We start from the raw sequence: 52270 nt of genomic DNA on the forward strand, positions 1-52270 counted from the left end.
GTCGACGGCGCCGACCACTCGGCCACGCGCATCGCGGGCATTGGTCAGGCGCTGGAAGGCATGGGGCAGGGCATCGGGTCGATGGCCCGCCGGGTGCACGACATCGGTCAGGCCGCCGAGCGCCAGGCCGACGCGCTGGCCGAGGTCAACGGCGAGGTGCAGGCGCTGCAGGCGCTGGGCCAGGAATATGCGCGCAGCGTGCTGGCCACCGAGGACGCCTCGCGTGCCATGGTCCAGCAATCCGAGGCCTTGCAGACCTCGGTGGCGGCGTTCCGGCTGCGCCAGGGCACGGCCGATGAGGCACGCGCGATGAGCGAGGCCGCCCGTCGGCGGGTGGCCGAGGTCGGCTGGACCAAGGCGGCCGAGGAATTCCACCGGCCCGACGGCCCCTTCCTGGACCGGGACATGTATGTCTTCGCCTTCGACGCCGAGGGCCGCTACCTTGCATGTGGCAACGCTCCGGACCGGGTCGGACGCTGCGTGCTGGACATCCCCGGCCTGCCGCCCAGCGGGGCAGAGACCCTGTTGAACGCCGGCCGGGCCATGGCCGAGCAGGGCGGTGGCTGGGTCGAGTACGAGTTCGCACTGGCCGACCTGTCCGGTTCCGGCCGCAAGAGCGCCTGGGTGGAAGACCTGGGTGACGGCGCCTTCCTGGGGGTGGGTGTCTACCGCCCGGGCCCGACCAGCGACGCCGCATCACCGCCGGTGGCGGGTGCGGGCGCCTCCGCCGCCGCACCGGCGACCGAGGCCCACGCCTGAAGACGGCCCGGGCGGGTTCCCCGTTTCGTCGGCCCCGGCTGCACTTCGTCGGCCGGCCACGCCGTTCATCGGGCACTGCGCCAGATCAAGCCGCTGCCTCTACACTGCGCCACGCCTCACGAGGGCAATCACGCGGTCGATGGTCGACCGGGCACAGGGGACGAGGATGCGGTCAGGCAAGCAATGGGTTTTTGGCGTTGTGGCGCTGGTGGTGCTGGCGGGTGCTGGCATGTGGTGGAAGGGCCAGCAGAGTGCCCAGGCGGCTGACAAGAAGGAGCCACCACCGCCGCCGCTGGTGTTCTCACCCAAGGAAGTGGCCACCGCGCAGATGCGCGCGTTGACCCAGGTGATCACCTTCTCGGGGCCGCTGGTCTCGCCCAATACCGCCACCGTCAAGGCCAAGGCAGCGGGCACGCTGCTGTCGCTGTCGGTGTCCGAGGGCAGCCGGGTGAAGCGCGGCCAGGCCCTGGGCATGCTTGATCTGGCCGACCTGACGGCCCGGCTGCAGGAGCGCCAGGCTGGCGTGGCCTCGGCCCAGGCCACGCTGGCCCAGGCCGAGCGCACCCATGCGTCCAACCAGCGGCTGGCTGACCAGCAGTTCATCTCGCCGATCGCGCTGGACAACTCGCGCGCCGCGCTCGACACCGCCCGCGCCCAGTTGGGCGCGGCCCAGGCGCAGGTGGAATCGGCCCGCATCGCGCTGCGCGAGGCCGCGCTGGTGGCGCCGATCGATGGCATCGTCGCCAAGCGCCATGCGCTGCCGGGCGAGAAGGTGTCGGCCGAGCAGCCGGTGCTGACCCTGGTGGACCTGCGCACGCTGGAGATGGCCGGCAGCGTGGGCACGCGCGACATCGCGCGGCTGCGCCCCGGGATGACGGTGCGCCTGCTGATCGAGGGCGACCCCCGCGCGGTCGATGGCCAGCTGGCGCGCATCGCGCCGTCGGTGGATGCCGGCGCACGGTCGATCCAGGTGACGGTGACCCTGGGCAACCCTGACGAGCGCTGGCGCGCCGGCCAGTTTGCGCTGGCCCGGGTGGAGTTGCCGGCCGAGCAGCCCACCCTGGCGGTGCCGGCCACCGCGGTGGGCACGGCCTCGGGGCAGGAGTACGTCTGGGCGCTGGAGAAGGACCAGTTGATCCGCCGCACCGTGGTGACCGGCCGCCGCGACCCGTCCAGTGGCGAGGTCGAGGTGCTGCAGGGCCTGAGCGCCGGCCAGGTGGTGCTGGCGGGCAGCTTCGAGAACCTGCGCGAAGGCCGCACGGCCCGCGTGGGCGACGCCACGGCCAGCGCACCGGCCGCCGCCGCGTCGCGCTGATCCCTCATCCCATGTCCCGGAGGTTCCAGCCATGTGGATGACCCGCGTCTCGATCAACAACCCCGTCTTCGCCACGATGGTGATGGTGGCCATCTGCGTGCTGGGCCTGTTCGCCTACAACCGCCTGGGCGTGGAGCAGATGCCCGACGTCTCGCCGCCGATGGTGTTTGTCCAGGTGGCCTACCCCGGCGCCTCGCCGCCGGCGGTGGAAACCGAGGTGACCCAGCCGCTGGAGCAGGCCCTCAACGGCATTGCCGGCATCAAGCAGATCACCTCGAACAGCTTCGAGGGCCGCAGCGAAAGCTACCTGCGCTTCAATGTCGACGCCGACATGAGCCGCGCCGTGCAGGACGTGCGCGACAAGGTGGCCCAGGTCCAGGCCAGCTTTCCGCGAGACGTCAAGCAGCCGCTGATCGCCCGCTTCGATGGCGACAACCAGCAACCCACGGTCATCGTGGCGCTGATGGCCAGCGACCGCAGCGCCCGTGAGCTGTCGCTGCTGGCCGACCAGACGCTGCGCCGCCGCTTCGAGCGGGTCGACGGCGTGGCGCGCGTGCAGATCGGCGGCCTGGTGGTGCGCCAGGTGCGCATCGACCTGGACCCGCAGCGCCTGCGCGCCCATGCGCTGACGCCGGCTGACGTGGCCGCCGCGCTGCAGCGCGCCAACGCCGACCAGCCGGTGGGCCTGCTCAGCGGCGAGCGCATCGATGCCATCGTGCGCATCGAGGGCCGCATCCGCACGCCCAAGGAATTCGGCGAGGTGGTGGTGTCCTCCGGCGCAGCCGGCGTGGTCACCGTGGCCGACCTGGGGCAGGTGGTGGAGCGCGAGCAGGAACCCGACTCGCTGTCGCGCATCAACGGCAAGCAGGCCGTGACCTTCAACATCGTCAAGCAGCAGGACGCCAACCTGGTGGCCACCGGCGAGGCCGTCAAGGCGGCCTACGAGGAGATCAAGGGCAGCCTGCCGCCGGGCATGGAGATGCGGCTGATCTGGGCGCGCAGCGACTGGACCAAGGACTCGCTCGACGGCGTCAAGCGCACCCTGATCGAGGGCGCGCTGCTGACCGTGGGCATCGTCTTCCTGTTCCTGCACAGCTGGCGCAGCACCGTGATCACCGGCCTGACGCTGCCGATCTCCGTGATCGCCAGCTTCCTGGCGGTGTACGCCTTCGGCTTCACGCTGAACTTCATGACGATGATGGCGCTGAGCCTGTGCATCGGCCTGCTGATCGATGACGCGATCGTGGTGCGCGAAAACATCGTGCGCCACGTGAAGATGGGCAAGGACCACCACACCGCGGCCCGCGAAGGCACCGACGAGATCGGCCTGGCGGTGCTGGCCACCACCTTCGCGATCTGCGCGGTGTTCACGCCGGTGGCCTTCATGCACGGCATCGTCGGCAAGTTTTTCTACCCCTTCGGCATCACCGTGGTGGCGGCGGTGCTGGTCAGCCTGTTCGTCAGCTTCACGCTCGACCCGATGCTCTCGGCCGTCTGGAAGGATCCTCCGGGTGACCGCTTCAGCCGGCTGCCCGTCGTGCGGCACCTGCTGGCCGCGGTGGATGCGGGCATGGAGCACCTGCACAGCCTCTACGGCGCGCTGATCCGCTGGGCGATGGGGCCCAGCCGCTACCGCCTGCCCTGGCCCGCCTACGGCCACCCGTTCGGCCCCGATGGTCGCCGCCAGAAGGGCGAGCCCCGCCGCTGGCGCCGGGCCACGCTGAGCCCGCGCGGGGTGGTGCTGTGGGTCGCCGCCTTCAGCTTCGTGGCCGCGCTGGCCATTCCGGCCTCGGGCCTGATCGGCGCCGAGATGATCCCGCAGACCGATGACGGCTTCATCCAGATCAACGTCAAGCTGCCGGTGGGCTCCAGCCTGGAGCGCTCCGACGAGAAATTCCGCCAGCTCGAGGCCATCGTCACCCGCTTCCCCGAGGTGGTGACGGTCAACACCAACATCGGCGGCGAGCAGGGACGCTCGGCCGGCACGATCGGCGTGAACCTGAAGCCCCGCAAGCAGCGCGAGCGCAGCCAGAAGGAGGTCGAGGACGCGATCCGCGCCGCCTTCGCCAGCGTGCCCGGCGTGGACGTGGCCCTGGGCTGGGACCGTCCGATCTATGTGGGCGTGCTGGGGCCGGACCCGGAAGTGCTGGACCAGATCACCACCCAGCTGACCGAGAAGATCCGCAAGATCAAGGGCATCGCCGACCTGGAGAACTCGGTCAAGCCCGGTGTGCCCGCCTACGCGGTGCGTCTGAAGCCCGATGCCGCCCGCGAGCTGGGCCTGTCGGCGCAGACGCTGGCCAGCTCGATGCGCGCCTACGTGAACGGTGACGTGGCCACCTGGTGGACCACGCCCGATGGCCAGCAGGTGGAGGTGCAGCTGCGCCTGCCGCAGGACCAGCGGCGCGACATTGACCAGCTGCGCCAGCTGCCGGTGGCCTACGCCAAGGACGGCACGCCGGTGGCGCTGGAGCGCGTGGCGACGATCACCGCGGTCACCAACCCGCAGCTGATCAAGCGCCAGGACCTGCAGCGCCGCCAGGGCATCTACGCCGGCATCGACCATGGCTCGGGTCGCGCCGCCGGTGACGTAGGCGCCGACGTGAAGAAGCTGGTCGAGCAGACCTCGCTGCCACCGGGCTACCGCTTCGACGTGGGCGGCCAGACCAAGGACCAGGATGAGGTGTTCGGCGCCATCTTCGGCGCGCTGGGCCTGGCGGTGATCTTCATCTACATCGTGCTGGCCAGCCAGTTCGGCAGCTTCATCCAGCCGCTGGCGATCATGGCCTCGCTGCCGCTGTCACTGATCGGCGTGATGCTGGCGCTGTGGATCAGCCAGTCCACGATCAACCTGTTCTCGCTGATCGGCCTGATCATGCTGATGGGCCTGGTGACGAAGAACGCAATCCTGCTGGTCGACTTCGCCAACCATGCGCGCCAGCGCGGCGCCGGCATGATGGACGCCCTGCTCGAGGCCGGCCAGACCCGGATGCGGCCCATCGTCATGACCACCGCGGCCATGGTCTTCGGCATGTTGCCGCTGGCGCTGGCGCTGAACGAGGGTGGCGAGTTCCAGGCCTCGATGGGCCGCGCCATCATCGGTGGCGTGATCACCTCGACGCTGCTGACGCTGGTGGTGGTGCCGGTGATCTACAGCTACCTGGTGCGCGAGAAGCGGGGCTGAGCGGGCGGCCGCCGGCGTCTCATCCCGCGCGGGTGGTGGGCTGGAAGCGCTGCAGGAATCGCTCGGCGATTTCCTCGGCGCTGCCCTCGATCACCTGGTTGCGGCCCAGACGCAGCGCCAATGCCGGGCTGAGGGCGACGTCACCGATGCGCACCGCGAACACCGGCTTGCCCAGGTCGTCGGCATAGCGCACCTCGCGCTGCACCCAGGGTGACGCCACGCTGGCCGGGGACAGGAACAGCAGCAGGGCCTGACAGTTCTGCACCTGCAGCGCCAGGCTGGTGTCCCAGTCGGTGGCGCCTTCCAGGCCCTTGTCGAACCACAGCGCCTGGCCGGCGGCGTCAAGCTGGTCGAGCACCGGCAGCAGCTGCGCCAGGTCGGCATGGGCGTAGCTGACGAACACATAGGGCCTGCCCTCCGACGCGGTGCTCGGCGCGCGTCGGACCAATGCCTGGAAGCCCGGCCGGGCCAGTCCGGTGGCCAGTACACAGGCGGCGCACCAGGCCAGCGCCCAGGACAGCAGCAGCGCCAGGCGCACCAGATCGACGCTCCAGGGCTGCCAGATGCGGGTGGCCTCGTACTCGGCCGAGCGCAGCGCATCCAGATCGTCGTCCGGGCAGGTCTGCGGGTAGATCAGGCGCGCCTCTGGTGTGCAGACGAAGCCCTTGACACCGGTCTCGCCAGTGGCGGGGATGGTGAAGCCAAAGCGCGACATCAGACCCAGGAACAGGGCGGCGCAGAGCAGCAGCGCCAACAGCGCGCCGCGCTGCAGGCCCACGCTCCAGACCGATGGGCGATGGGCCCGCCAGCGACCCAGCGCCAGCGCGCCGGCCACCGCCAGCACCGCCGTCAGCGAGCCGCTGCGCGCCGGCCACGGCGGTGCCGTGCCACCCGCCGACAGCACCAGGGCCACTGTGGCGAGGGCCAGCAACACCCACCAGGGCGGCTCCAGGTGGCGCAGCAACAGCAGGCTGCGGGTCAGGCCCGGACGCCGGGCCGCGGGGCTTGGCGGGCGGCTCATTCAGCGGCGCAGCTCAATACGGACAATGTCGTCGGCAGGCCCATCGACCACTGAGGCCGGGCGGGTGTCGAACACGCCCGAGCTGAGCTGACCATCCGGCCAGCGCACCTGGTAGGCGTACTGGCCGCTGAGGAATTCCTGGGCCTTCACCACATCCACCCAGCCGCGGCAACGCTGGCGGTCGGTGGGCGGAATGCGCTGGACCTCGCACAGCCGGTGTCTGAACAGCGTGATATAGCTGATGCGCCCTCCGGCCGGCCGCGTCCGCAACTCCACCGGCAGCTCACCGGCACCGCAGCCGTCCTGAAGCACCACCGGCGGGCCTCGGCGCTGGCGTTGATGGCGCACCGCGGCTTGCTCGAGTTGCCCCTTGAGCGCCTGATGGCGCGCGGACAGGCGCTCGACGCTACGTTGATGCGCCGCACCGCGGGTGCTGGGTTCGGCCAGCGCCTCGATCGCGGCACTTTGCATGCCGTCGAGCAAGGGCTGCCACAGCGCGGGGGGCAGTGCCAGCGCCCGCAGCGATTGGCCCAGTTGCTCGACCTCCATCGCGACCTGGATGACCATGCTGTCCGGGTCCTTCTCGCCGACGCCCAGGTCGAGGCCCGCGTCCAGGCAGTCGAGCAAGGGAATCGTCGGTTCGCCGGGAGTCCGCATGGCAGGGCGGCTCAGGCTGGGTGCGGCGGCCACGGCGGCCTGGCGGATCTGCGCGAAGCGTGTGGCGGCGTCGGCGGGCGTCTGGGCAGGCGCTGCGCACACGGCCAGCGTCATGCACAGGGCCAGGCCGCCCCGCAGGCCAGTCGGGAGACGATGGACGCTTGTAGGCATGGTGGCTCCGCTTGGCCGGTCGTCGCGCCGGCGTCCCGCTGTTGTAGCGCCGGCCAGCCAGCGCCGCCACCCCTTGTGCTGGGGTGGCGGGCCGCACTCAGCATTCGACGATATTGACCGCCAGACCGCCGCGCGCGGTTTCCTTGTACTTGGTCATCATGTCGGCACCGGTCTCGCGCATCGTCTTGATGACCTTGTCCAGGCTGACGAAGTGGCTGCCGTCGCCGCGCAGTGCCATGCGCGCGGCATTGATGGCCTTGACCGAGGCGATGGCGTTGCGCTCGATGCAGGGAATCTGCACCAGGCCACCCACCGGGTCGCAGGTCAGGCCCAGGTGGTGCTCCATGCCGATCTCGGCGGCGTTCTCGGCCTGCTCGGGCGTGCCGCCCATCACCGCGCACAGCGCGCCGGCGGCCATCGAGCAGGCCACGCCCACCTCGCCCTGGCAGCCGACCTCGGCGCCGGAGATGCTGGCGTTCTCCTTGTAGAGGATGCCGATCGCGGCGGCGGTGAGCAGGAAATCGACCACGCCCGATTCGCTGGCACCGGGCACGAAGCGGGTGTAGTAATGCAGCACCGCCGGCACGATGCCGGCCGCGCCGTTGGTGGGCGCGGTGACCACGCGGCCGCCGGCGGCGTTCTCCTCGTTGACCGCCAGCGCATAGAGGTTCACCCAGTCCAGCACCTGCAACGGGTCGCGCAGCGCCTCCTCGGGTTTGGCGGTCAGCGCCTCGCGCAGCGCCTTGGCGCGGCGCTTGACCTTGAAGCCGCCGGGCAGCGTGCCCTCGGTGCGGCAACCGCGCTCCACACAGGCCTGCATCACCGCCCAGATGCGCAGCAGACCGGCATCGATCTCGGCGTCGCTGCGCCAGTGGCGCTCGTTGCGGCGCATCAGCTGGGCGATCGACAGGCCGTGCTCGGCGCACAGCGCCAGCAACTGCTCGCCGCTGGTGAAAGGCAGCGGCAGCACCGTGGCGTCAGGGGCGATGGTCTTCTGGCGGCTGCCGTCGGCGGCCACCTCCTCGCTGACCACGAAGCCGCCGCCCACCGAGTAGTACACGCGCTGGCACAGCTCGGCACCGCTGGCGTCGAAGGCCGTCAGGCGCATGCCGTTGGCGTGGAAGGGCAGGCTCTCGCGGCGGAAGAAGGCCAGGTCGCGCGCCTCCTCGAAGGCCACCGCATGCTCGCCTTGGAGCAGCAGGCGGCCACCGCCGCGAATCGCCGCCAGCAGCGCCGGCACCTGGTCCACATCGACGGTGTCGGGCTCATGACCGGCCAGGCCCAGCAGCACCGCGGTATCGCTGCCGTGGCCCTTGCCGGTGGCGCCCAGCGAGCCGTACAGGCCGCAGTGCACGCGCGCGGTGCGCGCCAGCAGGCCCTCATGGGCCAGGCGCAGCGTGAACAGACGCGCGGCGCGCATCGGCCCCACGGTGTGCGAGCTGCTCGGCCCGATGCCGATCTTGAAGAGGTCGAAGACCGAGACAGCCATGGCTCAGTGCTCAGGCGTAGTCCGACACCGGCGGGCAGCTGCAGCTGAGGTTGCGGTCGCCCCACACGTTGTCGACCCGACCCACCGGCGACCAGTACTTGCCGGCGCGCAGGCTGGCCACCGGGTAGGCAGCCTGCTCGCGGGTGTAGGGGTGCGTCCAGTCGGCGGCCAGCAGGCTGGCGGCGGTGTGCGGGGCGTTCTTCAGCGGGTTGTCCTCGCGCGGCCACGCACCCGCCTCGACCTGGCGGATCTCGTCGCGGATCGCGATCATCGCGTCGCAGAAACGGTCCAGCTCGGCCTTGCTCTCGCTCTCGGTGGGCTCGACCATCAGCGTGCCGGCCACCGGGAAGCTCAGCGTGGGCGCATGGAAGCCATAGTCGATCAGGCGCTTGGCGACGTCCTCGGCGCTGACGCCGGAGCTGTCCTTCAGCGGGCGCAGGTCCAGGATGCACTCATGGGCCACGCCACCGCCGGCGATGCCGTCATGGCCGCCGCTGAAGTGGATGTCGTAGTGCGGCGCCAGGCGCGCGGCCACGTAGTTGGCGTTCAGGATGGCCACCTCGGTGGCGTCCTTCAGGCCGTCGGCGCCCATCATGCGGATGTACATCCAGCTGATCGGCAGCACCGCGGCATTGCCCAGGGGGCCGGCGCTGACCGCACCGACGCCGCCCTCGCGGGTCTGCCCGGCCGTGGCATGGCCCGGCAGGAAAGGCACCAGGTCCTCGACCACGCAGACCGGGCCGACGCCGGGGCCGCCGCCGCCGTGCGGGATGCAGAAGGTCTTGTGCAGGTTCAGGTGGCTGACGTCACCGCCGAACTCGCCGGGCGCGGCCAGGCCGACCAGGGCGTTCATGTTGGCGCCGTCCACATAGACCCGGCCGCCGTAGCGGTGGACCATCGCGCACAGCTCCTTCACCCGTGGCTCGAACACACCGTAGGTGGAGGGGTAGGTGATCATGATGCAGGCCAGCTGCTGCGCGTGCGCCTCGCACTTGGCCTGCAGGTCGTCCAGGTCGACGCTGCCGTTGGGGTCGCACTTGACCACCACCACGCTCATGCCGGCCATCTGCGCCGAAGCCGGGTTGGTGCCGTGGGCGCTTTCGGGGATCAGGCAGACGGTGCGCTGCGCATCACCGCGCGAGGCATGCCAGCCGCGGATGGCCAGCAGGCCGGCGTACTCGCCCTGAGAACCGGCGTTGGGCTGCAGGCTGATGCCGGCGTAGCCAGTGGCCTGGCTGAGCCAGCCGCACAGCTGGGCGTTCAGCTCAGCATAGCCTTGCAGCTGCTCGGCCGGTGCGAACGGGTGCAGTTCGGCGAACTCGGGCCAGGTGATGGGGATCATCTCGCTGGTCGCGTTGAGCTTCATCGTGCAGGAGCCCAGCGGGATCATGCTGCGGTCCAGGGCCAGGTCCTTGTCGGCCAATTGCCGCAGGTAGCGCAGCATGGCGGTTTCGGAGTGATGGCGGTTGAAGACCGGGTGGGTCATGAACGCCGACCGACGCTGCAGCGCAGCGGGGATCAGGCTGTCGCAGTCGCCTGCCAGCGCCTCGACGCTGGGCAGCGCGGCACCTGCCGGGGCCAGCCAGCGCCACAGCGCGGCCAGGTCGGCGCGGGTGGTGGTCTCGTCCAGCGCGATGCCGACGATGCGATCGGACAGGCGGCGCAGGTTGGCATGCTCGGCACGCGCAGCGGCCAGCACGGCATCGGTGCGCTCAGCCGTCTCGACCGCGATCGTGTCGAAGGCATGCGGCGTCAGCACCTTCAGGCCCATCTGCTGCAGGCCGGCCGACAGGATGGCGGTGTAGCGCGCCACGCGGCGGGCAATGCGGGTCAGGCCCTCGGGCCCGTGGTAGACCGCGTACATGCTGGCCATCACCGCCAGCAGCACCTGGGCGGTGCAGATGTTGGAGGTGGCCTTCTCGCGGCGGATGTGCTGCTCGCGGGTCTGCAGCGCCAGCCGGTAGGCGGGCTGGCCATGGGCGTCGATCGACACGCCGACCAGGCGGCCGGGCATCGAGCGCTTGTACTCGTCGCGGCAGGCCAGGTAGGCGGCGTGCGGGCCGCCGGCGCCCATCGGTACGCCGAAGCGCTGGGTGTTGCCCAGCACGATGTCGGCGCCGAACTCGCCCGGCGGCACCAGCAGGGTCAGCGCCAGCAGGTCGGCCGCGACGATGAAGGCGGCCTGCTTCGCGTGGGCCTGCTCGACATAGGGCTTCAGGTCGTGGATCAGGCCGGTGGTCGACGGGTACTGCGCGATCACCGCGAAGTAGTCGTGCTCGGCCATCAGCTGCGGCGCCATGCCCACCAGCACCTGCAGGCCCAGCGGTTCGGCACGGGTGCGGATGACCTCGATGGTCTGCGGATGGCAGTCGCCAGCGACGATGATGGTGTCGCTCTTGCTCTTGACCGAGCGCTTGGCCAGGGTCATGGCCTCTGCGGCGGCGGTGGCTTCGTCCAGCATGCTGGCGTTGGCGATGGCCATGCCGGTGAGATCGCAGACCATGGTCTGGAAGTTCACCAGCGCCTCCATGCGGCCCTGCGAGATCTCGGCCTGGTAGGGCGTGTAGGCGGTGTACCAGGCCGGGTTCTCGAGGATGTTGCGCAGCACGACGCCCGGCACATGGGTGCCGTGGTAGCCCTGGCCGATGAAGCTCTTGAAGACCTGGTTCCTCGCCGCGATCGCGCGCAGCTCGGCCAGGGCCTGGGCCTCGCCCACCGGGGCGGGCAGGTCCATCGGCGCCGGACGGCGGATGCTCTCGGGGACGATGGTGCGCATCAGCGCCTCGCGCGAGGCGGCGCCGATGGCGGCCAACATCAGCGGTTCATCAGCGGCACCGGGGCCGATGTGGCGGGGGGCGAACTCGCGGTCGGTCTCGAGCGCGGCCAGGGGCAGGGCGGTGGGCATGGGCGGCAGGCGGGGGTCAGGGTCAGGCGCCGGGGCGCCGGAAATCAGAGGGTCTTGAGCAGCGCGTCGTAGGCCGGCGGGTCCATCAGCTCGTCGAACTGGGCCATGTCGGTGACCTTGACGGTGAAGAACCAGCCCTTGCCCAGCGGGTCGGAGTTGGCCAGCGAGGGGTCGTTGCGCAGCTCTTCGTTGACCTCGACGATCTCGCCGGTGACCGGCATGTAAATGTCGGCAGCGGCCTTGACCGACTCGACCACGCCGGCCACGTCGCCCTTGGCGTAGGTCTTGCCCACCTCGGGCAGGTCGACGAAGACCACGTCGCCCAGCGCGTCCTGCGCATGCAGCGTGATGCCGACGACGGCGGCCTCATGGTCCTCGATGTTGATCCACTCGTGGTCGGCGGTGAACTTGGTCGTCATGGGTTGGCTCCTGTGGGGGGATGGGGAGGTCAGCCGCGGTAGTAGCGGTTCGGGGTGAAGGGCATGGCGGTCACGGTCATCGGCAGGCGCTTGCCGCGCACCTCGGCGAACACCTGGGTGCCGACGGCCGCGTAGGCCGGCGGCACATAGGCCATGGCCACCGGCTGGCCGACGGTGGGGCCCAGCGTGCCGCTGGTGACAGTGCCCAGGGCCGTGCCGTCGGCGGCGAAGAGGGCGGTGCCTTCGCGCACCGGGGCGCGTTCCTGGCCGAGCAGACCGACGCGCTTGCGGGCGGCGCCGGTGGCCAGCTGGGCGTCGATCACCGCGGCACCGGGGTAGCCGCCGGCGCGCGCGCCACCAGCGCGGCGAACCTTCTGGATGGCCCAGGTCAGCGCGGCCTCGACCGGCGTGGTGGCGGTGTCGATGTCATGGCCGTACAGGCACAGGCCGGCTTCCAGGCGCAGCGTGTCGCGCGCGCCCAGGCCAGCGGGCTGCACCTCGGGCTGTGCCAGCAGTGCGCGGGCCAGGGCCACGGCCTGGTCCTGGTGCACCGAGATCTCGAAGCCGTCCTCACCGGTGTAGCCCGAGCGGGTGACGAAGCAATCCAGGCCATCCAGCGCGAAGCGGCCACCCGTCATGAAGGTGAGGCTGGCGACATCCGGGTTCAGCCGGGCCAGCGCGGCCACCGCCTGCGGGCCTTGCAGCGCCAGCAGCGCGCGCTCGGGCATCGGGATGACCTGGCAGCGCTGGCCGATGCCGGCCTGCAGGTGGGCGATGTCCTGGGCCTTGCAGCCGGCGTTGACCACCACGAACAGGTCGCCGAAGGCCGCGCGCGCGTCCAGCGCAGGGCGGGTGACCATCAGGTCGTCGAGCAGGCCGCCCTGCTCGTTGGTGAACAGCGCGTAGCGCTGCTTGCCCACTGGCAGGTCGACGATGTCCACCGGCACCAGGGTTTCCAGCGCAGCGGCGGCATCGGCGCCGACCAGACGCAGCTGGCCCATGTGCGAGACATCGAACAGCGCCGCCGCCGTGCGGCAGTGGCGGTGCTCGGCCATCAGCCCGGCGGGGTACTGCACCGGCATGCTGTAGCCCGCGAAGGGCACCATCCGAGCGCCCAGTTCCAGGTGCAGGTCGTTGAGGGGGGTGGTCAGCAAAGGGGTGTCAGGCGTGCTCATCAGGGCGGTGTCCAAGGGGCAGTTCGGGAAGGTCTGGCCGTTCGAAATGCCCCCGCTGTCCGCTTTACCTGAGAGATTGACCCCGCCGCGTCAGACGGCCGGGCTTGCCCCTTCGGTGGACGGACTCCAGGGTCCGCCTCTCTCCAGTGAGGAACGCATGGCCGGGGCCACGCGCCTTGCCAGTCCTTTTGCCTGAGCGTTCGGGTGGGCCCTGCGCCTTCGGCGGCCCCGGGTGGGGCTCTCTCCTGACAAGCGGGCAGTGTAGCAGTGCGCGGCCGCTGAGGCATCATGTGCGAACCCCAATTGCCCACCCGCCGTCATGACCGAGGCCGATGCTTTCCACCGCCTGCTGCAGGCCCACCGCTCGATCCGGTGTTTTCGCAGTGACCCGGTGGACGATGCTCTGGTGGACGCGTGCCTGGTGGACGCGCTGCAGGGCAGTTCGTCCAGCGGCAACCTGAACATGGTGTCGGTGGTCAAGACCCGCGACCAGGCCTCGCGCCGCCAGTTGCATGCGCTGCACGGCGAGCAGGACATGATCCTGCAGGCGCCGCTGCTGCTGACTGTCTGCGCCGACACCCACCGCACCCGTGCCTGGCTCGCCGAGCGTGGCGCCCGCTTAGGTTTCTCCGACCTGGTCAGCTGGCATGTGGCCAGCTTCGACGCGATGATCATCGCCCAGACCGCCGCACTGGCACTGGAAAGCCATGGCCTGGGCATCTGCTACATGGGCACCACGCTGTTCTCGATGGCGGCCATTGCCGAGCTGCTGGGCTGCCCCGACCATGTGCTGCCGGTGACCACGCTGGTGGTGGGCTGGCCCGACGAGGCGCCGGCCCAGCGTGACCGCCTGCCAGCGAGCGCCTGGATCCATGACGAGCGCTACCAGCGCCCCGACGCCGCCAGCATCGAACGCGATTTCCGCGAGCGCGAGGAGCGAGGCAAGGCGCGCTACCTGGCGGTGCCGCACATGGCCGAGCGCTGGCGCGAACTGGGCATCGAGTCGCTGGCCCATTACTACACCAGTCCGATCAAGTACGACCCGGACGTCTTTGCCGAGTTCAGCGCCGAGATGGAGCAGGCCTTGCGCCGCAACGGCTTCCTGGCCTGATCGCCACCGCCGGCAGCGCTACAGTCTGCACACACCGCCCGGGAGCTTCCACATGACGTCGATCTACGACCTGCACCTTGACCGCAACCCCGCCAACCACGTGCCGCTGTCGCCGGTCAGCTTCGTGGAGCGCAGCGCCGAGGTGTTTGCCGACCTGCCGGCGGTGATCCACGGCGCGCGCCGCTACACCTGGGCCCAGGTGCGCGAGCGCAGCGCCCGGCTGGCCGCCGCCTTGCGTGCACTGGGCGTGGGGCGCGGCAGCACCGTCACGGTGATGCTGCCCAACACCCCCGAGATGGTCGAGGCCCACTACGCGGTGCCCGCGCTGAACGCGGTGCTCAACACCCTGAACACGCGGCTGGATGCGTCGCTGCTGGCCTGGCAGATGAACCACTGTGAAGCGCAGGTGGTGATCACCGACACCGAGTTCGGCCCGGTGATGTATGAAGCCCTGCGCCTGCTGCGCGAGAAGCATGGCCGCGACCCGGTGGTGATCGACGTGGCCGACAGCGAGCACACCGGCCGTGCCGAACGCGTGGGCAGCCACGAATACGAGGCCCTGCTGGCTGCGCACGCGCCGCTGGCCCGGCTGGACGGTCCGGCCGACGAGTGGGACGCGATCGCGGTGAGTTACACCAGCGGCACCACCGGCGACCCCAAGGGCGTGGTCACCCACCACCGCGGCGCCTACCTCAACGCGGTGTGCAACGCGGCCACCTGGACCATGCCGCACTTCCCGGTCTACCTGTGGACCTTGCCGATGTTCCACTGCAACGGCTGGTGCTTTCCCTGGACCGTGGCGATGCTGGGCGGCACCCATGTGTGTCTGCGCCGGGTGGATGCGGCGAACATCCTGGCGGCGATGCGCGAACACCGTGTGGACCACTACTGCGCCGCCCCCATCGTGCACAACCTGCTGATCAGCGCCGACCCGGCACTGCGTGACGGCATCACCCAGCGCGTGCGCGGCATGGTGGCCGGCGCGGCGCCGCCGGCGGCGATGATCGAGGGCATGGCCAGGCTGGGCTTTGACATCACCCATGTCTATGGCCTGACCGAGGTCTACGGCCCGGCCTCGGTGGCGGTCAAGCGCCCCCACTGGGCCGGCGAAAGCCTGTCCGAGCAGACCCGCCTGAACGGCCGCCAGGGTGTGCGCTACGCCTTGCAGGAGGGCATGACGGTGATGGACCCCGAGACCATGACCGAGGTCCCGGCCGACGGCCAGACCATGGGCGAGATCATGTTCCGCGGCAACATCGCGATGAAGGGCTACCTGAAGAACCCGTCGGCCACCGACAAGGCCTTCGAGGGGGGCTGGTTCCACACCGGCGACCTGGCCGTGCTGGAGCCCGACCGCTACGTCAAGATCAAGGACCGCAGCAAGGACATCATCATCTCGGGTGGCGAGAACATCAGCTCGATCGAGGTGGAGGACGCGCTGTACCGCCACCCGGCGGTGGCCGCCTGCGCGGTGGTGGCCAAGCCGGACCCGAAGTGGGGTGAGACGCCGGTGGCCTTTGTCGAGCTGGCTGCCGGTGCGCAGGTCAGCGCCGAGGACCTGGTGGCGCATTGCAAGGGCCTGCTGGCCGGCTACAAGGTGCCGCGCGAGATCCGTTTCGAGCCCATCCCCAAGACCAGCACCGGCAAGATCCAGAAGTTCATGCTGCGCGACCGCGCGAAGTCGGCGCAGGCCTTCGAATGACCACCCCAGGAGACACCCCCATGCTGACCACCGAAGACCCGCTGCTGCTGCGCAACCAGGATGCGCGCGGTGTGCTGACGCTGACGCTGAACCGCCCGCAGGCCTTCAACTCGCTGTCCGAGGCCATGCTGGCCGCGCTGCAGACCGAGCTGGACGCGATCGCCCGCGACGACAGCGTGCGCGTGGTGGTGCTGGCCGCGGCCGGCAAGGCCTTCTGCGCCGGCCACGACCTGAAGGAGATGCGCGCCGACCCGTCGGAGGCCTACTACCGCCGCCTGTTCGCCCAGTGCGCCAAGGTGATGATGGCGATCCAGAAGCTGCCGGTGCCGGTGGTGGCCAAGGTGCAGGGCATTGCCACCGCGGCCGGCTGCCAGCTGGTGGCGATGTGCGACCTGGCGGTGGCCGCCAGCAGCGCCCGCTTTGCGGTCAGCGGCGTCAACCTGGGTCTGTTCTGCTCCACGCCGGCGGTGGCGCTGAGCCGCAACCTGGGCCGCAAGGCGGCCTACGAGATGCTGGTGACCGGCGAGTTCATCTCGGCCGACGAGGCGCGCGCCAAGGGCCTGGTCAACCGCGTTGCCGCGCCCGAGGCGCTGGACGAGGCGGTGGAGGCACTGGTGGCCAGCATCGTGGCCAAGCCGCGGGTCGCGGTGGCGATGGGCAAGCAGCTGTTCTATCGCCAGCTGGAATCCGGCATCGAGGCGGCCTATGTCGACGCCGGCCAGACCATGGCCTGCAACATGATGGACGATTCGGCGCTGGAAGGCGTGCAGGCCTTCATCGACAAGCGCGCACCCAGCTGGAAATGAGCCTGGGAACGTGCCTGGAAATGAATCAGCCGCCGGCGCCCAGGGGCGCACGGCGGCTGACGGGAAGAGGGTGACGAGCCTGAACCCCGGCACTGGTCACAACGGTTAGGGCTGCTTGGTTCCCCACCTGACCCGGTTGGCCGCGCTTCCATGCGAGGAGGCCCGTCACCGCCCATTGTAGGCGAGATGAACCGTCTGCGCCGGCCACTACACTCTCAGGCATGCTGCCTCATTCCCTCGCCCTGGTCGATGACGATGCGGACTTCAGCGGTTACCTGGCCGAGTTCCTGACCGGACTGGGCGTGTCGGTCAGCAGCTTTGCCGACAGTGACGACCTGCTGACCAGCGACGGCGCCTTCGAGCACGAGTTCTACGTGGTCGACCTGATGCTGCCCGGCATCGATGGCCTGGACCTGCTGCGCCTGCTGCGCAAGCGCACCAATGCCGGCATCCTGGTGGTCTCGGGCAAGCTGGGCAGCGACGTCTTCGGCCATGTCATCGAGGCCGGTGCCGACATGCTGCTGGTCAAGCCGGCGACCTTCGAGCAGATCCTGACCGGCATCCGGGCGATCTACCGGCGCAGCGGCCGCGGAGGGTCGCAGCAGGAAGTCTGGGTGCTGGATGCCGCGCATGCCACGCTGCGGGCGCCCGATGGTGCGCTGATCGAGCTCAGCCCGACCGACCTGCAGGTGATGGAGAGCCTGCTGGAACACCCCGGCCAGACCGTGGGGCGCGATGAATTGACGCGTCGGCTGGGCCTGGACAGCGAGGACCCCAACGCGCTGCACGCCACCATCTACCGCCTGCGCCGACGCATCGAGCGGGCCACCCCGGCGCTGGTGCCGCTGCAGTCGCGCTCGCGCCAGGGCTACCTGTTCAAGGCCGAGTTGCGGCGCGCCTGACGGCGGCTCAGGCCAGGCGCTGGCGCGGGCTGGTGCGGGTGTCGGGCCAGGGAAACAGCATCGTGGCCTCCAGCCCGCTGGGCTGGACCGGGCGCAGCACCAGCTGGCCGCCGTGCACCGACATGATCTGCCGCACCACGCTCAGCCCCAGGCCCTGGCCGCGCTGGCTGGGAAAGGGCTTGTGGTGGGTGGCCGGGTCGTCCAGGTGGGCCCAGTGCGAGGCGCTCAAGCCATGGCCGTGGTCGCACACCGACAGGGCCATGCCATAGGGCGAGTGGCTCTCCTCGATGCGCAGTTGCACCAGCGACTGACCGTCGCCGCCGTGGACGAACGCGTTGCGCAGCAGGTTGCGCAGTGCCAGGCGCACCAGGCCCGGCTCCACCTCCAGCGTGCGCAGGCGCGTCAGGCGCTCGACCACCACGCGCTGCCGCTGGTCGGGGGCCAGGTCGCCCATCACCAGCTCGATCAGCAGGTCCAGGTCCACGTCCTGCAGCGTGACCTGTTCGCGACGGGTCAGGATCTGTGCGGCGGCCAGCGTGTTGTCCAGCACCGAGCGCAGCTCGCCCAGCACGGTCTCGGCGGCGTCCAGGCGCTCGGCGATGGCCTGCACGTCGGCCCGCGGGCCGCGCAGCGCCGCCCCGGCCGACAGCAGGGCGCCGGTCGCGCGGTGCAAGGGCTGACGGATCTCGTGGGCCAGCACCCCCAGCAGCTGCTCGCGTTCGCGGGCCAGCGCGTCGAGCTGGGTCAGCGCCTCGGTCAGCTGGCCGGCGTGCTGCTCGGCCGATTCGCGGCGGGCCCGCTCGGCGTACTCGGCGGCCTGGGCGCGGGCCTCGCTGGAGCGCACGCGGTCCAGCACCATGCCCAGGTAGGCCACATTGCCGAACAGGCCCAGCGCGTAGCACATCACCCAGGTGGCCAGATTGGCCGGGGTCAGCGCGGCCACATTGGCCGATGGCGGGTCCCACAGTGCCCAGACCACGCGGCTGGCCGCCACCGCCGCCCAGGCGCCCAGCAGCGCGGCCAGCCATTGGCCGCTGCGCGAGGGCAGCACCGCCGCCGCCCGCCAGGCCAGGCGGGCGTTGATGGCGAAACCCGCGGCCAGCACGCTGGCCGCGAAGAGGAAGCGTGGCGTCACGCCCGCCAGCACGTCGATCAGCAGGTAGGCGGTGCTCAGCAGCAGCCACAACGCGGCCAGCAAGGCGGGCGGCGAGGACTCGCCGGCTTCGCGCCGCAGCGCCAGATGGGTCAGCAGCATGCCGGCAAAGGCCAGCGCATTGGCGAGGGGGAATCCCGCCCAGTCCGGCACGATGCCGCGCAGGCCCAGCAGCAGCATCCAGCCGCCGGACGCCACCGCGGCGAAGGCCCAGGGGCGCAGCCGGTCGCTGCCGTGGCGCTGGCGCAGCAGCAGCCAGCAGCTGACCCCCAGCAGGGCCTGGGTGATCGAGGAAGCGACGAACAGCGAGGGGACGGAGATCAGCGAGAGCATGGGCGCCGGCCGCGGCGGCCCGGCGATCAGGCCATTCTGCGCAGCACGATCGAGCCATCGGCCCGGTAGCGGATGGTACGCGCCGTCTCGAGTTCCTTCATCGTGCGGCTGACCATCTCGCGTGAGGCGCCGATCATCTTGGCCAGATCCTGCCGCGCTATGCGCTCGCGCAGCACCCATTCGTCGCCGTCGGGCACGGACAGGTCCAGCAGGCGCTGCAGCAGGCGTTCGCCCACATCCTGGTGGGCCAGCGAGGCCACCCGGCGGTAGGCGGTGCGCACCCGTTGTGACAGCTGCAGCAGCAGCATCTGCGCCACCTGTGGCCGCGTGGCCAGGGTGATGGCGAAGACATTGCCCGGCACCACCAGCAGGTCGCATTCCTCCTCGCTGCGCACGCTGCTGGAGTGCGGCTGGCCGTCGATCAGGGCGAGGTCGCCCAGCGGGTCACCGACGCGGATCAGGTCGATGATGACCTCGCGGCCGCGGGGGTCGGTGCGGAAGCTGTGCGCACGGCCCGACAGCAGCACGCCCAGCTCGGACGTGCGGGCGCCCTGGACCTGGATCAGTTCGCCGCGGCGGGCGCGGCGCTTGCTGCAGTGGCGGGCGAGCTCGTCGGCAGCCGGCTCATCCAGGCTGGCGAACAGCGGCAGACGGCGCAGCAACTGAGCCAGGCTGACCGTTTCCTGGCCACGGGCCGGCCACGCCACCACCACCGGGTCCGTCCTGGCTCCGGTTGCGACGTCGGTCGCCTGCCATGGCTGTCCATGCTCGCCCATTCATCTCCCTCTGATCAGGGAGAATCATATCTGAGCTTTCAGATCAGAAAATGAGGATTCACCGCAGTTGCAGATCGTCGCTCGCGAAGCGGATGCTCAGCGGCTCGATCAGCAGCTGCTTGGCACCGGCCTCGACCTGCCCGGCGAGCACCGCCTCGACGCCCTCGGCGCGGGCGATGGCCACGGTCTGCTCGGCCTGCTCGCGCGGCACGAACAGCGCGAAACCGGCGCCCATGTTCAGCGTGGAATAGGCCTCGCGGTCATCGTGACCGGCGTGCTGCTGGATGAAGCGCAGCACCGGCGGCACCGCGGGCACGGTGTGGATGCGGTAGGTCAGCTCGGCCGGATGACGCAGCAGCTTGCGCCAGCCATGGCCGGTGATGTTGGCGCTGTAGTGCACCGTCACGCCGGCGCGGGCCAGGGCCTCGGTGACCGGGCTGTAGAGCACGGTGGGGGCGAGCAGGGCCTCGCCATAACTCAGGCCCGGCGCCACCTCGGTCAGGTAGCCCTGGGGCAGGCGCTCGGTCAGCTTGCGCGCCAGGCTCAGGCCATTGGCGTGGATGCCGCTGGAGGCCAGCAGCACGATGGCGTCACCCGCGCCCAGCTGATCGCCCACGCTGAGGCGGCTCTTGGGGTTGATGATGCCGGTGCACGAAGCCGCCAGGTCGATGCGGCCAGACTCGACGATGCCGGCCAGCGCCGGCGTTTCACCACCGCCCCAGGCGACACCACAGCGGTCGCAGGCGGCCTTCCAGCCGGCCACCAGGGCCTGGGCGCGCTGCGCGTCACCGAACCAGTCGCTGCCACCGGCGGCCCAGTAGGCCTGGACGACCAGCGGCGTGGCGCCCACGGTGATCAGGTCGTTGACCGCCATCGCGATCGTGTCCTGGGCGATGCCTTCGTAGTAGCTGCGGCCGGTCAGGGCCTTCATCTCGTCGGCGACCAGGGCCTTGGAGCCCAGGCACTCGACGATGCTGGCCAGGTAGAACGGGCCGACGTCGACCACATAGGCCGACTCGCCACGCGAGGCCGGCACTTCGGTGAAGCCGTGGCCAGCCAGGTGGCCGGCGGTGGCAGCCGCCGCGCGCTGCGCGGCAACCTTCAGCGGATCGATCAGGTCGTAGTTGACACCGGCCTGCTCGTAGCTGAGCGACGCGGTGGATGCGGAGGGGGCGGGAGCACTCATGGCGGGATTATCCCGCAGGGGCTCCCGCCCCCGATCCGGCGCCGGGTGTCAGAGCCCCAGCTTGGCCTCCTCGACCATCGCGCGGCCGAGCTTGGCAGCGGTGGCACCCAGCTGCTTGGCTGCGGCGCTGACCACCGCCAGGCGCGTCTCGGCACCGCCTTGCCGACCGGCGTAGGCCAGCGCCATGGCGTTGGCCAGCTCACGCACCAGCGGCTCCCACGGCGGCACCGGGCCCTTGTCGGTCAGCCCGCCACCGTCGGCGGTGACGCCGAAGATGATGCGCACACCGGCTTCGTAGACGCGACCGTCCAGCTTGGGAATGCTGCTGCCACCGCGCGGGCGCTGGTAGAACGCAAAGGCCACGGCCATGCTCTTGGTGGCGGTGGACAGCACGGCGCCATTGACGCTGTCGGCCCCCGGCGGGCTCACGACCAGCAGCTGCCAGCTCTGCAGCAGGCGCGGCCCGATGGATGCGAAGGCGGTGATCTGCTCGGGCGCACGGGTGGGCACCAGGCCCAGTTCATTGGCATTGAAGCTCAGGTCGGTGTCGGGGGCGACGCTGACGAAGTCGTCGTCGAAGAAGTCACCGACGTCGACATCGAAGGCGTCGATGTAGGTGCCCGGCTCGCCGATGCCATCACCGCCGGTGGGCAGGTACCAGGCGGTCACGCCGATCGGCGTGTCGCCCACCGGCACGCTGAGCGCGGGGTTGGTGGAGACGAAGGCGCCGTCGGCGCCGCCGGTGACCGACCAGAAGGCGAAGTTGGCGCTGTGGCTCACGCCGTCGCCATCGGTCCAGTTGGCCGTGGGCGGTGCCCAGTCGGTGTAGGGCGAGCTGCTGACGGTGTTGTCGAAGGGGGGCGTGATGTCGGCGGCCGAGCTGCCCGGGTGGCGGCGGCGGCCGGCGGCGGTGTAGGTGACATAGCGGGTGTGGACGACGGGCATGAGGGGCTCCTTGTCGGGGCAGGTGAAGAGGGCTTCATCGTCGGCCGCGCTGGCGACCGGCCCAACCCCCAGGGACGCCAACGCCACCCCCTTCGCCCCGGGGGGCGGGGGGCCGCCTAGAATCCGTGGCATGAGTTACGTCGTCCTGGCCCGCAAGTACCGCCCGCGCAGCTTCGAGGACATGGTCGGCCAGGACCATGTGGTGCGTGCCCTGACGCACGCCCTGGAGCAGCAACGCCTGCACCACGCCTACCTGTTCACCGGCACACGCGGCATCGGCAAGACCACGGTCTCGCGCATCCTGGCCAAGAGCCTGAACTGCCAGGGCGCCGACGGCCAGGGCGGCATCACCGCGCGTCCCTGCGGCGTGTGCAGTGCCTGCCGCGAGATCGACGCCGACCGCTACATCGACTACATCGAGCTGGACGCGGCCTCCAACCGCAGCATCGACGAGATCCGCGAGCTGATCGAGCGGGCCGCCTACAAGCCCAGCGTCGGCCGCTTCAAGGTCTTCATGATCGACGAGGCGCATCAGCTGACCAAGGACGCCTTCAATGCGCTGCTGAAGACGCTGGAGGAACCGCCCGAGTACCTGAAGTTCGTGCTGGCCACGACCGACCCCGAGAAGATGCTCCCCACGGTGCTGAGCCGCTGCCTGCAGTTCAATCTGCGGCCGATGGCGCCACCCACGGTGGCCGAGTACCTGGAGCGCGTGCTGGCGGCCGAGGCCATCCCGGCCGAGCCCGGCGCTTTGCGCCTGCTGTCGCGCGCCGCGCGCGGCTCGATGCGCGACGCCTTGTCGCTCACCGACCAGGCGATCGCCTATGGCGGTGGCCGGCTGGAGGAGGCCGGCGTGCGGGCGATGCTGGGCAGCGTCGACCGCCGCCACGCGCAACGCCTGGTGGCGGCGCTGGCCGGCCGCGACGGTCGGGCCGTGCTGGACGAATGCGAGGGTCTGCGCCGCCAGGGCCTGTCGGCCAGCGCCACGCTGGAGGAGATGGCCCGGCTGCTGCAGCAGATGGCGGTGGAACAGGCCGTGCCCGGCGCCCTGGACGCGTCCGACCCGGACACCGAGCCCGCGCGTCGCCTGGCACCGGCGCTGGCGGCCGACGAAACCCAGCTGCTCTACAGCATCTGCCTGCAGGGCCGCGCCGAACTGGGCCTGGCACCGGACGAGCACGCGGGGCTGGTGATGGTGCTGCTGCGCTTCCTGGCCTTTCCGCCGGCGACCGCAGGCGGTGCGGGGGGGGCCTCTGGTGGCAGCGCCGGCTCTGGCGAACACAGCACCGGCGCGACCGGCCCGGGGGCGGTGGCGATGTCGGCTACCCCTGCTGCGGTGGCCCCGGCGGCCATGCCGGTTCCTGCACCGGCGCCGGTCGCGGCCAGGCCCGTTGCGGCCCCGCCTCCCGCGCCTGTCGCCGTGCCTGCGCCTGCGCCCGTTGTGGCGGCGCCAGTCAGCGCCGCAGCCCGCCTGGCCCAGGAGGCCGCCGAGAAGGCCCGTGCGCGCGCCGCCTCGCGCCCGCCCGAACCCCAGGACGAGGACGGTCCGCCGCCCTGGATGGACGAGGCGCCACCCGTCGATGCCTTGGAGCCCGGCGAGACGATCATCCCGGCCAGCGCCGAGGTGGCCAGCGAGCCGATCGAGCTGTCCGTCCCGGCCGCGAGTGCGCCGGCGGTCAGCCTGCGCCGCACGCCGCTGGGCGATGCCTGGGCCGAGGCCGTGACGGCGTTGCAGCAGGCGGGCCTGGTCAGCGCGCTGGCGCGCGAGCTGGCGATGCAGGCCGAGCTGGTGGCCACCGACGGCGAGCGCTGGACCCTGCGTGTCGAGCGCGACAGCCTGCGCAACGCGCCGCTGCTGGACAAGCTGCAGGCCGCACTGCGCCAGCTGCCGGGCCACGCGGGCCGGTCGCTGGCCACCGAGCCGGGCGTGGCCCAGGATTCCCCCGCGCTGCGCGACGCCGAAGCCGCGCGCCAGCGCCAGGCCGAGGCCGAGGCCGCCTTCCGTGCCGACCCGCTGGTGGTGGCGGCACTTCAGCAATTCGCCGGCGCGCGCATCGTGCCCGGCACGGTGCGACCGCACTGAACACCTGGCGCCGCCCTGGCGCCTGACGATCCACGAAAGGAAGAATCGCGATGATGAAGGGTCAATTGGCCGGCCTGATGAAGCAGGCCCAGCAGATGCAGGACAACCTGAAGAAGGCCCAGGAAGAGCTGGCCCAGGTTGAGGTCGAAGGCCAGTCCGGCGCCGGCCTGGTGAAGGTGGTGATGACCTGCCGCAACGATGTACGCCGCGTCAGCATCGACCCCAGCCTTCTGGCCGACGACAAGGACATGCTGGAAGACCTGGTCGCGGCGGCCTTCAATGACGCGGTGCGCCGCGCCGAGGCCACCAGCCAGGAGCGCATGGGCAAGCTGACCGCCGGCCTGCCGCTGCCCCCCGGCATGAAGATGCCGTTCTGACACCGTGGCAGGCAGCGGCGCGCTCGAGACACTGGTGGAGGCGCTGCGGCGCCTGCCCGGCGTTGGGCAGAAATCGGCCCAGCGCATGGCCTACCACCTGCTGCAGCACGACCGGCTGGGCGCCGGCGTGCTGGCGCAGGCGCTGGAGCGCGCGGTGGCGTCGGTGCAGCATTGCCAGCGCTGCCACACCTTCAGCGAGGCACCGGTGTGCCCGGTGTGCCGCGACACCGGTCGCGATCGCCGGCAGCTCTGCGTGGTCGAGTCACCGGCCGACCAGGCTGCGTTGGAGCGCACCGGCAGCTACCACGGCTACTACTACGTGCTGATGGGCCGCATCAGCCCGATCGACGGCCAGGGCCCGGAACAGCTGCGCGCCGACGGCCTGCTGGCGCGGGCGCTGGACGGCGAGGTGGAAGAGGTCATCCTGGCCACCAGCTTCACCGCCGAGGGCGAGGCCACCTCGCATGTGCTGGGCGAATCCCTGCGCGCCCGCGGCCTGAAGGTCACGCGCCTCGCGCGCGGCGTGCCGGCGGGCAGTGAGCTGGAATACGTCGACCTCTCGACGATCGCCCACGCGCTGGTCGACCGCCGCTGAGCAGATCAGCGACGGGTGCGGGTGGGCGCGGCCGGGCGGCGGGTGGTGGCCGGTGCCTTCTGACGGGCACCCGGCGCGGCGCGCTTGGTGGCCTGCGGCACCATCACGATGTAGGTGCTGCCCGGCTTGAACACCGCGTTGGTCGACACCTTGTTCCACTGCGCCACCATCGCCGCCGAGGTGCGGTAGCGCTGCGCCACCGACGCCACGCTGTCGCCGCGCTTGCCGGCGCGCAGCGTCAGGCGGCGCATCGGCGGCAGGTCGGGTGCCAGCGCGATGGTGGCGTTGTCGGCCAGGTGCTCGGACACATCGGCATTGCGACCAGCGGTGCGTGGCACCAGCAGCGTCGAGCCGGCCTTGACCAGCATGCGCGGCGGGATGCGGTTGATGTCGCGCAGTTCGGACTCGCTCATGCCCACCTGCCTGGCCGCATCGGCCGGCCGCAGCGTCTTGGGCGCGACCCAGGCGGTCCAGCTGGCCAGCGGCCCGCGGTGGGCCTTCAGGTTGCCGACGAAGCGGCCGGCGTTGTCGAAGGGCAGCAGCACCTGCTCGGTGCCGGCGGCCAGGATCACCGGCTTGTTCATCTGCGGGTTGAGCTGGCGGAACTCCTCGACCGAGATGCCGGCCAGGCGCGCCGCCAGATCGACATCGATGTCGCGCTGGATCGGCACGCTGACGAAGTACGGGTGGTTCTTCAGCTCGGGCAGCGCCAGGCCGTAGTTGTCGGGTGCGGCGATCAGGTTCTTGATCGCCTGCAGCTTGGGCACGTAGTAGCGCGTCTCGTCGGGCATGCGCAGGCTGCTGTAGTCGGTGGGCAGGCCGGCCTTCTGGTTGCGGGCGATCGCGCGCTGCACATTGCCTTCGCCCCAGTTGTAGGCGGCCAGGGCCAGGTGCCAGTCGCCGAACATGTTGTTCAGCCGGCTCAGGTAGTCCAGCGCCGCGCGGGTGGAGGCCAGCACGTCGCGGCGATCGTCGCGGAAGATGTTCTGCTTGAGCGCGTAGTCCTTGCCGGTCATCGGCATGAACTGCCACATGCCCGAGGCACGGGCGGTGGACAGCGCCTGCGGGTTGAAGGCGCTCTCGACAAAGGGCAGCAGCGCCAGTTCGGAGGGCATGCCGCGGCGCTCGACCTCCTCGACGATGTGGAACAGGTAGCGCCCGCCGCGCTCGGTCATGCGGCGCATGTAGTCGGGCTTGCCACCGTAGTGCTGCTCGGCCCGGCGCACCCAGTCGTCCGACAGGTCGGGCATGGCGAAGCCCTTGCGCACGCGGCCCCACAGGTCGCTGCGCGCGGCGCTGTCGTTGATGTCGAGCACGCGGTCCGGGTGCACCGGGTCGACGATCGGACCGGTGGCCGGTTCCTCGGCCGCGCGCACCGGGCTGGCTTCGGCGGCCACCGGCGTTGTGCCAGGCGGCGAGGCGGGCGTGGCGTCCAGCACCATCGCGCTGCCCGGGGGTTGCAGCGTCAGGCGCGGCGGCGGCTCGGGTGACGGGGCCACTGGGCGGACCACCGGGCCGGTCACGCCCGCAGACGGGGTCGCGCAGCCGGCAGCCAGGAGGGCGATGCAGCAGCCCAGCAGGGTCGGAAGCAGTCGGTGAAGGGTCATCGGAACTCGTTCTTCCAGGCGCGCAGCGCCGCAAACACGTCGTCGGGGCGGTCGCTGGCAGCACCATGCGCCAGCCCGCTGGCCACCAGCGCCGGCTGGTCGCAACGCAGGAAAGGGTTGATCTGTCGTTCCTGCGCCAGCGTGGTGGGCAGGCTGGGGCGGCCGTCGGCACGCACCGCCTCGACCCACTGCCGATGCGACGCCAGCGCGGCATTGTCGGGCTCGGCCGCCATCGCAAAGCGCAGGTTGGACAGCGTGTACTCGTGGGCACAGCACACCAGGGTCTCAGGCGGCAGCGCCATCAGCCGCTGCAGCGAGTCATGCATCTGCGCGGCCGTGCCTTCGAAGAGTCGGCCGCAGCCGGCCGAAAACAGCGTGTCACCGCAGAACAGCAGCGGAGGATCGGCGGCCACCGCAAAGGCCAGGTGGCTGCGGGTGTGGCCCGGAACGCCGATCACCGACACGGCCCAGCCTCCCCAGGCCAGCGTGTCGCCATCGTGCACCGGCTGGACCTGCCCGGCCAGGCGGCTGTCGTCGGGGCCCCAGACCGCGCCTTGCAGATGCGGGCGCAGGGCCGCCAGACCGTCCACATGGTCGGCGTGGTGGTGGGTCACTAGAATGCCGCCGAGGGTCAGCCCGCGCTGCGCAAGGGCTTGCAAGACCGGCGACGCGTCGCCCGGATCCACCACCAGGGCTTGCTGGCCCTGGATCAGCATCCAGACGTAGTTGTCGGCGAAGGCGGGGAGGGCGAGCAGTTCCATCGATGGCTGGCGAACACGCGATTATAGATTTGGGGGGGTGGCTGGATACCCCGGCTGGCCGCTGCATGCTGGCCTGGGAGCAGACCCTGCTGGACGAAGCCGTGGCCGACTCCTTCGGCTTTCATGCGCTGCAGCTGGGCCTGCCCGAGATGGATGGCCTGCGCAACAACCGCATGCCGCACCGCTGGCTGGCCTGTGAGCACGATGAGGCCGTCGCGCCCATGGCCCTGGACCCGGTGCCCGACGGGTTGGCCAGCGTGCTGCCCACCGGTGGCGCCACGCTGCGCTGCCAGCCCGAGGCGCTGCCGTTCCCGGACGAGTCGCTGGACCTGGTGCTGTTGCCGCACACGCTGGAGCTGGTGGACGATCCGCACCTGGCGCTGGCCGAGGCGGCCCGCGTGCTGCGGCCGGAAGGGCGCCTGATCGTGTCGGGCTTCAACCCGGCCAGCCTGTGGATGCTGCGCCAGCGCATGGGGCACCTGGCCCGCAACGCCAGCCTGGGCAGCGGCCCGCTCTTCCTGCCCGACACCGGCGAGGCCATCGGCTACTGGCGGCTGCGCGACTGGATGCGATTGGTGCACCTGGAGCCTGAACGGGGTCGCTTTGGCTGCTACCGCATGCCCTGCCGCAGCCAGGCCTGGCTGCAGCGCTGGCGCTGGATGGAGGGCGTGGGCGAGCGCTGGTGGCCGGTGCTGGGAGCGGTGTACCTGCTGCAGGCGGTCAAGCGGGTGCGCGGCATGCGCCTGGTTGGCCTGTCGCCGCGGCGTCGGCTGCGGCTGGCTGCCGGGCCTGCGGTGGCGGCCAACCGACACTGGCGCGGCGGCGCCTCGGCGCACGAGACAATCGCCCCCCATGACTGATGTGACGATCTACACCGACGGTGCCTGCAAGGGCAACCCGGGCCCCGGCGGCTGGGGCGCCTGGCTGCGCGCCGGCAGCCACGAGAAGGAACTCTTCGGTGGCGAACGCCAGACCACCAACAACCGCATGGAGCTGACCGCGGTCATCGAGGCCCTGTCCACGCTCAAGCGGCCCTGTGCGGTGGCGATCTACACCGACAGCGAGTACGTGAAGAACGGCATCACCACCTGGATCCACAACTGGAAGCGCCGCGGCTGGCGCACCGCGGACGGCAAGCCGGTGAAGAACGAGGAACTCTGGCGCCGCCTGGATGAACTGGTCGCCGGACACCGCGTGTCCTGGCACTGGGTCAAGGGCCACGCGGGCGACCCCGGCAACGAGCGCGCTGATGCGCTCGCCAACCGGGGCGTGGAGCAGGCGCGCTGAACGGGGCGCGCCTGGGGGCGCGGGCTCAGGGCACCGGCGGCGGATTGAAGACCTCGAAGCAGGCGTGCTTGCTGATGGTCTCGAGGAAGCTGAGGTCGAAGGCGTCCGCCTGCTGCGAGCCGGTGAACTGGATCGACTCGAAGCCGTAGGCGGTCATCTTCGCGCCGGTCGACAGGTCGGTGATGGTGGCCACGCAGCTCGGGTTCCAGCCCGTGATCTGGTACTGCGAGGCCGGGCCGACCAGGGTCAGCGTGTCGTTGCCCCAGCAGCCATCGACCCAGCTGCAGTTCGAGAAGCTGCCCACCGTCAGGGAGTCGTTGCCCAGTCCCATCTGGATGCCGCCCTGGTTGCGCGCGACGCTGGCCGCGTCGTCGCCGCAGCCGGTGTCGAGCACGCAGCTGAGCGTGCCGCCGACCCAGGCGCGGTCATTGCCGTCGCCCAGCCAGGCCGATCCCAGGGCACCACCTACGTGCAGCTGGTCATTGCCCCAGCCCAGGTTGGCAATGTTGGCGTTGCCGTCGACGAACACCCGGTCAGTGCCGCAGCCGCCGGTGACGGCGCAGTTGACGTTGTCGCCCACGTAGAGCTGGTTCAGGCCGTTGCCCAGCAGCATGTCGCCGACGCTGCCCTGGACCGAGAGCAGATCGTCGCCACAGCCGACGTACAGGTGCTCGGCGTTGCCGCCGATCTTGACGATGTTGGCGCCGTCGCCCAGGTTGGCCACGCACAGGTTCTCGACCACGTTCAGCCCGTCATTGCCCCAGCCGGCCAGCACCGTGCCGGCATTGCCGCCCACATTGATGCAGTTGTTGCCATTGCTGGCGCAGCCCACGCCCAGGTCGCCGAACACGACATAGCGGTCGTTGCCGCAGCCCGAGTTGATGTTGCAGGCGTCGCCACCCACGGTGATGTGGTTGCTGCCGTCGCCCAGGCAGGCCGTGCCGAGCTGGCCGTCGATCGTGACGCGGTCATCGCCGCAGCCCGAGACCATCGCGCCCACGTTGCCGCCCACGTCCAGGGTGTTGTTGCCCCAGCAGAGGTCGGCAAAGCACAGGTTGCCGTTGATGCTGACCGTGTCGTCGTCGCCGCCGGTATAGACATGGCCGGCGTTGCCGCCCACCTGCAGGCTGTTGTCGCCCCATCCCAGTGAGGCCGTGCCCAGGTCGCCGCCGATGCGGACCTGGTCGTCACCGCAGCCGGTGTTCAGGCAGCTGACGGCGCCCACCACGTCGATCACGTCGTTGCCGCCCCCCAGCGTGATGCTGCCCACGCTGCCGCCCACGCTGACCGTGGTGCTGCCGAAGAGGTCGGTGATCGACTGCACGTTGCCGCCCACCTGGATGCGATCATCACCCTCACAGGTGTTGATGCAGGCGGCGCTGCCGGTGATCGTGACGCTGTCGTTGCCACGACCCATCGTCACATTGCGGATATCGCCGTCGATGGTCACCGACTGGTCGGCGGTGGACCACCACTTGTACAGATAGACGTCCTGGGTGCTGCTCATGGGCTCCTCCGGGTGAAGAATCGACTGTTACCGCATGTTACTCGCGTAACCAGTCGCCAAGCCACCCGCAGGAACCCCTGCCCCCCTAGGTCATAGTCGCTGGAGTGACCTCATCCGCCGATGTAGTGCATCTCGATGCGTTGGCGCGGCGCATCGGACGGTGCCGATGCGGACCGCAACTCGGAGTAGCGGTCCTCGCGCCGACCCCACAGGCGCGACACGGCGGCGGCCAGCTGGACATCGGTGGCGCCGTTGCGCAGCAGCGCGCGCAGGTCATGGCCACGGCTGGCGAACAGGCAGGTGAACAATTTGCCTTCGGTGGACAGCCGCGCCCGGTTGCATTCGCCGCAAAAGGCCTGGGTCACGCTGGAGATGAAGCCCACCTCACCGCGGCCGTCGGCGTAGGCGAAGCGCTGGGCCGTCTCGCCCGGGCTGCGCGCCGGCAACGGCACCAGCGGCCAGGCCTGGGCCAGCAGCGCGCGCACCGCGTCGCTGGGCAGCACCTCGTCCATGCGCCAGCCATTGGTCGCCCCGACGTCCATGTACTCGATGAAGCGCAGCACCACCTGCGGGCCATAGTGGTCGCGCATGTGGCGGGCCAAGGGCACGATCTCGTGCTCGTTGGTGCCGCGCTTGACCACCATGTTGACCTTGATCGGGCCGAAGCCGGCGGCCAGGGCGGCGTCGATGCCGGCCAGCACGTCACCCACGGGGAAGCCGACGTCATTCATGCGCTGGAAGATGGCGTCGTCCAGCGCGTCCAGGCTCACGGTGATGCGCGTCAGGCCGGCGGCGCGCAGGGCCGGCGCATGGCGGGCCAGCAGCGAACCGTTGGTGGTCAGCGTCAGCTCCAGTGGGTCGCCCGCGGGCGTGCGCAGTTCGGCCAGCAGGCGCACCAATTCATCCAGGTGCTTGCGCATCAGCGGCTCGCCGCCGGTCAGGCGCAGCTTGGTCACACCATGCAGCGCGAACACCGAGGCCAGCCGGGTGATCTCCTCGAAGCTCAGCAGCGAGGACTGGGGCAGGAAACGGTAATCCCGGTCGAAGACTTCCTTGGGCATGCAGTAGCTACAGCGGAAGTTGCACCGGTCGGTGACCGAGATGCGCAGGTCGCGCAGCGGCCGGCCCAGGGCGTCGGACAACAGCCCGTCCGGCGCGGGCGCGTCGGCAGGGATTTCGGGGATGTCGGCCAGCGCACGCAGGTCCGACAAGGCAATGACTTTCTCACCCATGGCCTGCGCATGCTAACGGCAGTTGGCCGACCCGCGCCTGAGCAGGCCCGGCCCGGCCAGGGACAAGCTCACTGCGGGGTGCGCAGCGGCTCGGTGGTCTGCGGCGCGCGGCGCGCGCCGTTGAAGCGCTGCGACCAGTAGGCGATGCGCATGTCTTCGACCCGGACCTGCTCCCCGGTGCGCGGCGAGTGGATGAACTTGCCATCACCCACATAGATGCCCACATGGGAGAAGGCCCGGCGCATGGTGTTGAAGAACACCAGGTCGCCCGGCTTGAGGTCTTCCATCGGAATCGACACCAGGCCAGGCGACGCTGCCTGCTCGGCCGCACGGCGCGGCAGCACCAGGCCCACGCTGTTCTCGAACACGTAGCGGGTGAAGCCGGAGCAGTCGAAGCCCTGGTCCTCGGTGCCACCGCCACGGCGGTAGCGCACACCGATGAAGTTCATCGCGGTGAGCACCAGGTCAGACGCCTTGTCGCGCACCTGGGACAGCAGCGTGGGTGCGCTGCTGGGCACCGCCGCCGCCGGCACCACGCCCTTTTCCTCGAGCAGGCGCATCACGGCGTCGCCACCTTTGGGTGCTGCGCTGTCGGGGTTGGCCCAGGTGGCGGTCCCGCCAGTGAGCAGGGCCAGCCCCAGGGCTGTCGCGGTAAACAGGCGCCGGGCTCGGCCGGTCGCGCGGGGCGTCACATCCATCACGGCGCGCAGCATAGGCAGGCGTCAGGCATGTGTCAAGGCTGAAAACTCAAGCGAGACAAGAACTTGCCGCGATTTCTTCGGGTTGAGGAGATCAGGGATGCCCCTGATCCCGCCCCGTTCAGAGCACTTCGGAGGCGTAGTCGGCCAGGCGCGAGCGTTCGCCGCGCGCCAGCGTCACATGGCCGGCATGCGGCCAGCCCTTGAAACGGTCGACCGCAAAGGTCAGGCCCGAGGAGCCCTCGGTCAGATAGGGCGTGTCGATCTGCGCCAGGTTGCCCAGGCAGACGATCTTGGTGCCCGGGCCGGCCCGGGTGATCAGGGTCTTCATCTGCTTGGGCGTCAGGTTCTGCGCCTCGTCGATCAGCACGAACTTGTTCAGGAAGGTGCGCCCGCGCATGAAGTTCATGCTCTTGATCTTGATCTTGCTGCGCACCAGGTCGTTGGTGGCGGCGCGGCCCCATTCGCCAGCGGTGGCGTCGGTCTTGGCCAGCACCTCGAGATTGTCATCGAGCGCGCCCATCCAGGGACCCATCTTCTCTTCCTCGTTGCCGGGCAGGAAGCCGATGTCCTCGCCCACCGGCACGGTCACGCGGGTGACGATGATCTCGGTGTAGCGGCGCTCATCGAGCACCTGCGACAGGCCGGCGGCCAGCGTCATCAGCGTCTTGCCGGTGCCGGCGGTGCCGGTGAGGGTGATGAAGTCGCACTCCGGGTCCATCAGCAGGTTGAGCGCGAAGTTCTGCTCGCGGTTGCGTGCGGTCACGCCCCAGGCGGCGTTCTTGGCGTGGGTGTAGTCGCGCAGGGTCTTGAGCACCGCGGTCTTGCCACTGAGTTCGGTGACCCGGGCGTAGAGTGGCGCCTCACCCGGCTGCTCCAGGTAGACGAACTGGTTGACCATCAGCGCCGGCACCAGCGGGCCGCTGATGCGGTAGAAGGTGTGGCCACCTTGCTGCCAGCTCTCCATGGTCTTGCCGTGCTTGTCCCAGAAGTCGGGGGGCAGCTGCAGCACGCCGGTGTAGAGCAGGTCGCCGTCGTCGAGCGCCTTGTCGTTGAAGTAGTCCTCGGCGGCCAGGCCCATCGCCCGCGCCTTGATGCGCATGTTGATGTCCTTGGACACCAGCACCACCTCGCGGCCGGGGTGCTGCTCGCGCAGCGACTGCACCACGCCCAGGATCTGGTTGTCGGCCTTGCCCTGGGGCAGGCCGGCGGGCAGCTTGGCATCCAGCAGCGTGGTCTGGAAATACAGGCGGCCCAGGGCCTCGCGGTGGCCGGTCTTGGCCAGCGCGATGCCATCGGTGGGCGCCAGGTTGCCGTCGGCGGCCAGCGCGTCGAGCTCACGGCTGACCTGGCGCACGTTGCGCGAGACCTCGGACATGCCCTTCTTGTGGCCGTCGAGTTCCTCCAGCGTGATCATCGGCAGGTAGATGTCGTGCTCGTCGAAGCGGAAGATCGACATCGGGTCGTGCATCAGCACGTTGGTGTCGAGCACGAACAGCTTGGCCGGGCCGCTGCGCTTGGGCGCCGCGCGGCGCTTGGGCGCCGGCGCGGGCTTGGCGGCGGCGGGGGCCTTGGCCGCACGCACCGGCGCCGTGGCGGCGGGCAGCGGGGCGGCGTCACGCTTGAGTTCAAGCGGCGCGACCGGGCGGTCGTCCTGGGGATCGGGCGCGGGGCGGGCGGCGCTGCGGGCCGTCTTCGGCGCTGCCTGGGCCTCGTATTCGCTGGGGGGAAGGATGGTGGCTCGGGTGACGGGGGGCTTGGGCAGGGGCATGGACGGCGACAGCGGTTCAGGCAACAAAAAAGCCGCGCGGACAACCGGGCGGCTTCTTGGGGAGCGATCGGGGGACGATCAGCGCGAGCGTCTCGGGCATGGCCCCATCATACACATGCGGCCGCAGCCGCCCGTGCGGGCCTCAGGCGGCCTTCTTGAGTTCCTTCACGGCCTTCAGGACTTCGTCCACATGGCCGGCCACCTTGATGCCCCGCCACTCGGCGCGCAGCACGCCCTGGGCATCGATCAGGAAGGTCGAGCGCTCGATGCCCTTGACCTTCTTGCCGTACATGATCTTGTTCTTGACCACACCGAACATGTGGCAGAGCTTTTCCTCGGTGTCGGCGATCAGCTCGAAGGGCAGCTCCAACGTCTGCTTGAACTTCTCGTGCGAGGCCATGTTGTCGCGCGACACGCCGAACACCACCGCACCCGCCTTGACGAAGTCCTTGTGCTGGTCGCGGAACTGCATGGCTTCCGTGGTGCAGCCGGGCGTGTTGTCCTTGGGGTAGAAATACAGCACCACCGTCTGGCCCAGGAACGCGTGGCCGGTGAACTTGACACCGCCCGTGGCCTGGGCTTCGATCTCGGGAAGGGCTTTGTTGAGGGCTGGCGTCATGAGGATTTTGTCTTCTTGCTGAGCGCCCCGGCGAGGCTTAGCCAGTGATTATAAGGGGATGGGCCCCCCTTTTCCGACGGGCGGGGCCGCGGCCTCAGGCCGGTGGCAGCAGGAAGGCACCCAGCACGCGGCGGCCCTCGGTGACCAGCACATTGAAGGTGCGTGCGGCGGCGGCGGTGTCCATGGTCTCGATGCCGATGCGGCGCTCGATCAGCGCCGAGTACAGCGACGGGTGCACGAAGCGCTGGCGCTCGCCGCTGCCGAACACCACCAGCTCCGGCGACCAGGCCAGCAGGCGCTCGAAATGCTCGGCCGTCAGTTCGCCCGGCGCCTGCGCCGGCCAGGCCTCGACCTCGCCCCGCCAGGGCACCAGCAGGCTGCTCTGGAACGGGGTCTGGTGCACCCAGATGCGGCCCGGCTCAAGGCGGGCGATCACGTTGACGCCGTCCAGGGCATCGGGCTGGAATTTCATCGGTGGATCCCGTGCAATCGCGTTGGGGGCCGGGCGGCGGCGGCGCGCGACGCCGATCGGCTGGCCCCCTATGGTTAAATTATAGGTTTTTGCAGTGCATCAAAGCGGTGCACGTCCCCCTGCTGAGGAGCCCCGGTTTGAAGAGCATCGCCAAGTCCAGCAAGCTGGCCAACGTCGGCTACGACATACGCGGCCCGGTGCTCGACAAGGCCCGGCAGATGGAGGAAGAGGGCCACAAGATCATCAAGCTGAACATCGGCAACGTCGCCGCCTTCGGCCTGATGCCGCCCGACGAGATCGTGCAGGACATGATCCGCAACCTGTCCTCGCAGGTGGCGGCCGGCTACACCGACAGCAAGGGCCTATTCGCACCCCGTAAGGCGGTGGTGCACTACTGCCAGGAGAAGAAGATTGCCGGGGTCACGGTGGATGACGTCTACCTGGGCAATGGCGCGTCCGAGCTGATCTCGATGAGCATGAACGCCCTGCTCGACGAGCATGACGAGGTGCTGATCCCCTCGCCCGACTACCCGCTCTACACCGCGGTGGTGTCGCTCTCCGGCGGCACGCCGGTGCACTACCACTGCGACGAGGGCAGCGGCTGGCTGCCTGACCTGGATGACATCCGCAAGAAGGTGACGCCGCAGACCAAGGCGATCATCGTCATCAACCCGAACAACCCGACCGGCGCGCTCTACCCGGACGCGATCCTGCAGGGCATCGTCGACATCGCGCGCGAGCACCAGCTGATCGTCTTCGCCGACGAGATCTACGACAAGACGCTCTACGACGGCGTCACCCACACCAGCATCGCCTCGCTGGCCGATGATGTGCTGTTCCTGACCTTCAACGGCCTGTCCAAGAACTACCGCTCCTGTGGCTACCGGGCCGGCTGGATGGTGGTCTCGGGCAACAAGAAGCGCGCCAAGGACTACATCGAGGGCCTGAACATGCTCGCCTCGATGCGCCTGTGCGCCAACACGCCCGGCCAGATGGCGATCCAGACCGCGCTGGGCGGCTACCAGAGCATCAAGGACCTGGTGGCGCCGGGCGGCCGCCTGTGCAAGCAGCGCGACCTGGCCTATGAGCTGCTGACGCAGATTCCCGGTGTCAGCGTCGTCAAGCCGCAGGCGGCGCTGTACATGTTCCCGCGCCTGGACCCGAAGATGTACCCGATCGAGGACGACCAGCAGTTCGCCTACGAGCTGCTCGCCGACGAGAAGGTGCTGATCGTCCAGGGCACCGGCTTCAACTGGCCCAGCCCCGACCACTTCCGCCTGGTCTTCCTGCCCAACGCCGACGACCTCACCGAGGCCATCGGCCGCATTGCCCGCTTCCTCGACGGCTACCGCAAGCGCCACGCCGTCTGAACCGTTCTTCCGCTCACCGCGATCCCACCGAGAGACATCGAATGAAACCCATCCAGGTCGGCCTTCTGGGCATCGGCACCGTCGGCTCCGGCACCTTCAAGGTGCTGCAACGCAACCAGCAGGAGATCCTGCGCCGGGCGGGCCGCGGCATCGAGATCACCATGGTGGCCGACCTCGACGTTGAACGTGCCCGGGGCATCGTCGGTGACGGCGTGCAGGTGGTGGCCGACGCCCGCCAGGTGATCGCCAACCCCGAGATCGACATCGTCGTCGAGCTGATCGGCGGCTACGGCATCGCCAAGGCGCTGGTGCTGGAAGCCATTGCCGCCGGCAAGCACGTCGTCACCGCCAACAAGGCGCTGCTGGCGGTGCATGGCAGCGAGATCTTCGCCGCCGCGCGCGCCAAAGGCGTGACCGTGGCCTTCGAGGCCGCGGTGGCCGGCGGCATCCCGATCATCAAGGCGTTGCGCGAGGGTCTGACCGCCAACCGCATCGAGTGGATCGCCGGCATCATCAACGGCACCACCAATTTCATCCTGTCGGAGATGCGCGACAAGGGGCTGGACTTCGATGTCGTGCTCAAGGAAGCCCAGCGCCTGGGCTATGCCGAGGCCGACCCGACCTTCGACATCGAGGGCGTCGACGCCGCCCACAAGGCCACGCTGATGAGCGCGCTGGCCTTCGGCATCCCGGTGCAGTTCGACAAGGCCCATGTCGAGGGCATCACCCATCTCTCGGCCACCGACATCCGCTACGCCGAGCAGCTGGGCTACCGCATCAAGCTGCTGGGCATCACCAAGCGGCGCGAGGGCGGCATCGAGCTGCGCGTGCACCCCACGCTGATCCCGGCCAAGCGCCTGATCGCCAACGTCGAGGGCGCGATGAACGCGGTGGTGGTGCAGGGCGATGCCGTGGGCACCACGCTGTACTACGGCAAGGGCGCCGGTGCCGAGCCCACCGCCTCGGCCGTGGTGGCCGACCTGGTGGACATCACCCGCCTGGCCACCGCCGACCCCGACCACCGCGTGCCGCACCTGGCCTTCCAGCCCGATGCGCTGGCCGACACGCCGATCCTGCCGATCGCGCAGGTCCAGACCGCGTTCTACCTGCGCCTGCGCGTGGCCGACGAGGCCGGCGTGCTCTCGCGCATCACCACCATCCTGGCCGAGAACGACATCTCGATCGACGCCGTGCTGCAGCGCGAATCGGCTGAAGGTGAAAAGCAGACCGACCTGATCATCCTGACGCACGAAACGGTGGAAGGCCGCATGCGCACCGCACTGGCCGCGATGCAGGCGCTGTCCAGCGTGCTGGCGCCCATCGTCAGCCTGCGCAAGGAGGAGCTGGCCTGATGCGCTACATCAGCACCCGCGGTGACCAGACCGAGCGCTCGTTCTGCGAGATCCTGCTGGAGGGCCTGGCCCCCGATGGCGGCCTGTACCTGCCGGTGGCCTACCCGACAGTCGACGCCGCCACGCTGGCGCGCTGGCGCGGCCTGGCCTATGCCGAGCTGGCCTTCGAGATCCTGTCGCTCTACATCGACGACATCCCTGCCGCCGACCTGAAGGCGCTGGTCGCCAAGACCTACACCCCGGCGGTCTTCGGCACCGAGGCCATCGTGCCGGTGCGCCGCCTGGGCGACTCCGGCCTGCTGATCGAAGCGCTGTCCAACGGCCCCACGCTGGCCTTCAAGGACATGGCGATGCAGCTGCTTGGCAACCTGTTCGAGTACGAGCTGGGCCGGCGCGGCGAGCAGCTCAACATCCTGGGCGCCACCAGCGGCGACACCGGCAGCGCGGCCGAGTACGCGATGCGCGGCAAGCACGGTGTGCGCGTCTTCATGCTGAGCCCGCACGGCCGCATGAGCGCCTTCCAGCAGGCCCAGATGTTCAGCCTGCAGGATGCCAACATCCACAACATCGCGGTCGAAGGCGTGTTCGACGATGCGCAGGACATCGTCAAGGACGTGTCCAACGACCTGGCCTTCAAGCGCCAGTACAAGATCGGCACCGTCAACTCGATCAACTGGGCGCGCCTGCTGGCCCAGGTGGTGTATTACTTTGCCGGCTACTTCCAGGCCACGAAGCACAACGACGAGGTGGTGAGCTTCACCGTGCCCTCGGGCAACTTCGGCAATGTCTGTGCCGGCCATGTGGCCCGCATGATGGGGCTGCCGATCAAGCACCTGGTAGTGGCCACCAACGAGAACGACGTGCTCGACGAGTTCTTCCGCACCGGCACCTACCGCGTGCGGGGCAGCGCCGAGACGCACGAGACCTCCAGCCCGTCGATGGACATCTCCAAGGCGTCCAACTTCGAGCGTTTCGTCTTCGACCTGGTCGGCCGCGACGGCGCGCGCACCAAAGCGCTGTTCGGGGATGCCATCGCCCGCGAGGGTGCCTTCACCGTCAGCCCGGCCGAGTTCTCGGCCATCGCCGGCTACGGATTCCAGTCGGGCAAGAGCACCCATGCCGACCGGCTGGCCACGATCCGTCGCACGGATGAGCGCTTCGGGGACCTGATCGACACCCACACCGCTGACGGCGTGAAGGTGGCCGCCGAGCATGTCGAGCCCGGCGTGCCGATGATCGTGCTGGAGACCGCGCTGCCGGCCAAGTTCGCCGAGACCATCCGCGAGGCGGTGGGCCGCGAGCCCGGCCGCCCGGCCGGCCTGGACGGCATCGAGGCGCTGCCCAAGCGCTTCACCGTGATGAAGCCCGACACCGCTGCGGTGAAGGCCTTCATCCAGGCGCACTGCGCCGACTGAGCCCGGAGCACTCGGCCATGAAGGTCATCGGCCTGGCCGGCTATTCGGGCAGCGGCAAGACCACGCTGATCGAGCAGCTGATCGCTGGCCTGAAGGCCGCCGGTCAGCGCGTCTCGGTGGTAAAGCACGCCCACAAGGACAGCTTCGACATCGACCACCCGGGCAAGGACAGCTGGCGCCACCGCCAGGCTGGCGCGCTGGAGGTGGTGGTGGCCAATGCGCGGCGCATGGCGCTGATCCGCGAGTTTCCGCAGCCGGTGGAGATCGAGCCGCACGCCCTGCTGGCCGAACTGGCCCCCTGTGACTGGGCGCTGGTGGAAGGCTTCAAGCACGGCGATCTGCCCAAGATCGAGGTCTGGCGCGCCGAGCTGGGGCGACCGGCGATGTATCCGAACGACCCCTTCATCGTGGGCATCGCCACCGACGACCCGGCCGCGCTGCCCGAGCCCACCGGCCTGCCGGTCTTCCGGCTGGACGCCCCCGAGGCGCTGCTGGACCACCTGCTGGCCAGTGGCGAGCGCTACCAGTACACCCAGGGCCACCATGGCTGACACTCAACCCCCGACCCGCTCGCCGCTGATGACGCTCGACGAGGTGCTGGCCCGCCTCGTGGCCTCGGCCGCCGACCGGCGCCTCACCGAGACCGAGACCCTGTCCAGCGCCGAGGCGCTGGGCCGCGTGCTGGCGCAGGACATCGTGTCCACGCTGGACGTCCCGCCGGCCGACAACGCCTCGATGGACGGCTACGCCCTGCGCGCCGCCGACGTGCCGGCGGCCGGCACGGTGCTGCCGGTCAGCCAGCGCATTCCGGCCGGCCACCCGGGCCAGCCGCTGCAAGCGGGCACCGCGGCGCGCATCTTCACCGGCGCCCAAGTGCCGGCGGGTGCCGACTGCATCGTGATGCAGGAGCAGTGCGAGGCGCTGGACGGCGGCCAGGTCCGCGTCAACACCGTGCCGCAGGCCGGCCAATGGATCCGCCAGCGCGGCGAGGACGTGCGCGTCGGTCAAGCGGTGCTGCACGCCGGCCAGCGCCTGGGGCCGGCCCATCTGGGCATGCTGGCCACCGTGGGCCTGGCCGAGGTGGCAGTGGTGCGTCGGCCGCGTGTGGCGCTGTTTTCCACCGGCGATGAACTCGTGCTGCCGGGCCAGCCGCTGCCGCCCGGCGCGATCTACAACTCCAACCGCCACACGCTGCGCGGGCTGCTGGAAGCGGCCGGCTGTGCGGTCAGCGACCTGGGCATCGTGCCCGACACGCTGGAGGCCACCCGCGCCGCACTGCGCCAGGCGGCCCTGGGCAATGACCTGATCCTGACCAGCGGTGGCGTGTCGGTCGGCGAGGAAGACCATCTGCGCCCGGCGGCCCGCGCCGAGGGGCGCATCGAGCTGTGGCAGATGGCCGCCAAGCCCGGCAAGCCGCTGGCCTTTGGCGCCATCGCCCGTCCCGATGGCGGCGAGGCGCTGCTGATGGGGCTGCCGGGCAACCCGGTGTCCAGCTTCATCACCTTCTTGCTGGCGGTGGCGCCGGTGCTGCGGGTGCTGCAGGGGGGCTCGGGCGCGCTGCCGGTGGCGCTGCCGCTGCGCGCGGCCTTTGCCTGGCCGCGCCCCGACCGCCAGCGCCGCGAGTTCATGCGCGCCCGCCTCACCCCCGCAGGCGAGCTGGAGCTGTTCCCGAACCAGAGCTCCGGCGTGATGACCTCCGCGGTCTGGGCCGACGGCCTGATCGACAACCCGGCCGGACAGGCCATCGCCCCTGGCGACGTGGTGCGCTTCCTGCCGCTGGCCACGCTGATCGGGGCATGATCACCACCATGCTGATTCGACTGCGTTTTTTCGCCTCGCTGCGCGAGGCCCTGGGCCCCGAGGCCAGCCTGGAACTGCCCGAAGGCGCCAGCGTGGCCCAGGCCCGCGACGCGCTGATCGCCCGTGGCGAGCCTTTCGCCGCCGCGCTGGCCCGTGGCCGCGCCGTGCGCGCCGCGCTGAACCAGGCGCTGTGCGACGAAGGCGCCGCGCTGAAGGCCGGTGACGAGCTGGCCTTCTTCCCCCCGGTGACCGGAGGTTGAGCATGGCCCAGCGCGTGAGCATCCAGACCGCCGATTTCGACCTGGGCGCCGAGGTGGCTGCCCTGCGCGCCGGGGATGGTGGCGTGGGCGCGGTGTGCAGCTTCATCGGCACGGTGCGCGACCGCAGCGACGGCAGCGCCGTCAGCGCGATGGAGCTGGAGCACTATCCCGGCATGACCGAGGCCGCGATCGAGGCGATGATCGACGAGGCGCACCGCCGCTTCGACATCCGCGCCGCGCGCGTGATCCACCGTGTCGGCCCGCTGAACGTGGGCGATCAGATCGTGCTGGTGGCCGTCAGCTCGGCCCACCGCGGCGAGAGCTTCCAGGCCTGCGAGTTCCTGATGGACTACCTGAAGACCCAGGCCCCGTTCTGGAAGAAGGAGACCACGCCCGAGGGCGCGCGCTGGGTGGACGCCCGCGTGGCCGACGACGCCGCGCTGGCGCGCTGGGGCATCCAGGCCCGCAACGCGGGATGAACAGCACCGCCCCGCTGACGACCGCGCTGGCCATCGGCCTGGGCGGCGCGCTGGGCTCGGTGCTGCGCTGGTTGACCACGCTGGCGCTGGCGCCGCTGGGCTGGCCGATCGCCGCCGGCACGCTGGCGGTGAACCTGGTGGGCGGTCTGCTGATCGGGGCATCCATCGTCTGGTACGGGCGCCACCCGAACGAACTGCTGCGCCTGGGCCTGGTGACCGGCCTGCTGGGCGGCCTGACCACCTTCTCGGCCTTCTCGGCCGAGTCGCTGACCCTGCTGGTCAAGGGCCAGTGGATGCTGGCACTGGTGCACTCGCTGGTGCATGTGCTGGGAGCGCTGGCCGCGGCGGCGGCCGGCTGGGCGCTGGCGCGCTGGCTGCTAGGGTAGGGCGCAGGCCAGCACGTCGACATCGGTCCAGGCCGCACCGGCCTGCCGCCACGCGGTGATGGCCGCGGGCTCGGCGTGCGCGGACAGCGCGGCCAGCAGGGCGTCCACCACCCGCTGCTCGGCCGGCTGGCGCACCACGCCGCGCGCGGCCAGTCCGGCATCCGCGCAGCCCAGCAGGTGGGCGGCCTGCGGCAGTCGGCCGCGCTGGGCGGTGAGCCAGGCCAGGCTGTCGACAAAATAGATCAGGCCGTCGCTGTGGCGCAGCAGCGGCGCGGCGCGGCGGGCGCAGTCCTCGGCCTCGTCGGTGCGGCCCAGGAAGAGCAGGGCGGTGCACAGGTTGCCCAGGATCACGCCCAGCAGCGCCGGGTCGTCCTGGCGCAACGCCTCGGCCTCGGCCTCGCGGCCCCAGCGCACCGCGGCCTCGGTGTCGCCGCTGGAGCAGGCCAGATCCCCCAGGTTCAGCAGCATGATCAGCACCCGGCGGGCGTCGCCCTGGCGCCGCCGCAGGGCCAGGGCCTCTTCGTAGGCCACCAGCGCCTCGGCATGGCGGTCCTGTCGCTGGCGCAGCGCGCCCAGCGTGGTGCGGTGCAGGGCCTTCAGGTGCACGCTGGCTTCCACCGCCAGCGCCGTGTCGGACAGCGCCTGTTCGGAGGGGGCCAACTGGTCCAGGTACAGGCGGTTCCAGGCCTGCCCCAGCACCGATCGCACCCAGCGCCGGTCACCGGCCTGGCGCCACAGCGCCTCGGCCTGCAGGCGCGCCTCCAGTGCGCGGCGCGGGTCGGCGTCCTGCCACAGGTAGCCGGTGCCGTCCCACAGCGCGGCAGCGGCGCGCGGCGCTGTCTGCGGCGTCAGCTGGCCCTGGGCCAGCGCCAGCCATTGCCGGCCCTCGTCAAGCAGCGACAGCAGCGGCCAGAGGTCGGCGCTCCAGCCCGCCAGGCCAATGCCCAGGTCCGGCGCCTGGCGCTCGACCAGGCAGAACTGCAGCGCCGCGCGCAGGTTGTCCAGGTCCGGCCCGAAGGCCTCGCGCCAGCCGGTGTCGCTGCGCGTGCCCAGCTCCTCGAAGGCCTGCTCGAAGCGGCCGTGCATCCACTGCGCATGGCGCTGGCCCACGGCGATGCGCTCGTCAGCGGCCGCGCACAGCGATGCGGCGTAGGCGCGGGTGGACTCCAGCAGCCGGTAGCGCGGGCCACCGTCGCTGCCTGCCCCGGGGGCCAGGGCCACCAGGCAGTGGTCGACCAGGGCGGCCAGGGCCTCGGTGGTGCTCCAGTCGTCGATCGATGCATCGCTCACCACGGCCAGGCAGGCGGGCAGATCGAAGCCCCCCTGGAACACCGCCAGGCGGCGGAACACGCAGCGTTCGGTCTCGCCCAGCAGACCATGGCTCCAGTCCAGCGTGGCGCTCAGCGTGCGGTGGCGCGCCGGACGGTCCAGCGGGCCGCCCGTCAGCAGGCGCAGGCGCTGGCCCAGACGCTGACAGACCGCCGGCAGGCCCAGCCGCGCCACCTGGGAGGCGGCCAGCTCGATCGCCAGCGCCAGCCCATCAAGCTGCCGGCACAAGGCCCCCAGCGCGTCGGCGTTCGCGGCCTCCAGCACAAACGTGCCCTGGTGCTCGCGCACCCGTTGCACCAGCAGTTGCACCGCGGGCGAGCGCTCGGCCGCCGCCAGGCCACGGGCCTGCGGGCAGGCCAGCGGTGCCAGCCGGTGCAGGTGCTCGGCCGCCAGGTTCAGGCGGACCTGGCTGGTGGCCAGCACGCGCAGCGCCGGCGCGCCGGCCAGGAGGCGCACCAGCAGCGCACCGACCGCGGCCGCCAGATGTTCGCAGTTGTCCAGCACCAGCAGCAGCGGTCCGGCCGGCCATTCGGTCAGCAGGGCCTCATCGGCCGGGGTGCCGGCGGGCAGGCGCAGCGCCAGCCCCGCCGCCACCGCACCGGGCAGGCCGCTCGCATCGGCCAGGCCGCTCAGGTCCACCCAGGCCACGCGGCCGCGGGTGCGCGCCTGCTCCAGCAGGGCCAGCGCCAGGCGGGTCTTGCCGATGCCGCCCTCGCCGACCAGGGTGACCAGGCGGTGGCGGCCCAGCGCGGCATGCAGCTGGCTGAGGTCGTCATCACGGCCGAACAGCGGCGGCGGGACCGGGGCGCCAGCGGTGGGTTCGGCAGGGGACGGGGGCTGCGGCAGCGCCGTTGCTGCGACCTGGGTCACCGGCCAGGTGAAGCGGTAGCCTCGGCCGGGGACCGTGGCGATCGCATCGCGGCCCAGCAGGCGGCGCAACGCGGACACCTGGACCTGCAGGTTGTTCTCCTCGACCACCCGGCCTGGCCAGACATGCTCGAAGGCGGTTTCCTTGCTGACCACCTGGCCCGTCTGTCGCGCCAGCAGCCCCAACAGCTCAAAGGCCCGGCTGCCCAGGTCCAGCGTCTGCCCGTCCCGGGTCAGTCGCTGCTCGGCGCCATGCCACTCGAAGCCTGAAAAGCGCAGCACCGGCGGGGTCGACATCGAATTCAGGACTTTTCAGGCGTTATGGGCGGTAGCGAATAGACCGGCAGGTCCTGGGGACCGAGCATGCAAAGGCAGTCCGGTGATCGTCAATCCATCCACCCCACCGGACCCCTGTTTGGAGGACAGATGCGACACACCAGCCCCCGTTTTCGTACCGCCCTGGCAACGGCGGCCCTGCTGATCGCCTCGGCACCGGCGGCCCAGGCCGGCGGCTGCAAGGCCTTTGCCAACCAGCGCTACGTGTTCCTGCTGCAGGGCCAGGTGCGCAGCGCCGATGGCCTGTCGGACGTCGGCAAGTCCATCCTCGGCCGCCTGGTGTTCGATGCGACCGGCGCCGCCGGCAGCTTCACGCTGATGAACAACGGCGGCGACCCGGTCTCCCAGGGTCAGGAGCAGGGCAGCTTCAGTTGCCTGTCCACACGCCAGCTGTCCGGCCTGGCGCAGCAGCTGAACCTGTCCAACGGCCTGGCGATGCTGGCGGTGCGCGAGCGCGGCGCTGTCCAGCTGCTCGCCCAGCTGCCGAACACCGCCATGAATGGCGAGGCACGCCCCGCCGCCCTCTGGGACACACTGCCCCAGGGCGCCTGCGACCTGCTGCCGGGCAAGGCCTACATCGGCCGCTACGGCGCCGAGGCCGATGGCGTGGCGGCCATGGGCCTGGCGCAGTGGCGGTTCGACACCCGGGTGCCCTCGATGCAGACCTGGACCGCCTACAGCACCGCTGCCGGTGCGGTGGCGCAGGACCGCTCGCTGAGCCCCTGCACACCGACGGTGCCCGACCAGGCGGCCGTGCTGACGGTGAACGAAGGGGTCGATGGCTACCTGATGGCCTACCCGTCGGCCGATGGCTCGGTGGCCTGGATCCATACCTTTGCGGGCCGTGGGGTGGGCGGATGGATGCGCCCGCGCTGAGGCCGCGCCGCCGGCTGCGTCCGGACTGGCGCTGGACCCGCCCGTTCGCGCTGGTGCCCTTGCTGGCCGGCGTTGGACTGGCCTGCGGGGTGCTGCAGTTGGCGCTGCGCTGTTGTTCCTGAGCCCCGCCGGGCCGCCAGGGCAGGGCGCATGCCCTACCATGGCGGCCTGATGTCTTTCGATGCCAAGGCCCTGCGGGGCGCGCTGGGGCGCTACGCCACCGGTGTGACGATCACCACCTGCCGGGCCGCCGATGGTCAACCCGTCGGCCTGACGGTCAATTCCTTCGGTGCGCTCTCGCTGGAGCCGCCGTTGGTGATGTGGGCATTGCGCACCGCCAGTCCGGCGCTGCCGGCCTTCCGTCAGGCCAGCCACTTTGCCGTCAACGTGCTGGCCGAGGCCCAGATCGAGCTGTCGCGCCGCTTTGCCAGCCCGGTCCACGACCGCTTCGCCGAGGGCGACTGGCGCAAGGGCCACGGCGGCGCGCCGGTGCTGGCGGGCTGCTGTGCCACGCTGGAATGCGCCACCGAGCGCGAACTGAGCCTGGGCGACCACGTGTTGTTCGTCGGCCGCGTGCTGGCGCTGGCCGAGGCACCGCTGCCGCCTCTGGTGTTCCAGGGCGGCCACTACCACCCGCTGGGGCGTACGCTGTGAGCTGACGCAAGGGGGCTGCGGGCCGCTGCTCTTGAAAAGGCGCCGCATCGCCTCATGTCCATGCGCAATCGGAGGTTATTTCCATGCGTCTCGACAAGCTCACCACCGCGTTCCAGCAAGCCCTGGCCGAAGCCCAGAGCCTGGCGGTTGCCCGCGACAACCCGTACATCGAACCCAGCCATGTGCTGGCCGCGATGCTGGCCCAGCCCGACGGCCCCAAGGCCCTGCTCGACCGCGCCGGCGCCAACACCGCCGCGCTGAAGCAGGCCATGGAGGTGGCGATGGGCGGTCTGCCCAGCGTCCAGGGTGGTGGGCAGACCCAGGCCGGGCGTGACCTGGTGCAGCTGCTGCAGCAGGCCGACAAGGAGGCGATGCAGCGCGGCGATGCCTTCATCGCCAGCGAGATGTTCCTGCTGGCCCTGTCCGAGGCCAAGAACGACATCGGCGGCGTGGTCCGCGGCCACGGCCTGACGCGCAAGGCGCTGGAAGCGGCGATCAGCGCGGTGCGTGGCGGCCAGACGGTGGACTCGGCCGAGGCCGAGGGCCAGCGCGAAGCCCTGAAGAAGTACACACTGGACCTGACCGAGCGCGCCCGCATCGGCAAGCTGGACCCGGTGATCGGCCGCGACGACGAGATCCGCCGCGCCATCCAGGTGCTGCAGCGCCGCAGCAAGAACAACCCGGTGCTGATCGGCGAGCCCGGCGTGGGCAAGACGGCGATCGTCGAGGGCCTGGCCCAGCGCATCGTGGCCGGCGAGGTGCCTGACACCCTGAAGGACAAGCGCGTGCTGGTGCTGGACATGGCCGGCCTGCTGGCCGGCGCCAAGTTCCGCGGCGAATTTGAAGAGCGCCTGAAGGCGGTGCTCAAGGAAGTGGCCCAGGATGAGGGCCGCATCATCCTGTTCATCGACGAGTTGCACACCATGGTGGGCGCCGGCAAGGCCGAAGGCGCGCTGGACGCCGGCAACATGCTCAAGCCGGCGCTGGCGCGGGGCGAGCTGCACTGCATCGGCGCCACCACGCTGGACGAATACCGCAAGTACGTCGAGAAGGACGCCGCGCTGGAGCGCCGCTTCCAGAAGGTGCTGGTCGACGAGCCCACGGTCGAGGCGACCATCGCCATCCTGCGCGGCCTGCAGGAAAAGTACGAGGTGCACCACGGCGTGGAGATCACCGACCCGGCGATCGTGGCCGCGGCGGAGCTGAGCCACCGCTACATCACCGACCGCTTCCTGCCCGACAAGGCGATCGACCTGATCGACGAGGCCGCGGCCAAGATCAAGATCGAGATCGACTCCAAGCCCGAGGCGATGGACAAGCTCGACCGCCGCCTGATCCAGCTGAAGATCGAGCGCGAGGCGGTGCGCAAGGAAACCGATGAGGCCTCGCAGAAGCGCCTGGGCCTGATCGAGGAAGAGATCACCAAGCTCGAGCGCGAGTACGCCGATCTGGACGAGATCTGGAAGGCCGAGAAGGCCCAGGCCCAGGGCAGCGCCCAGGTCAAGGAAGAGATCGACCGCATCAAGTTCCAGATCGAGGAGCTCAAGCGCAAGGGCAACTTCGACAAGGTGGCCGAGCTGCAGTACGGCAAGCTGCCCGAGCTGGACAAGCGCCTGAAGGAAGCCCAGGCCAAGGAGGCCGGCAAGAGGGCCGGCGGCCAGGGGCCGCAGCTGCTGCGCACCATGGTGGGCGCCGAGGAGATCGCCGAGGTGGTCAGTCGCTCCACCGGCATCCCGGTCAGCAAGCTGATGCAGGGCGAGCGCGACAAGCTGCTGCAGATGGAAGGCAAGCTGCACGAGCGCGTGGTGGGCCAGGACGAGGCCATCGTCGCGGTCAGCGACGCGATCCGCCGCAGCCGGGCCGGCCTGTCCGACCCCAACCGGCCGCTGGGCAGCTTCCTGTTCCTGGGCCCCACCGGCGTGGGCAAGACCGAGCTGTGCAAGGCGCTGGCGGGCTTCCTGTTCGACAGCGAAGACCACATGATCCGCATCGACATGAGCGAGTTCATGGAGAAGCACACGGTCAGCCGCCTGATCGGTGCGCCGCCGGGCTATGTGGGCTACGACGAGGGCGGCTATCTCACCGAGGCGGTGCGCCGAAAGCCCTACAGCGTGGTGCTGCTCGACGAGGTGGAGAAGGCCCACCCGGACGTCTTCAACGTGCTGCTGCAGGTGCTCGACGATGGCCGCCTGACCGACGGCCAGGGCCGCACCGTGGACTTCAAGAACACCGTGATCGTGATGACCAGCAACCTGGGCAGCCACCTGATCATGTCGATGGCCGGCCAGCCGGTCGAGGACATCCGCGAGGCGGTCTGGGGCGAGGTCAAGCAGCACTTCCGTCCCGAATTTCTCAACCGCATCGACGAGACCGTGGTCTTTCACGCCCTCGACCGGGCCCACATCGAGTCGATCGCCCGCATCCAGCTCAAGGTGCTGGAGGCGCGGCTGGCCAAGATGGACATGGCGCTGGACGTCTCGCCCGAGGCGCTGGCCGAGATCGCCAAGGTCGGCTTCGACCCGGTGTTCGGTGCCCGGCCGCTCAAGCGCGCGATCCAGCAGCGCATCGAGAACCCGGTGGCGCGGCTGATCCTGGAAGGCCGTTTCGGTCCGAAGGACACCATCCCGGTGATGGTGGACGGCGACCAGTTCAGCTTCGGACGCACCGTGCATTGAGCCCGGCGGCAGGCTCCTAGAATGGAGCCTGACCTCACTGGGCCGCCTTGCACGGGCGGCCGCATGCATGAAGCACAAAGCACAAGCGGCACCGGGGGCAGCACTGCCGGTGGTGATCATCGGCGCGGGCCTGGCCGGTCTGACGGTGGCCCTGCACCTGGCCCAGCAGGGCCAGAACGTGGTGGTGCTGGCCAAGCGCACGCTGGGCGAGGGCGCCACGCCCTGGGCGCAGGGCGGCATCGTGGGCGTGCTGGGCAGCGACGACAGCATTGCCAGCCATGTCCATGACACCCAGGATGCTGGCGCCGGTCTGGTGGACGAGAACACCGCCCGCTTCATCGCTGAACACAGCGCCGCGGCGATCGAATGGCTGGTGGCGCAGGGCGTGCCGTTTTCGTCCGACCCCGACGGCCCGCTGGGCCTGCACCTGACGCGCGAAGGCGGACACGCGGTGCGTCGCATCGCCCATGCGGCCGACGCCACCGGCAAGGCCATCCATGACGCCCTGCTGGCGGCCGCCCGCGCCAACCCGCGCGTCAGCCTGCGCGAGCAGGTGATGGCGGTCGACCTGATCACCCACCACCACCTGGGCCGCTTCGACGACCCCAGGGCGCGCCGGGTGCATGGCGTCTATGCGCTGGACATCGTCACTGGCCGGGTCGACGCCCTGGCTGCCCGCGCCGTGGTGCTGGCCACCGGCGGCCTGGGCAAGGTCTACCGCTACACCAGCAACCCCGACACCGCCACCGGTGACGGCGTGGCCATGGCCTGGCGGGCCGGCTGCCGGGTGGCGAACATGGAGTTCATCCAGTTCCACCCGACCTGCCTGTACCACCCGCAGGACCGCACCTTCCTGCTGACCGAGGCGCTGCGCGGCGAAGGCGCCCAGCTCAAGCTGCCCGCCTCGGCCGGCGGTGGTCGTTTCATGCCCGACCACGATCCACGGGCCGAGCTGGCGCCGCGGGACATCGTCGCCCGGGCGATCGACTTCGAGATGAAGAAGCATGGCCTGGACCATGTCTGGCTGGACGTCTCGCCGATCGTCGCCGAGAAGGGCGAGGCCTTCGTCCGCGAGCATTTCCCCACCATCCATGCGCGCTGCCTGAGCCTGGGCATCGACATCACGCGCCAGCCCATTCCGGTGGTGCCCGCGGCCCACTACAGCTGTGGCGGCATCGTCACCGACACCGAGGGCCGCACCGACCTGCCGGGGCTCTACGCGGTGGGCGAGGCCACCTACACCGGCCTGCACGGCGCCAACCGCCTGGCCAGCAATTCGCTGCTGGAATGCGTGGTGATCGGCAAGACCTGCGCCGAGGCCATCCACGCGGCGCCGCTTGCCGAGCACGTCAACGTACCGGCCTGGGACGAGAGCCTGGTCGAGAACGCCGACGAGCAGGTGGTGATCTCGCACAACTGGGACGAGCTGCGCCTGCTGATGTGGAACTACGTGGGCATCGTGCGCACCACGCGCCGGCTGGAGCGGGCCCAGCACCGCATCCGCAACCTGCGCGAGGAGGTGGATGAGTACTACGCCAACTTCCGCGTCAACCGCGACCTGCTGGAGCTGCGCAACCTGCTGGTCTGCGCCGAGCTGATCGTGCGCTCGGCCCTGATGCGCCACGAAAGCCGCGGACTGCACTACATTCGGGACTTTCCGCAACCGCTGCCGATGAGCTTCCCGACCGTGCTGTACCGCGAGGCGCGCAGCCGCCGCACCCGATGACCGGGTTGGCGCTCTCCGGTCGCAGCCGGGGCCAGCGATATGGCCTGACCGAGGACCGTGGATGAGCGTGATCCGACAGCCGCTGAGCGAGGTGCTGGACCTGCTGGTGGTCGGCACGGCCTTGCCGTTTCATGTGCTCGACCCCCACGAGCGCCGGCTGCTGGCCGAAGGGCATGTGGTGGTCAGCGAGGCCCAGCTCGAGGCGCTGATCGCCCGCGGCGCCTGGGTCGACCGTGCCGTGGCCGATGCCGTGCGGGCCCAGCGCCAGCAGGACCAGGCCGCCGTGGCAGCGCCCCAGCGCGTACCGACGCTGTTCGACCGCTGGGAGGAGATGATCTGGCAGCTTGACGGCCTGCTGCGTCAGGTGCTGGCCGGCCAGCCCGGCCAGGAGGCCGCGCTGCTGTGGCTGGCCGAGCGCCTGATCGAGCGGGTGGACCGGCATGTCGATGTGGCGCTGTTCATGGTGGTGCGCCCGCCCGATCCGCGCTTTGCGCTCTACGCCTTGCAGCATGCGCAGCACACGGCCGTGGTCGGCCTGCTGCTGTCACGCCACCTGGGCTGGGACGGTCCCACCGCGCGACGGCTGGTGGCCGCGGCCATGACGATGAATGTCTCGACGCTGGAGCTGCAGGCCCAGATGGCCGTGCAGACCGATCCGCCCACCACCCGCCAGCGCGAGCTGATCCGGGCCCATCCGCTGGCCTCCGAGACCCTGCTGCGGCGGGCGGGTGTCACCGACGAGGCCTGGCTTCAGGCGGTGCGCGAGCACCACGAGCGGCCTGACGGCGGCGGCTACCCGGCCGGCCTGACCCAGGTCTGCGAGCTCGCCCACGCGCTGCGCACCGCCGATGTGTTCACCGCCAAGATCAGCGCCCGGGCGATCCGCCAGGCGTTGCCGATCCAGGTGGCTGCGAAGCAGCTGTTCCAGGAGGAGAAGGGCGGTCCGATGGCCACCGGCATCATCAAGCAGCTGGGCCTGTACCCTCCGGGCGACCTGGTGCAGCTGAAGAGCGGTGAGATTGCGGTGGTCACCCATCGCGGCCCGAATGCCACGACGCCGCTCGTCGCCACGATCACCAACACCCAGGGCCAGCCGGTGGCCGCCACCCTGGCGCGCAATTCGGCGGACGCCGCCTATGCGATCACCGGCCCGGTGCTGGACCGCAAGGGCCTGCCCCGGGTGCCTGCCGAGCGGGTCTACGGGCTGATTCCGGCCTGACCCGGCCGGTTCACGGCCTCAGCTGCGCGCCCGCATCGCGTTGCGCGCCTGCACGAAACCCAGCGCGAACTCCACCGACTCGACCACCGCGCGCTCGCTGTCGCTGCGCTCGCGCTCGGTCTGGAAGAAGGCCAGGTCGACGTCGTGCCGGATGTAGCGCGGCGGCAGCCGGTTCAGCGCCACGCAGGCCACGTCGGCCAGCACATCGTCATTGCCCAGCAGGTGCGGAAAGGCCTGCGCCTGCGCCATGACTTCATTGAAGACGGCGCGTTCGTACCAGTTGTGGATCGAGGTGATGTCCATGGCGGGAGTGTGGGGCCGGTACGCTGATTCCGAGCGTGAACTTCATCTCACGCGGCCCATGCGGACATCGCCAGGACGACAGAACCGGACCCAGTCGCGGAAAAGCGCACAAAGTGACGGGCGACTTGCTGCCCACAGCGGCCGTAGGCCGCTGTGGGCCAACGCGCTACGCCAACCGTGCCGCCAAGGGCTGGGCAGGCAGGCA

At 70.4% G+C, this 52270-nt stretch carries 45 protein-coding genes, 1 other RNA gene and 2 riboswitches (1 of these 48 cut by a window edge); of the genes, 25 read left to right on the plus strand and 21 right to left on the minus strand.

The annotated features are described in order from the left end of the window. The 3 genes from KAK07_RS17265 to KAK07_RS17275 all read left to right on the plus strand — a co-directional run. Positions 1 to 759 carry the end of a methyl-accepting chemotaxis protein gene (locus tag KAK07_RS17265; protein WP_210862070.1) on the plus strand. It extends 1551 nt beyond the left edge of the window, so the window shows 759 of its 2310 coding nt (coding positions 1552-2310); its start codon lies off the left edge, out of view; it ends in the stop codon at positions 757 to 759. Positions 760 to 925: 166 nt separating this feature from the next. Continuing rightward, on the plus strand, positions 926 to 2074 hold the full coding sequence (locus KAK07_RS17270; RefSeq protein WP_210854305.1) for an efflux RND transporter periplasmic adaptor subunit: 1149 nt from the start codon (positions 926 to 928) through the stop codon (positions 2072 to 2074). Positions 2075 to 2105: 31 nt separating this feature from the next. After that, entirely contained in the window at positions 2106 to 5258 is a 3153-nt protein-coding gene (locus KAK07_RS17275; protein WP_210862072.1) for an efflux RND transporter permease subunit, read from the plus strand. A 19-nt stretch (positions 5259 to 5277) separates the two neighbouring features. Here KAK07_RS17275 and KAK07_RS17280 read toward each other — a convergent pair whose 3' ends face one another. The 6 genes from KAK07_RS17280 to gcvT all read right to left on the minus strand — a co-directional run bounded on the left by KAK07_RS17280 (position 5278) and on the right by gcvT (position 13095). Continuing rightward, positions 5278 to 6279, minus strand: coding sequence for a toll/interleukin-1 receptor domain-containing protein (locus KAK07_RS17280; RefSeq protein WP_210862075.1), 1002 nt, complete (start codon positions 6277 to 6279; stop codon positions 5278 to 5280). After that, positions 6280 to 7050 (minus strand): hypothetical protein, encoded by a 771-nt coding sequence (locus tag KAK07_RS17285; RefSeq protein WP_210862076.1) that lies wholly within the window; start codon positions 7048 to 7050, stop codon positions 6280 to 6282. A 154-nt stretch (positions 7051 to 7204) separates the two neighbouring features. Beyond that, positions 7205 to 8596, minus strand: coding sequence for an L-serine ammonia-lyase (locus tag KAK07_RS17290; protein ID WP_210862078.1), 1392 nt, complete (start codon positions 8594 to 8596; stop codon positions 7205 to 7207). 10 nt (positions 8597 to 8606) lie between these two features. After that, positions 8607 to 11501 (minus strand): aminomethyl-transferring glycine dehydrogenase, encoded by a 2895-nt coding sequence (gene gcvP / locus KAK07_RS17295; RefSeq protein ID WP_210862080.1) that lies wholly within the window; start codon positions 11499 to 11501, stop codon positions 8607 to 8609. A gap of 44 nt (positions 11502 to 11545) precedes the next feature. Further along, positions 11546 to 11920 carry a glycine cleavage system protein GcvH gene (gene gcvH, locus KAK07_RS17300; RefSeq protein WP_210854299.1) on the minus strand — a complete coding sequence of 125 codons (375 nt, stop codon included), beginning with the start codon at positions 11918 to 11920 and terminating at the stop codon, positions 11546 to 11548. Positions 11921 to 11949: 29 nt separating this feature from the next. Further along, entirely contained in the window at positions 11950 to 13095 is a 1146-nt protein-coding gene (gcvT, locus tag KAK07_RS17305; RefSeq protein WP_210862086.1) for a glycine cleavage system aminomethyltransferase GcvT, read from the minus strand. Between the two features lie 45 nt (positions 13096 to 13140). Beyond that, positions 13141 to 13252: riboswitch (glycine riboswitch) on the minus strand. A gap of 13 nt (positions 13253 to 13265) precedes the next feature. After that, positions 13266 to 13353, minus strand: a riboswitch (glycine riboswitch). A gap of 61 nt (positions 13354 to 13414) precedes the next feature. Between gcvT and KAK07_RS17310 the strand changes: the two genes are divergently transcribed. From KAK07_RS17310 to KAK07_RS17320, 3 genes are read left to right on the plus strand one after another with little or no spacing between them, the layout of a single operon-like run. Continuing rightward, positions 13415 to 14206 (plus strand): nitroreductase family protein, encoded by a 792-nt coding sequence (locus tag KAK07_RS17310; protein ID WP_210862088.1) that lies wholly within the window; start codon positions 13415 to 13417, stop codon positions 14204 to 14206. 52 nt (positions 14207 to 14258) lie between these two features. Continuing rightward, entirely contained in the window at positions 14259 to 15908 is a 1650-nt protein-coding gene (locus KAK07_RS17315; RefSeq protein ID WP_210862090.1) for an acyl-CoA synthetase, read from the plus strand. Positions 15909 to 15928: 20 nt separating this feature from the next. Beyond that, positions 15929 to 16714 (plus strand): enoyl-CoA hydratase, encoded by a 786-nt coding sequence (locus KAK07_RS17320; RefSeq protein ID WP_210854295.1) that lies wholly within the window; start codon positions 15929 to 15931, stop codon positions 16712 to 16714. A 69-nt stretch (positions 16715 to 16783) separates the two neighbouring features. Here KAK07_RS17320 and ffs read toward each other — a convergent pair. After that, an RNA gene (gene ffs / locus KAK07_RS17325) (signal recognition particle sRNA small type) lies at positions 16784 to 16881 on the minus strand. A 54-nt stretch (positions 16882 to 16935) separates the two neighbouring features. Here ffs and KAK07_RS17330 point away from each other — a divergent pair. Next, positions 16936 to 17616 (plus strand): response regulator transcription factor, encoded by a 681-nt coding sequence (locus tag KAK07_RS17330; protein WP_210854294.1) that lies wholly within the window; start codon positions 16936 to 16938, stop codon positions 17614 to 17616. 7 nt (positions 17617 to 17623) lie between these two features. Here the strand turns inward: KAK07_RS17330 and KAK07_RS17335 are convergent, their stop codons facing one another. From KAK07_RS17335 to KAK07_RS17350, 4 genes are all read right to left on the minus strand, one after another. Next, complete coding sequence (locus KAK07_RS17335; protein ID WP_210862092.1) at positions 17624 to 19102, minus strand: sensor histidine kinase; 1479 nt, start codon at positions 19100 to 19102, stop codon at positions 17624 to 17626. Positions 19103 to 19128: 26 nt separating this feature from the next. Then, complete coding sequence (locus KAK07_RS17340) at positions 19129 to 19815, minus strand: Crp/Fnr family transcriptional regulator (protein ID WP_210862094.1); 687 nt, start codon at positions 19813 to 19815, stop codon at positions 19129 to 19131. A 121-nt stretch (positions 19816 to 19936) separates the two neighbouring features. Further along, positions 19937 to 21064, minus strand: a complete 1128-nt coding sequence (locus tag KAK07_RS17345) for an AIR synthase-related protein (protein WP_210862096.1) — start codon at positions 21062 to 21064, stop codon at positions 19937 to 19939. 48 nt (positions 21065 to 21112) lie between these two features. Next, positions 21113 to 22009 carry a hypothetical protein gene (locus KAK07_RS17350; RefSeq protein ID WP_210862098.1) on the minus strand — a complete coding sequence of 299 codons (897 nt, stop codon included), beginning with the start codon at positions 22007 to 22009 and terminating at the stop codon, positions 21113 to 21115. Between the two features lie 130 nt (positions 22010 to 22139). Here KAK07_RS17350 and dnaX point away from each other — a divergent pair, with 130 nt between their 5' ends. Genes dnaX through recR form a run of 3 tightly spaced genes read left to right on the plus strand, consistent with a single transcriptional unit; the run spans position 22140 to position 25064 of the window. After that, positions 22140 to 24092 (plus strand): DNA polymerase III subunit gamma/tau, encoded by a 1953-nt coding sequence (gene dnaX / locus KAK07_RS17355; RefSeq protein WP_210862100.1) that lies wholly within the window; start codon positions 22140 to 22142, stop codon positions 24090 to 24092. A 50-nt stretch (positions 24093 to 24142) separates the two neighbouring features. Continuing rightward, the gene (locus KAK07_RS17360) at positions 24143 to 24469 is read left to right on the plus strand and encodes a YbaB/EbfC family nucleoid-associated protein (protein ID WP_210801245.1); all 327 of its coding nucleotides are present in this window, start codon (positions 24143 to 24145) and stop codon (positions 24467 to 24469) included. A 4-nt stretch (positions 24470 to 24473) separates the two neighbouring features. Beyond that, positions 24474 to 25064, plus strand: a complete 591-nt coding sequence (recR, locus tag KAK07_RS17365; RefSeq protein ID WP_210854288.1) for a recombination mediator RecR — start codon at positions 24474 to 24476, stop codon at positions 25062 to 25064. Between the two features lie 5 nt (positions 25065 to 25069). Here the strand turns inward: recR and KAK07_RS17370 are convergent, their stop codons facing one another. Both KAK07_RS17370 and gloB read right to left on the minus strand, forming a co-directional pair. Continuing rightward, entirely contained in the window at positions 25070 to 26671 is a 1602-nt protein-coding gene (locus tag KAK07_RS17370; RefSeq protein WP_210854287.1) for a transglycosylase SLT domain-containing protein, read from the minus strand. Beyond that, positions 26668 to 27432, minus strand: a complete 765-nt coding sequence (gloB, locus tag KAK07_RS17375) for a hydroxyacylglutathione hydrolase (RefSeq protein WP_210862103.1) — start codon at positions 27430 to 27432, stop codon at positions 26668 to 26670. Before gloB ends, KAK07_RS17370 begins: the two co-directional genes overlap by 4 nt. A gap of 65 nt (positions 27433 to 27497) precedes the next feature. Here gloB and KAK07_RS17380 point away from each other — a divergent pair, with 65 nt between their 5' ends. Both KAK07_RS17380 and rnhA read left to right on the plus strand, forming a co-directional pair. Beyond that, positions 27498 to 28292, plus strand: a complete 795-nt coding sequence (locus KAK07_RS17380) for a class I SAM-dependent methyltransferase (protein ID WP_247661126.1) — start codon at positions 27498 to 27500, stop codon at positions 28290 to 28292. After that, positions 28285 to 28719: a ribonuclease HI gene (gene rnhA, locus KAK07_RS17385; RefSeq protein WP_210801250.1), complete on the plus strand. Its 435-nt coding sequence runs from the start codon at positions 28285 to 28287 to the stop codon at positions 28717 to 28719. Before KAK07_RS17380 ends, rnhA begins: the two co-directional genes overlap by 8 nt. Before the next feature lie 25 nt (positions 28720 to 28744). Here rnhA and KAK07_RS17390 read toward each other — a convergent pair whose 3' ends face one another. The 6 genes from KAK07_RS17390 to KAK07_RS17415 form a co-directional block, all read right to left on the minus strand. Continuing rightward, a complete protein-coding gene (locus tag KAK07_RS17390; protein WP_210862105.1) occupies positions 28745 to 30226 on the minus strand; it encodes an autotransporter outer membrane beta-barrel domain-containing protein in 1482 nt (493 codons plus the stop codon). A 110-nt stretch (positions 30227 to 30336) separates the two neighbouring features. After that, a complete protein-coding gene (moaA, locus tag KAK07_RS17395; RefSeq protein ID WP_210862107.1) occupies positions 30337 to 31458 on the minus strand; it encodes a GTP 3',8-cyclase MoaA in 1122 nt (373 codons plus the stop codon). Between the two features lie 68 nt (positions 31459 to 31526). Further along, complete coding sequence (locus KAK07_RS17400; RefSeq protein ID WP_210862108.1) at positions 31527 to 32156, minus strand: C40 family peptidase; 630 nt, start codon at positions 32154 to 32156, stop codon at positions 31527 to 31529. 121 nt (positions 32157 to 32277) lie between these two features. Further along, positions 32278 to 33927 (minus strand): PhoH family protein, encoded by a 1650-nt coding sequence (locus KAK07_RS17405; RefSeq protein WP_210854281.1) that lies wholly within the window; start codon positions 33925 to 33927, stop codon positions 32278 to 32280. Positions 33928 to 34069: 142 nt separating this feature from the next. Next, entirely contained in the window at positions 34070 to 34546 is a 477-nt protein-coding gene (locus tag KAK07_RS17410; RefSeq protein WP_210854280.1) for a peroxiredoxin, read from the minus strand. 94 nt (positions 34547 to 34640) lie between these two features. Next, positions 34641 to 35018: an Mth938-like domain-containing protein gene (locus tag KAK07_RS17415; RefSeq protein ID WP_210862110.1), complete on the minus strand. Its 378-nt coding sequence runs from the start codon at positions 35016 to 35018 to the stop codon at positions 34641 to 34643. A 137-nt stretch (positions 35019 to 35155) separates the two neighbouring features. On the opposite strand from KAK07_RS17415, the gene KAK07_RS17420 reads away from it, so the two are divergent. Genes KAK07_RS17420 through KAK07_RS17455 form a run of 8 tightly spaced genes read left to right on the plus strand, consistent with a single transcriptional unit; the run spans position 35156 to position 42080 of the window. Beyond that, positions 35156 to 36388: a pyridoxal phosphate-dependent aminotransferase gene (locus tag KAK07_RS17420; RefSeq protein WP_210854278.1), complete on the plus strand. Its 1233-nt coding sequence runs from the start codon at positions 35156 to 35158 to the stop codon at positions 36386 to 36388. A 41-nt stretch (positions 36389 to 36429) separates the two neighbouring features. Beyond that, positions 36430 to 37740, plus strand: coding sequence for a homoserine dehydrogenase (locus tag KAK07_RS17425; RefSeq protein ID WP_210854277.1), 1311 nt, complete (start codon positions 36430 to 36432; stop codon positions 37738 to 37740). Beyond that, positions 37740 to 39155 (plus strand): threonine synthase, encoded by a 1416-nt coding sequence (gene thrC, locus KAK07_RS17430; protein ID WP_210854276.1) that lies wholly within the window; start codon positions 37740 to 37742, stop codon positions 39153 to 39155. The genes KAK07_RS17425 and thrC overlap by 1 nt, the downstream gene beginning before the upstream one ends. Before the next feature lie 17 nt (positions 39156 to 39172). Then, positions 39173 to 39706, plus strand: a complete 534-nt coding sequence (mobB, locus tag KAK07_RS17435; protein WP_210862112.1) for a molybdopterin-guanine dinucleotide biosynthesis protein B — start codon at positions 39173 to 39175, stop codon at positions 39704 to 39706. After that, a complete protein-coding gene (locus KAK07_RS17440; protein ID WP_210854274.1) occupies positions 39699 to 40955 on the plus strand; it encodes a molybdopterin molybdotransferase MoeA in 1257 nt (418 codons plus the stop codon). The genes mobB and KAK07_RS17440 overlap by 8 nt, the downstream gene beginning before the upstream one ends. An 8-nt stretch (positions 40956 to 40963) precedes the next feature. Beyond that, positions 40964 to 41215 (plus strand): MoaD/ThiS family protein, encoded by a 252-nt coding sequence (locus tag KAK07_RS17445; protein WP_210854273.1) that lies wholly within the window; start codon positions 40964 to 40966, stop codon positions 41213 to 41215. A 2-nt stretch (positions 41216 to 41217) separates the two neighbouring features. Beyond that, entirely contained in the window at positions 41218 to 41694 is a 477-nt protein-coding gene (locus KAK07_RS17450; protein WP_210854272.1) for a molybdenum cofactor biosynthesis protein MoaE, read from the plus strand. Beyond that, entirely contained in the window at positions 41691 to 42080 is a 390-nt protein-coding gene (locus KAK07_RS17455) for a CrcB family protein (RefSeq protein WP_210862114.1), read from the plus strand. The genes KAK07_RS17450 and KAK07_RS17455 overlap by 4 nt, the downstream gene beginning before the upstream one ends. On the opposite strand, the gene KAK07_RS17460 is transcribed toward KAK07_RS17455, so the two are convergent. Continuing rightward, complete coding sequence (locus KAK07_RS17460; RefSeq protein ID WP_210862116.1) at positions 42072 to 44573, minus strand: ATP-binding protein; 2502 nt, start codon at positions 44571 to 44573, stop codon at positions 42072 to 42074. The two genes, KAK07_RS17455 and KAK07_RS17460, sit on opposite strands and share 9 nt — an antisense overlap. Positions 44574 to 44702: 129 nt before the next feature. Here KAK07_RS17460 and KAK07_RS17465 point away from each other — a divergent pair, with 129 nt between their 5' ends. The 5 genes from KAK07_RS17465 (at position 44703) to KAK07_RS17485 (ending at position 51762) form a co-directional block, all read left to right on the plus strand. Beyond that, entirely contained in the window at positions 44703 to 45488 is a 786-nt protein-coding gene (locus KAK07_RS17465; RefSeq protein WP_210854269.1) for a hypothetical protein, read from the plus strand. Between the two features lie 171 nt (positions 45489 to 45659). Beyond that, positions 45660 to 46142: a flavin reductase family protein gene (locus KAK07_RS17470; protein ID WP_210854268.1), complete on the plus strand. Its 483-nt coding sequence runs from the start codon at positions 45660 to 45662 to the stop codon at positions 46140 to 46142. 83 nt (positions 46143 to 46225) lie between these two features. Beyond that, entirely contained in the window at positions 46226 to 48817 is a 2592-nt protein-coding gene (clpB, locus tag KAK07_RS17475) for an ATP-dependent chaperone ClpB (protein ID WP_210862118.1), read from the plus strand. 67 nt (positions 48818 to 48884) lie between these two features. Beyond that, complete coding sequence (gene nadB, locus KAK07_RS17480) at positions 48885 to 50543, plus strand: L-aspartate oxidase (protein ID WP_210854266.1); 1659 nt, start codon at positions 48885 to 48887, stop codon at positions 50541 to 50543. Between the two features lie 61 nt (positions 50544 to 50604). Beyond that, on the plus strand, positions 50605 to 51762 hold the full coding sequence (locus tag KAK07_RS17485) for an HD-GYP domain-containing protein (protein WP_210854265.1): 1158 nt from the start codon (positions 50605 to 50607) through the stop codon (positions 51760 to 51762). Between the two features lie 18 nt (positions 51763 to 51780). On the opposite strand, the gene KAK07_RS17490 is transcribed toward KAK07_RS17485, so the two are convergent. After that, complete coding sequence (locus KAK07_RS17490) at positions 51781 to 52065, minus strand: late competence development ComFB family protein (protein ID WP_210854264.1); 285 nt, start codon at positions 52063 to 52065, stop codon at positions 51781 to 51783. Positions 52066 to 52270: the final 205 nt, after the last annotated feature.

Origin of the sequence: Ideonella alba, assembly GCF_018069875.1 — a bacterium.
In the GTDB taxonomy this organism is placed as follows: Bacteria; Pseudomonadota; Gammaproteobacteria; order Burkholderiales; family Burkholderiaceae_C; genus Ideonella; species Ideonella alba.

Bases quoted from the DNA above. Each gene is read 5' to 3' on its own strand.
- KAK07_RS17270 (WP_210854305.1), top strand. From the start codon at position 926: ATGCGGTCAGGCAAGCAATGGGTTTTTGGCGTTGTGGCGCTGGTGGTG.
- KAK07_RS17275 (WP_210862072.1), top strand. From the start codon at position 2,106: ATGTGGATGACCCGCGTCTCGATCAACAACCCCGTCTTCGCCACGATG.
- KAK07_RS17280 (WP_210862075.1), bottom strand. From the start codon at position 6,279: ATGAGCCGCCCGCCAAGCCCCGCGGCCCGGCGTCCGGGCCTGACCCGC.
- KAK07_RS17285 (WP_210862076.1), bottom strand. From the start codon at position 7,050: ATGACGCTGGCCGTGTGCGCAGCGCCTGCCCAGACGCCCGCCGACGCC.
- KAK07_RS17290 (WP_210862078.1), bottom strand. From the start codon at position 8,596: ATGGCTGTCTCGGTCTTCGACCTCTTCAAGATCGGCATCGGGCCGAGC.
- gcvP (WP_210862080.1), bottom strand. From the start codon at position 11,501: ATGCCCACCGCCCTGCCCCTGGCCGCGCTCGAGACCGACCGCGAGTTC.
- gcvH (WP_210854299.1), bottom strand. From the start codon at position 11,920: ATGACGACCAAGTTCACCGCCGACCACGAGTGGATCAACATCGAGGAC.
- gcvT (WP_210862086.1), bottom strand. From the start codon at position 13,095: ATGAGCACGCCTGACACCCCTTTGCTGACCACCCCCCTCAACGACCTG.
- KAK07_RS17310 (WP_210862088.1), top strand. From the start codon at position 13,415: ATGACCGAGGCCGATGCTTTCCACCGCCTGCTGCAGGCCCACCGCTCG.
- KAK07_RS17315 (WP_210862090.1), top strand. From the start codon at position 14,259: ATGACGTCGATCTACGACCTGCACCTTGACCGCAACCCCGCCAACCAC.
- KAK07_RS17320 (WP_210854295.1), top strand. From the start codon at position 15,929: ATGCTGACCACCGAAGACCCGCTGCTGCTGCGCAACCAGGATGCGCGC.
- KAK07_RS17330 (WP_210854294.1), top strand. From the start codon at position 16,936: ATGCTGCCTCATTCCCTCGCCCTGGTCGATGACGATGCGGACTTCAGC.
- KAK07_RS17335 (WP_210862092.1), bottom strand. From the start codon at position 19,102: ATGCTCTCGCTGATCTCCGTCCCCTCGCTGTTCGTCGCTTCCTCGATC.
- KAK07_RS17345 (WP_210862096.1), bottom strand. From the start codon at position 21,064: ATGAGTGCTCCCGCCCCCTCCGCATCCACCGCGTCGCTCAGCTACGAG.
- KAK07_RS17350 (WP_210862098.1), bottom strand. From the start codon at position 22,009: ATGCCCGTCGTCCACACCCGCTATGTCACCTACACCGCCGCCGGCCGC.
- dnaX (WP_210862100.1), top strand. From the start codon at position 22,140: ATGAGTTACGTCGTCCTGGCCCGCAAGTACCGCCCGCGCAGCTTCGAG.
- KAK07_RS17360 (WP_210801245.1), top strand. From the start codon at position 24,143: ATGATGAAGGGTCAATTGGCCGGCCTGATGAAGCAGGCCCAGCAGATG.
- KAK07_RS17370 (WP_210854287.1), bottom strand. From the start codon at position 26,671: ATGACCCTTCACCGACTGCTTCCGACCCTGCTGGGCTGCTGCATCGCC.
- gloB (WP_210862103.1), bottom strand. From the start codon at position 27,432: ATGGAACTGCTCGCCCTCCCCGCCTTCGCCGACAACTACGTCTGGATG.
- KAK07_RS17380 (WP_247661126.1), top strand. From the start codon at position 27,498: ATGCTGGCCTGGGAGCAGACCCTGCTGGACGAAGCCGTGGCCGACTCC.
- rnhA (WP_210801250.1), top strand. From the start codon at position 28,285: ATGACTGATGTGACGATCTACACCGACGGTGCCTGCAAGGGCAACCCG.
- KAK07_RS17390 (WP_210862105.1), bottom strand. From the start codon at position 30,226: ATGAGCAGCACCCAGGACGTCTATCTGTACAAGTGGTGGTCCACCGCC.
- moaA (WP_210862107.1), bottom strand. From the start codon at position 31,458: ATGGGTGAGAAAGTCATTGCCTTGTCGGACCTGCGTGCGCTGGCCGAC.
- KAK07_RS17400 (WP_210862108.1), bottom strand. From the start codon at position 32,156: ATGGATGTGACGCCCCGCGCGACCGGCCGAGCCCGGCGCCTGTTTACC.
- KAK07_RS17405 (WP_210854281.1), bottom strand. From the start codon at position 33,927: ATGCCCCTGCCCAAGCCCCCCGTCACCCGAGCCACCATCCTTCCCCCC.
- KAK07_RS17410 (WP_210854280.1), bottom strand. From the start codon at position 34,546: ATGACGCCAGCCCTCAACAAAGCCCTTCCCGAGATCGAAGCCCAGGCC.
- KAK07_RS17415 (WP_210862110.1), bottom strand. From the start codon at position 35,018: ATGAAATTCCAGCCCGATGCCCTGGACGGCGTCAACGTGATCGCCCGC.
- KAK07_RS17425 (WP_210854277.1), top strand. From the start codon at position 36,430: ATGAAACCCATCCAGGTCGGCCTTCTGGGCATCGGCACCGTCGGCTCC.
- thrC (WP_210854276.1), top strand. From the start codon at position 37,740: ATGCGCTACATCAGCACCCGCGGTGACCAGACCGAGCGCTCGTTCTGC.
- mobB (WP_210862112.1), top strand. From the start codon at position 39,173: ATGAAGGTCATCGGCCTGGCCGGCTATTCGGGCAGCGGCAAGACCACG.
- KAK07_RS17440 (WP_210854274.1), top strand. From the start codon at position 39,699: ATGGCTGACACTCAACCCCCGACCCGCTCGCCGCTGATGACGCTCGAC.
- KAK07_RS17445 (WP_210854273.1), top strand. From the start codon at position 40,964: ATGCTGATTCGACTGCGTTTTTTCGCCTCGCTGCGCGAGGCCCTGGGC.
- KAK07_RS17450 (WP_210854272.1), top strand. From the start codon at position 41,218: ATGGCCCAGCGCGTGAGCATCCAGACCGCCGATTTCGACCTGGGCGCC.
- KAK07_RS17455 (WP_210862114.1), top strand. From the start codon at position 41,691: ATGAACAGCACCGCCCCGCTGACGACCGCGCTGGCCATCGGCCTGGGC.
- KAK07_RS17460 (WP_210862116.1), bottom strand. From the start codon at position 44,573: ATGTCGACCCCGCCGGTGCTGCGCTTTTCAGGCTTCGAGTGGCATGGC.
- KAK07_RS17465 (WP_210854269.1), top strand. From the start codon at position 44,703: ATGCGACACACCAGCCCCCGTTTTCGTACCGCCCTGGCAACGGCGGCC.
- KAK07_RS17470 (WP_210854268.1), top strand. From the start codon at position 45,660: ATGTCTTTCGATGCCAAGGCCCTGCGGGGCGCGCTGGGGCGCTACGCC.
- clpB (WP_210862118.1), top strand. From the start codon at position 46,226: ATGCGTCTCGACAAGCTCACCACCGCGTTCCAGCAAGCCCTGGCCGAA.
- nadB (WP_210854266.1), top strand. From the start codon at position 48,885: ATGAAGCACAAAGCACAAGCGGCACCGGGGGCAGCACTGCCGGTGGTG.
- KAK07_RS17485 (WP_210854265.1), top strand. From the start codon at position 50,605: ATGAGCGTGATCCGACAGCCGCTGAGCGAGGTGCTGGACCTGCTGGTG.
- KAK07_RS17490 (WP_210854264.1), bottom strand. From the start codon at position 52,065: ATGGACATCACCTCGATCCACAACTGGTACGAACGCGCCGTCTTCAAT.